The following is a 56,124-nucleotide window of genomic DNA, read 5'->3' as shown; positions in this document are numbered from 1 at the left end:
CGCCTGCCGCCGGTCGATGATCACGCAGCGCTGGAACTGGGTGACCTGGGTACGGAACTGGGCTCCGCGCGCCGTCATCGTGGCCACGTGGGCGCGGGTCATCGCGTCGTCGCGGCCGGTATCGAGACAGAGGCTGCGGATGTGGACGCCCCGGGCGAGCGCCGCGCTGTCCCTGGCTTCGACGGTCTCCCGGCGGCCCTGGTCACGCGGGCCGCAGGGCTGCGCGGTGAGCAGTTCCGCGCGGGCCCGGCCCACGGCCTGGTCGATCCGGGCGTTGACGAGCTCGGGCTCGCCTAGGAATTCCGAGCCCCGGCCCGAGCGCCACTTGGCGCGCTCGAAGTGCAGGCCGAGCTCGTCGGTGAGGTGGGGGATGCGCGCCGCGAGCGCGGCCCGTGTGGCCAGGTGCCGCAGCTCGTCGTCCAGGCGGCGCCGCCCGGCCTCCTGGGGGTCGAGCGCGATGACCAGGTGGGGCAGGTGCGGATCGGTGCTGACCAGGCCCCACTCGGTGAGCTCGGCGAGCGCGTCGGCGTCACGCTGCGGATCGATGTGCTCATGACGCGTGACCCGGCCGTAGAGTTCGACGGCCTCGGGCGACAGCGCCCGGGCATCGGCCGCCCGACTGTCCCTTTCGCCCATGTTTGCCCCCGTAGCGCCGGTGCGTGTGTGCGCCCTGCGTACGTGCGCATCCGCTACCGCTTGATCCGTGCATGCCCCATCAGCCAGCGTACCTGTGGGGTCTCTCCTGGGGGTGCCTCGGCGACCGGCCACGGCTCGGCCGCCAAGAGCGGTGCCCGGAGGACCGCCCGCACCCCGACCCGTTCCATGAAAGGGCACGCCTCGCCAACCGCCCCCCGGCCCACGCCCCGGTCGTGACGGCCACCGTCCCCGCCGTGCCCTCGGTCCCGCTCCCCCTGCCCCGACGCCTGCGCCCGGGGCCGTCGTGCTGCCGAAAGGGCCGCGCCGACGCCGGTTTACGACGGCCGGGCCGCGCCCCGGGGTCACCCGGCGTGCGCGGCAGAGGCGATCGGCTCCCACAATGGGGCGTACACCGACAATGGAACGTACGCCGACGAGAGGACGCGCGCCGGCCACCCGGCCGGCGCCGGCCACCCGGCCCGGGTCCGATGGCAGAGTCGGGGCCGCGCACCGGGAGCGGCTGTTCCAACCGCGCGGCCGACGCAGACGTCGCCGGCCGCCCGTCACCGGGGGAGAACCACAGATGGACAAGCCCGCTCTGCGCTCTCTGCTGCGCGAGCGCCGCGCGCTGATCACGCCCGAGAGCCATGGGCTGAGCAGACCGACCCGGCAGGGCCGGCGGGCGCCCGGCCTCTCGCAGGCCCAGATCGACCAGATCCTGCACCGCGCCCCCGACACCTACGGACGCCTGGAGTCCGGCCGCTACCCCAACCCGCCCGCCGACCTGCTCCAGGACGTGGCCCGGCTGCTCGGCATGAACGAGCAGGAGTGGATCGCGCTCTGGCGCTACTGCCTCGGCCAGGATCCGCCCTTCCCCCTGCACTCGCAGTCGGGAGAGGAGATCCCCGGGGTGTGGCAGGAGGCGGTCGACGGCATCGGGCACATGGCGTACGTCAACGACCGCTCGTGGAACCTGCTGGCGCACAACGCGTGCTGGGAGGAGATGTTCCCCGACCGGCGCGTGCCGAGGAACACCATGCGGTGGATGGCGCTCGACCCGGGCGCCCGGGAGACCCTGGCCGACTGGGAGCACTCCTGGGCGCCGCTCGTGCTGCCCCAGCTGCGGGCCGCGCTGGCCGCCGACCCCACCGACCAGACGCTGGCGCAGATCGAGAAGGAGGTCCTTGAGGACCCGCTCGCCTCCCGGATCTACAACCGGGCCAGCGCCTACCTCCACCTCGACGGCGACGAGCGCCCCCTCAACCACGCCTCGCGCGGCCCGGGCTGGGTGACGATGTGCGCCGCCCAGCCGATGGCCGCGCCGGGCGCCCGCCTGATCATCCTGGTCTTCCACCCGGGCGAGAAGCGCCGCCACACGCGGATGCCGATGCTGCGGGCGGCCGTGGAGTAGGCCGGGGTGGGGCCGACGCCCGGGCCGGGCGGAAGTTGGTGCCGGGGGCCGCGCGCTCCGGGTCCGCTACAGCTCGCGGTGGACCTTCGTGTTGGAGGCCTGGGCCCTCGGGCGGACCACGAGCAGGTCGATGTTGACGTGGCTGGGGCGGGTGACCGCCCAGGTGATGGTGTCCGCGACGTCCTCGGCGCTCAGCGGCTCGGCCACGCCCGCGTACACCTTGGCGGCCTTCTCGGTGTCGCCGCGGAAGCGGGTCGTGGCGAACTCCTCCGTCTTCACCATGCCGGGCGCGATCTCCACGACCCGCACCGGACGGCCCACGATCTCGAGCCGCAGCGTCTCGGCCAGCACGCGCGCGCCGTTCTTCGCGGCCACGTAACCGCCGCCGCCCTCGTAGGTGGCGTGGCCCGCCGTCGAGGACAGGATGACGACCGTGCCGTCGCCGGAGGCTTCCAGCGCGGGCAGCAGGGCCTGGGTGACGTTGAGCGTGCCGATGACGTTCGTCTCGTACATCTGGCGCCAGTCCGCCGGGTCGCCGGTCGCGACCGGGTCCGCGCCCAGCGCGCCGCCCGCGTTGTTGACCAGCACCCCGATGGTGCGGAACGCGGTGGCGAACTCGTCGACGGCGGCGCGGTCCGTCACATCCAGCGGGTACGCGGTCGCCTGGTGGCCCGCCTCGTTGATCTCGGCGGCCAGCGCCTCGACGCGGTCCTTGCGGCGGGCGGTCAGCACCACGCGGTAACCGGCGGCGGCGAGGCCGCGGGCGGTGGCGGCACCGATCCCGCTGCTCGCTCCGGTGACGACGGCGATCGGGGTCCCGGCGGCAGTCATTCGTGCTCCTCGCGCGCGTGTGGTGAGTACGCCGCCAGGATAGGCGGGGCGTACGACACCGGGCCGGGCCGGTCCGATCCGGGCCGGCTCCGGTCTCAGCGGCCGCGCGGGGCGTACATGATCACGGCCATCCCGGCCAGGCAGATCAGCGCGCCGGTGATGTCCCAGCGGTCCGGGCGGTAGCCGTCCGCGACCATGCCCCAGACGATCGAGCCCGCCACGAAGACACCGCCGTACGCGGCGAGGATCCGGCCGAACTCGGCGTCCGGCTGGAGCGTCGCCACGAATCCGTAGACGCCGAGTGCGAGGACCCCGGCGCCGATCCACACCCAGCCCCGGTGCTCCCTGACCCCCTGCCAGACGAGCCAGGCCCCGCCGATCTCGAACAGGGCGGCCAGGACGAACAGGAGCGCGGAGCGTGCGACGAGCATGGGGTTCAGGGTGGCACGGGTTGTGGCCTGGGTGCTGGGTGTGGGGTACGGGTTGTGCCCGGGGCGCTGGGTGTGGGGCACGGGTTGTGCTGGGCGTCTTTGGTCCTAGGCGTGTCCCGTCCAGCGTTGGAGCGCGGTGTGCAGTCCGGCCGGGTCGGGGCCGTCGCTCGCCCACGCCACGTAACCGTCCGGCCGCACGAGCAACGAGCCCGCGCGCCCGCTCCTCCAGTGCGCGCCGACCACCCCCCCGGGCGCCACGAGCGGGGCGTTCTCGGGTGTCACCAGGACGAACCTGCCCTGCCGCAGCGCCTCGTACAGACGCCCCCGCGCGAGCTCCAGGTCCGGTGCGCGCTTTCCGGCGAGCGGGTGCGCGCCGCGCTCGGCCCGGTAGGCGATGCCGACGCCGCTGATCATCGCGAGCGCCTTGTCGGCGGCGGGGCGTACGGTCTTGAGGATCGAGACGGCCAGCGAACGGACCGTGCGCTGAAGGGGGTTGTGGGCCATCGCGAGCCGGACCAGCGCCCCGCTGCTGCGCAGCACCGACGCGCCGACCGGATGGCGTTCCGCCTGGTAGCTGTCGAGCAGCGCCTCGGGGTCGCCGACCCGGCCGCGCAGCACGGCGGCGAGCTTCCACGAGAGGTTCGCGGCGTCCTGGAGGCCGGTGTTCATGCCCTGGCCGCCGGCGGGGGAGTGGACGTGCGCGGCGTCCCCGGCGAGGAAGACGCGGCCGACGCGATAGGACGGCGCCTGGCGTTCGTCGCTGTGGAAGCGGGAGAGCCAGCGCGGGTCGTGCAGACCGTGGTCGGCGCCCAGGGCCTCGCGGGCGATGGCGCGGATCTCCTCCAGGTCCACGGGCTCGGTGTCGGGGACCTGGCGCTTGCGGTTCCAGCCCATGACCCGGAAGTACCCGTCGCCGAACGGGGCGACGACGGCGAAGGAGTCGCCGGATCCTGTGACCGTGAGCATGGTGTCCGGCTCCCGCTCCAGGCGCACGTCCGCCAGGACGATCGAACGGATCACGGCCGCGCCGGGGAAGGGCAGTCCGAGCGCTTCGCGCACGCCGCTGCGCGAGCCGTCGGCGCCGACGAGGTAGCGGGCCCGCGCCGTCAGGTGCCGCCCGTCCTCGGCGTCGCGCAGGGTGGCCGTGACGCCGTCGCCATCCTGATGGAGCGTCAACAGCTCGGTGGCGTAACGGAATTGGACGCCCTCGGCCAGCGCGCGCCGCTCCAGGATCCGTTCCATCTCGTACTGCGGGGTGACCAGGAGGAACGGGAAGCGCGAACGCAGGCGGGTCAGGTCGAGGGTGGTCCGGCCGAACATGTCCATGTGGTCGACGGCTGTGCCGCCCTTGATCAATTCCTCGGCCAGGCCCCGGGTGTCGAGCATTTCCAGGGTGCGCGCGTGGACGCCGAAGGCGCGGGTCAGGTTGCTGATGCCGTGCGGGCGGCGTTCGACGACGGTGACGCTCAGGCCGGCCGCGGCCAGATCGCCGGCGAGGAGTAGCCCGGTGGGACCGGAGCCGACGACGAGGACGTCGGCGGTCGACGCGGCGTCGAGTGCGTGGGTGGAGTCGTTCATGACTGCCTCCTGGTGCCGACGGTGCTGGTAAAAGGCGCGTGCGGGGCAAGGCGTGCAGGTCAATGCGTGCGGGAGTGCGGGTCAATGCGTGCGGGTCAATGCGTGCGGGTCAACGTGTGTTGGTCAACGCTTGTTGGCCTTTGTAGGAAATGTAGAACCGGTGCCGCTGGCGTGTCAACAGGCGTTGGCCTACATTTGTTGGCATGACGAGCGAAGCCCCCGCCGACGGCCCCCGCCGCACCTCCGGAGCCACCAAGGCCGCGATCCTCGAAGCCGCCCGCGAGCGGTTCGCGGCCGACGGCTACGAGCGCGCGACCATCCGGGCCATCGCCCGGGACGCGGGGATCGACCCGTCGATGGTGATGCGGTACTACGGCAACAAGGAGGGCCTGTTCGCGGCCGCCTCCGAGATCGAGCTGGGCTTCCCTGACCCGGCGGAGCTGCCCGCCGACGGGCTCGGCGCGGCGCTCGTCGCCCACTTCTTCGACCGCTGGGAGGGTGACGACGTGCTGACCGCCCTGCTCAGGGTCGGCGTCACCAACGCGACCGGTGCCGAGCGGGTGCGGGCCGTGTTCGCCGAGCAGATGGTGCCGCTCGCCGCCGCCGTCTGCCCGGACCCGGCCGACGCCCCGCGCCGGGCCGCCCTGGTGTCCTCGCAGATCCTGGGCATGGCCCTGACCCGCTATGTGCTGAGGTTCCCGCCCACGGCCGCGATGTCCCGCGACGAGGTGATCGCATGGCTCGGCCCGACAGTGCAGCGCTATCTGACGGCGGAGCGGGCCTGAGGGCGGAGTGGGCCTGAGGGTGCGGCGGGCCAGGGGTGCCGGGGGCGACGGGCGCTGGGGGCGACGGGTGCTGAGGGCGGCCCGGGCTGGTCGCCGCCGCCCGCCCCACGGCCTCCTTGGCGTCGATCCCTGCGCCGTACACTCTCCGCATGCCACAGAAGAGGAGCGCCGACGGCGTGTCCGGCCCCGGCCCGCGCGGCGATCTGATGCGTGACCTCGGGGCCGTCGCCCGGCGCTACATGGCGTCGTACGCGCTCTTCAACCAGGCGCTCGCCGACCACCTGGGCCTGCATCCGACGGACTTGCAGTGCCTCAACCTGCTGGGCCTCGAACTCGGGCCCGTCACCACGGGACGCATCGCCGAGCTGACCGGCCTCACCACCGGCTCCGCGACCCGGCTCGTCGACCGCCTGGAGAAGTCCGGGTATGTGACGCGCCGCCGCGACACCGGGGACCGCCGCAAGGTGCTCGTCGAGGTGGTGCCCGCGCGGATGGCGGAGCTGGGCGCGGTCTGGGGCCGGCTCAACGGCGCGTGGTGGGAGATGTTCGAGGCGTACGAGGACGACGAGATCGCGCTCATCGCCACGCACATGCGCCGCACGATCGACCTCAGCGCGTCCCAGGCCGAACGCCTCAGGGGCGGCCTGGTCTGACCGACGCGGGGACGCGGCACGGGCTGGTCATTCTGGTTATTCCGGGCGGTGTGCGGCCGCGTTCACGTGGCCGAACTCGCGGACGGCGTCGTCGACGATCGCCTCAAGGCTCGCGTGGTGCGCCCCGCGCCAGTAGACCCGTTCGCAGGAGCCGCACTCGGCGAAGACGTCGTACGCGGCGCGCGTGCCGTGCTCCAGGCGGTCGCCCACCGACTCCTTGTCCGCCTCGCGCAGCGGCGCGTTGCAGGCGGTGCAGCGGGTCCAGGGCGCGAGCTCGGGCGCGAACCTGCCCAGTACGTCCCGCAGTTGGTCCTCGGTGCGGTGGCTGTAGACGTACGCCCCCGCCCACAGCTCCCTGCGGTGCAGCAGGCCCCGGTCCCGCGAGAGCAGCACACGCCGTTCCCGCGCCGAGAGCGCGGCAAGCGCCGGGTCGCCGATGTCCTCGCTCTCGTACGCCGCGTCGACGCCGAGCAGCCGCAACCGCCGCGCGAGTGTGCCGAGATGGACGTCGAGCAGGAACCGGAGCGGGGCGCCCGGTACCCGCTGAGGGCGCTCGACCGCGTGCACCTCGATGAACTCGCCCGCCACCGGGATGTGTGAGACCGGGACCTCGCGGCCGTCCGCGAGCAGCCGGCCGGCCTCGGTCAGGGGGACGCCCAGCGACTCGACGACGTGGCCCAGGGTGGACACGCCGTCGGTCACCACGGCGCTGCGGCCGGCGCGGCGCTTCGTCGGAACGAAGAGCCGCAGCTCAGGGGCGAAGTCGATCTGGATCTCCGGTCCGTTCACGCCGCCAGGATCGCATTGGGACGGGGGTACGGGCCAGGTATTTCAGGCGCGCGCCCCGGTGCGCCCCCCGGGCCGGATGTTCGGGAAACGCTTTTCAGGGCCGGAAGGCGTCCGCGTGCTCCCGTGCCCAGGACGCGAACGTGCGGGCCGGGTGACCGGTCAGCTCCTCGACGGCCGACGTGACGGCATCGGGGCGGCCGTCGTGCGAGGCGAAGTATCCGAGCAGCGCGTCCGCGACACTCCCCGGCATGAACTCGGCCACCGACTCCTTCCAGGCCGCGCCGCTCACGGTGTTGACGGTCAGCGGACGTCCCGACGCCTCGCCGACGATGGCCACCTGCTCGGCCGCGCTGAGGGAGGCGGGGCCCGTCAAGTGGTAGGAGCGGCCCCGCAGTTCGGGCCGGGTGAGGACGGCGAGGGCGGCCTCGGCGATGTCGGCCTCGTGGATGGGGCTCGCCTGGGTCCCGGGGTAGGGCAGGTCCACGGTGCCGGTGGACTTCGCGGCCCAGGACCAGCCCAGCGCGTTGCCCGCGAAGGCGCCGGGTCGCAGGAACGTCGACTGGATCCCGGAGTTCGCCAGGCCGCGTTCGACGGCGCTGTGCATCGCCGCGATGGCGTTGGTGTCGGCGCCGGGCTCCAGGACGGAGCTGGAGGAGAGCAGCGCTATGTGCTGGACCCCGGCGGCCCTCGCCTCGGTGAGGAACGCCTCGATGTGCTGCGGGTTGGCGTAGAGGAAGACCGACTCGACGCCGGCCAGGGCGGCCGGGAACGTCGCCGGGTCGTCGAGGTCGCAGACGACGCGCTCCACGCCGTCCGGAAGGGTCAGCTTGTCCGGGCTCGCCGAGGCGGCGCGCACGGTGAGGCCGTGCTCCCGCAGCAGCCCGATGAGGATGGTGGCGACCTTGCCGCGGCTGCCGGTGATCAGGACCGTCATGAGGTGAATGCCCTCCGGGTGAAGGAAGTTGAGGTGTGCGGCATTGCTCGTTCACGTTCACGTACGAAGACCGAGCCTACGTCGCGGCCGGCCGCAGGCGCGGTGACGCATGGTGGTGCGCCTTCCCTGTGGGACGGCGAGCAATAACCTGCGTGACGCAATACCTGCGACGCACAGGTAAATATCCCCGCTGGACGGAGGGCCGTCAAACGCGTTTCGGGGGACGGGGCGGAGCTGGGCCGGGGGTTGCGACGGGGCCGGGGGTAGGGGCGGTCTGGGGGCGACCACAGCGCTGGTCAAGGTCGCGGCGGCCACGGTGCCGGTGGTGACGGTGGGCGTGGTTACGGTGCCGGTGGCAACGGTGGCGGTGGTCACGGTGGCGGTGGCCACGGTGGGCGTGGTCACGGTGAGGGTGGTTACGGTGCCGGTGGCCACGGCGGGCGTGGTCACGGTGCCGGTGGCCACGGCGGGGGTGGTCACCGTCGGGGTGGTCGCGGTGCCGCTGGTCGCCGGGGGCGTGGTCACCGTGGCCTGGTCGCGGTGCCAACGGTCACCGTGGGCGTGGTCACCGTGAGGTGGGGGCGATCGCCGGGGTGGCTATCGCGGTGGCCGGTAGCGCCTCGTGCGCTCTACTCTTCGCCGCATGAAGATCATTGACCTTGAGCCCGGCGACCCGCGTCTGGCGGCCGACCTGCTGCCGGTGCTCCTCGAACTCCGCCCGCACCTCACCGAGGACCTGTTCGCCGAGATCTACGGGGAGGGGCACGCCCAGGGCCTGCGCTTCACCGCCGCCTACGCCGACGACGGGTCCTGCGTGGGCGCGGCCGGCTGGCGCGTCGTGATCAACACCGTCGCCGGCCGCAAGCTGTACGTCGACGACCTGGTCACCGCCGCGACCGCCCGCTCCACCGGCGTGGGCCACGCCCTCCTCGCCCACCTCGAAGCCCACGCCAGGGCGGCGGGCTGCACCTCCTTGAACCTCGACTCCGCCACGCACCGCACCGACGCCCACCGCTTCTACTTCCGTGAGCGCATGGCCGTGACGGCCTTCAACTTCGACAAGCACCTGGACTGACCCCCTCCGCCAGGTCCGCACGCCAGTCGTTGGAGCGCAGCCAGGTGCCCGGCGGGTACTCGAACGCCACCTCGCCGGCCCAGGTGAACCCCGCCGCGCGGCAGGTGGCGTTGGAGGCCGCGTGGTCCACGGACGGATAGGCGTGCAGCGTGCGCGGGCCGCCCGCCGCGCGTGCCTCGGCCACCACCGCCCGCAGCGCGGCGACGGCCAGGCCACGGCCCCGGTGGGCGGGCAGGATGCCGTACCCCGTCTCGTACACAGGCTCGCCCTGCCATATGCGCCGCCAGTAACCGACCGTCCCGACCACCTCGTCCGTCCCGGCGACGAGGACCTTGAACATGCGTCCCTCGTCGGCGGGACCGGCGCTCATGGCCGTGTACGTGCGGTGCCGGGACAGCACCTTCTCCTCGGACTCCGGGCCGCCGAGGTGGTCGGTCATCTCCGGCGCGTTGGCCGCGCGGAGCAGGTCGAGGTCGTCGTCCGACCACGCTTCGAGCCGGACGCGCAAGGGGACTTCACGGGCTGTGTCGCTCATGTCCCCCACGGTAGGCGCCGGGTCTGACAATGGCCCTGACCAGGGGCGGAAGGCATCCGGGGCCGCTCGGCGGGCCAATCCTCAAGCAGGGGGCACCGGCCAGCGGGCTCCGCGTGTGCGCCAGTGCAGCGCGCCCGCGTACAGGGCGAGCACGATCGCGAGGAGCGGGTAGTACGCAAGGGGCAGCGCGCCCATGCCGATGAGCGGCCCCAGCGGCGAGAGCGGGAGCAGCAGGCCGGTCAGCGCGAGCACCCCGGCGGTGACCGGGATGCCGCCGCCGCGCCCGGTGCGCAGCAGCACCATCACCAGCGCCTGGGTCAGCAGGTTCTCGGTGAACCAGCCGGCGTGGAACGGCGTTTGGGCCCGGGTGCCGCTCAGCGCCCACACGAGCACCGCGAACGTCGCGAGGTCGGCGGCGGCGTTGAGCACGCCGAACCCGGTGACGGAGAAGAGGACTTCGCGTGGGCGCAGCTTGAGGGGCCGGCGCAGCGCCGCCGCCCGGGGGCGCTCGTGGGCGAAGGCCAGCTGGGCGGCGTCGAAGCAAAGGTTCTGGACCAGGACCTGGGAGGGCAGCATGGGCAGGAACGGCAGCAGCAGTCCGGCGGTCAGCATCGCGATGACGTTGCCGAGGTTCGAGGACAGGGTGATCCGCAAATAGCTCGCGATGGTGGCGCCGCCCGCGCGTCCCGCCGCGATGGCGTGGTCGAGCGAGGTCAGATCCTTCGCGGCGAGCACGACGTCCGCCGTCTCGCGAACCACGTCCACGGCGCCCGGCGGGCAGATGCCGACGTCGCAGGCGCGCAGCGCGGGCAGGTCGTTGACGCCGTCGCCGAGGAATCCGGTGACATGTCCGCGCTCGCGCAGGACGCGGACGAGCCGCGCCTTGTGGGCGGGGGAGCAGCGGGCGAAGACAGTAGTACTGGCGGCGAGTTCGCCGAGTTCGGCGTCGCTGAGGGCGTCGAAGGAGGCGGCCGTGACGACGTCGCCCGGGTGAAGGCCGAGCTCGCGGCAGGCCCGTGCGGCCGTGCCGGGGTGGTCACCGGTCAGCACCTTGATCGCGACGCCCCGGTGGGACAGCGCGGTGAGCGCGGACGCCGCCGACTCGTCCGCCGCGTCCCGCAGCCCGACAAGCCCCCTGAAGGTCAGCCCGTGCTCGTCGGCGGCTGCGTACGGGCGCGCGGTGGCGGGACGTTCCGCAAGGGCCACCGCGAGGACGCGCAGTCCGTCGGCGGCCAGGCGGTCCGCGAGGGCGCGCGCCCGCCCGCGCTCCTCCTCGGTGAGTTCGCACCGTTCCAGGACGTCCTCTGCGGCGCCCTTGACCACCAGGGTGTGGTGTCCGAGCCGGCCCGGCGTGGCGATGACGGCGGTGGACAGGCGGCGCACCGGGTCGAAGGGGAGGGCGGCGACCGCGTCGTACTCCAGCGCGGCGAGCCCCGTGACGAGACGTTCCTCCACGGCGTCGAGCAGGGCCTCGTCCAGCGCGTCGGGACAGGGCATGTCGGCGAGCCGCAGCGTCCACAGGCTGTTGACGGCGGCCCAGCGCAGCACGGCGTCGTCGGGGGCGCCCGAGATGTCGAGCGCGCAGTCCACGACCGGCCGGTCCTGCGTCAGAGTGCCCGTCTTGTCCAGGCAGACGACATCGACGGCGCCCAGGTCGTGCAGGGCGGGCAGCCGCTTGACGATCACCTGGTGGGTGCGGGCCAGCGCGGACGCGCCCCGCGCGAGGGTCGTCGTCACGATGACCGGCAGCATCTCCGGGGTGAGCCCGACGGCGACCGCCACCGCGAACGGCAGGGTCTCAAGGCCCCGGCCGCGCAGTGCCGCGTTGGCCATCAGGACGAGCGGCGGAGTGAGCAGCATGAAGCGGATCAGGATCCAGGAGATGCCGTAGACCGAGCGGTCGAACGCGGTCGTGCGCTGGTCGTCGCGCGGCGCCCGGTCGGCCGCCGCGAACCGGGTGTCCACGCCGGTCGCCATCACCACACCCGTGCCGCTGCCGGACGCCACGCTGCTGCCCTGGAAGCAGACCTCGGGCCGGTCGAAGTCCTCCTCACCGAGCGCGAACACCCGCGCCCCGGACGGCGACGCGTCGGCCGTCCCCGTCCCCGTCCGCGTCTCGTCCGTCCGCGTCTCGTCCGTCCGCGTCTCATCCACCCGCGCCCCGGCCGGGGGCGGCGTCCGCGCCGGCTCGTCCACCGGATACTTGGCGACCGGCGCGGACTCGCCGGTCAGCGCGGCCTGATGCATCGTCAGACCGCTGGCCCGCAACAGCCGTAGATCCGCCGGTACGAGATCACCGGGCGCGAGCCGCACCACGTCACCGGGCACCACCTGGTCCACCGGGACCTCACGCGCCACCGGCGCCGCGTCCTCATCCGCCCTGCGCAGCACGGTCGCGGTGCTCGCCACCAGGTGCCGCAGCCGGGCGGCCGAACGGTCGGCGCGGTGCTCGCCCGCGGCCCGCAGCGCGCAACTCACCACCACCAGCACCACGATGACCGACGCCGTGGCCCAGGCGGCCACCAGCGTGGAGACCAGCGCGAGCCCGGCGAGCACGGCGGTGAACGGGTCGCGCAGGCTGCGCAGGAAAACGATCGGCAGGGCGGGAACTCGTCGGGCGGGAAGGACGTTTTCCCCATATCGCGCGAGTCGTGCCTCGGCGTCGGAGTCCACGAGCCCCCGGGGGCCGGAGTCGAGCGCACGCAGCAATTGCAGAGGAGTGCTCTTTGACAACTGCAGAGTGGAGACCCGCTCAGGCGCCCAGGTCACGGACGAGTCCTGAAGGTCCCGGCAGCTTCACGCCCCCGCCGAGCCGGTCCACCAGCCAGCGCACCATCTGAGCCACATCGGGATCGTCGACGAGATAGACGACCCGCCGCCCCTCCCGCCGGGAGCGGACGAGCCCCGCGAGCTTCAGCTTCGCCAGGTGCTGACTGACGGCCGGCAGCGCACCGCCGACCCTCTCGGCAAGCCCCGACACATCGGACTCGCCATGGCTCAGCATCCACATGATGTGCAGGCGCGCGGGCGAGGCAAGGAGTCCGAAGACGCCCGCTGCCTCGCCGAGTACGTCGGCCGACGGGTCGGCGCTGCTCGTCGTCACCGTCGTCTCCCGTCGCCGTGGCATGACCGTTCCTGTCGCTCCGGGCAGCCAGTCTAGGGGCGGCGGCTCACAGGGACACGAGAGTCACCTCGGTCGCCTTCACGCTCGACCATACGGCCGCGCCCTCCACCAATCCCAGCTCGGCCGCCGCGCCCGGGGTGACCTCCGCGATCAGGTCGGGCGACTCGGCCGATCCGATGAGCACCCGCAGTCTGCTCCCGCTCGCCGTGATCTCGCGCACGGTGCCGGGCCAGACGTTGCGTGGGCTGCCGTCGGGCCGCCTGCGGTGCACGGACACCGACTCCGGCGCGATGATAGCCAACGCCCTGCTGCCTTCGGGCAGTTGCTCGGCCGCCACGATCCGGCCGCCGCCGGCCAGCGCCAGTCCGTCGCCGCGCGCCTGCCCCGCCCACGCGTTGCGGCCCAGCATCCGGGCGACCCAGGGGGAGCGCGGATGGCGGGTGACCTCGGCGGGCGGCGCGTCCTGGAGCGCGCGCCCGCCTTCCAGGACGAGGACGCGGTCGGCCAGGGAGACGGCCTCGACCGGGTCGTGCGTCACGATCAGACACACCCCGGAGAACCCGGCCAGATGCGTCCGCAGGGTGTGGCGGACCTGGGCCCGGGTCGTCTGGTCGAGCGCGGCCAGAGGTTCGTCGAGGAGCAGGAGGCGGGGCCGTGCCGCCAACGCCCTTGCCAGGGCCACACGTTGGGCCTGACCTCCGGAGAGCTGGGCCGGCTTGCGGTGGGCCAGTGGGCCGACGCCGAGGCGGTCGAGCCACCGCTGGGCCGAGGCGCGGGCCTCGCCGCGCCCGACGCCCTGGGCGCGCAGCCCGTACGCGGTGTTGGCGAGCGCGCTCAGGTGCGGGAACAGCGCGCCGTCCTGGGGGACCCAGGCAACCCCGCGCTGGTGCGGGGGCAGACCGGTGACGTCGAGATCACCCAGGCGCAGTTCGGCGTGGGCGCGCGGGGTGAGGCCGAGCAGCGCCCGCAGCAGGGTGGTCTTGCCCGCGCCGTTCTCACCGACGATGGCGATCGTGGTGCCGGGCTCGGCGTCGAGAGTGAGCTCGTTGAACCCGGACACGTCGGCGTGCAGGGCCCAACTCGGCGTGGCGGCGGGCGAGTTGGCGCCCTTCGCGAGCCGCGCCGGGTCGGCCGATGCCGAGTCGGTCGGGGACGGGTCGGCCGGGGTCGGGTCGGCCGGGGTCGGGTCCGTCTGGGGAGCGGCGGGGCCGGGGTCCCCGAGGGTGGCGTGGGGTGCGGCGCCCCGGGGGGAGGCGGCGCCGGTCCAGCGGCCGCGCAGGGCCACGAGGACGGCCATGGCGATGGCGAGCAGCAGCAGCGAGACGGAGGTCGCGGCCTGCGGGGAGTCCTGGAGGAGCAGATAGACCTGGAGCGGGAGGGTCTGGGTGGTGCCGGGGAGGTTGCCGGCGAAGGTGATGGTGGCGCCGAACTCGCCGAGCGCGCGCGCCCAGGTGAGCGCCGCTCCTGCCGCGAGGCCCGGCGCGACCATCGGCAGGGTCACGGTGAGGAAGACGCGGAAGGGGGAGGCGCCGAGCGAGGCCGCGGTCTCCTCGTAGCGGGGCCGCAGCCCGCCGAGCGCCCCCTCCAGGCTGATCACGAGGAACGGCATCGCGACGAACGTGGCCGCCACCACGGCGCCCGAGGTGTGGAAGGGCAGCGTGATCCCGAAGGTGTCCTCCAGCCAGGGCCCCAGCAGCCCCCGCCGCCCGAAGCCGAGCAGCAGGGCGACGCCGCCGACGGTGGGCGGCAGCACCATCGGGAGCAGCACGAGTGAGCGCACCAGGGCCTTGCCGGGGAAGTCGACCCGGGCCAGCAGCCAGGCGAGGGGCACGCCGAGCAGGAGGGAGAGAACAAGTGCCCAGAGCGAGACGACCAGCGAGAGCCGCAGCGCCTCGGTGACGTCGGGGCTGGTCAGATGGGTGCCGAGGTCGCCCCATGAAGTGCGGGCCAGGATGCCGAGCAGCGGCATGGCGAGGAAGGCGATGGCGAGCAGCGCGGGCAGCGCCAGGGCGAGGGGCGGGCGCCGGCGGGTGCGGAAGCGGCTGCGAGGCATGAGGTTCCCCGGGTGTCCTGAGGGTGCGGGGCCCGCCCGCCGTGGACGGACAAGGCCAGACGGACAAGCCGGACGGACAAGGCCGGACGGGCAGGCCCCGCAAGGGAGATGACGCGATCGGGTTACGGCTGCTGGAAGCCCGCGTCCGTGAGGATCTTCCGCGCCTCGGGAGAGGACAGCCACTTCACAAACGAGGCGGCGGCGTCGGCGTTCTTGGACGTCTTCAGTGTGGCGGCGGGGTACTGGGCCACGGCGTTCTGCGCGTCCGGGATGTCGACGGTGTCGACCTTGCCCTTCGCGGAGGCGGCGTCGGTCTTGTAGACGATGCCGGCGTCGGCCTCGCCCAGCTCCACCTTGCTGAGCACGGCACGCACATTGGGCTCCTGGGAGACCGGCTTGACCGTGATCTTCTGGGCGTCCAGAACCTGCTTGCTGTAGCGGCCGACCGGCACCTCGGGGGCGGCGAGGACCACCTTCAGGTTCGGCTCGGACAGGTTCTTGAGGCCTTCGACCTTCTTCGGGTTGCCCTTGTCGGTTGCGATGACCAGGCGGTTCCTGGCGATGACCGAGGGGGCGTTCACATCGGCCTTGAGGCCGTCCATGGTCTTGGTGTCTGCGGTCACCAGGGCGTCGGCCGGCGCGCCCTGCTTGACCTGCGCAGCCAGCTCCTGCGAACCGGCGAAGGAGAACGTGACCTTGGTGCCGGGGTGCTCCTTCTCATAGGCCGCGCCGGCCGTCTTGAAGACGTCGGTGAGCGAGGACGCGGCGAGGACGGTCAGCTTGGCGGCCCTGGCGGAACCGGTCCCGGCGGAACCGGCTCCGGCGGACGGCGAGGCGGACGCGCCGCCCCCGCTGTCCTTGCCGCCGCCGCAGGCCGTGGCGAGCGGGATGAGCAGGGCGGCGCAGACGACGGCCGTGGCGGCGCGGCGGCGTTGGGTGCTGAGAGCCATGACAGACATGGGTGGAGCTCCTTCGGATGCGTGTCGAGCCGCGCCGGGAGATGAGGGCTTCCGCTGCCGTGCCTCCGTTGCCGGATGCGTGGGGGGCAGGAAGAAGGGCGACGCCGCAGGGACGTACGGGAGTGGCCTGGGATCGACGGCCCGGGACCGGCCTAGGCGCGGTCGATGTGCACGCTGGTGGACTTCACCCGCGCGGTGGCCTGCATGCCCACCTCGAGGCCCAGCTCTTCGACGGCCTCCCGGGTCAGGAGGGAGACCAGGCGGTGCGGGCCGGCCTGGATCTCGACCTGGGCGGCGACGTCACCGAGTTTGACGGCGGTGACGATGCCGGGGAAGGCGTTGCGGGCGGAGGTGTAGGGCACCTCGTCCTCGCCTTGGGAGGACTGGCCGACCTCGATGGAGAACGCGGCCAGATCCCGCCCGTCGATGAGCCGGCGGCCGCCTTCGTCCCGATGGGTCGTGACGCGGCCGCCGTCGGCCCAGCGGCGCACGGTGTCGGGGCTGACGCCGAGCAGACGCGCTGCCTGGCCGATGGTGTAGGACTGCATGTGCGACAAGATAGGCGCCTTCGCGCCGCATACACAAAGGTTCTGTCGGAACATACGCCGCACCTGCGCGGCCGCATGGGCGAAGCTCCAAGCCGCCGGAACACCCTCGTGAGAGCCCCGGCACACACCCCACGCACACCCAGTCCCGGGCCCCGGCCCCCGCGCCGTCCCCCGCGCCCGCCGCGCCCCCGCCCCCGTACGACGGCCGGTTCAAATCCCCCTCGGGCCGCCCAACGCACCCCTCAGGGCTACCTCCTCAGAGCCGCCCCCTCAGAGCAGCCCTCTCAGGGCCACACCAAGCAGTAGGGCTGGTGCCCCGCCTCATGCAACCGGTGGCTGAAGTCCTGCCATTCGTGCAGCAGTTGGTAGACGTTGAACGCGTCGCGCGGGCCGCCGCGGTCGGGGACGGTGGACCAGATGAAGGCGGCGGCGCCGACCGTCTCCTCGCCGACGCCGCGCAGCGGGTCGACGACGGTCATGGGGAGCTTGACCACCGCGTAGTCGGGGTGCAGGACCACGAGTTCCAGCGGCGGGACCTTGTGCAGCGGTATGCCCTGGATGCCGGTGAGGACCATCGCGGCCATCGTCTCCGGCTTGATCTTGGTGAACATGCCGCCCATGCCCAGTTCGTCACCGCCGAGCTCTTCGGGGCGCATGGTGACGGGCACCCGGGCAGCCGTCGCGCCGTCGGGCGCGCCGAAGTACTTGTAGGTCACCCCCATCCGGCCACTTCCGTTCCCCGCCCCCGCGCCACCCGCGACCTGCTCGATCCGGTCGACCCGGTCGATCCGGTCCTGGCCGTCACGTCGCCGGTGCCGTCCCCGACGGTGGGCGCGCTCGGGGCCCCGGTCATCGGTCCCCTCGCCCAGTCCGCCACCGCGATGCATATCCTTCACCCGACTGCTTGTAGCCCGACTGCTTTGTAGACGGCGCGCGCCCCGTCGCGCAACCCGATCATCCGTCGATGCAACTCGATCATCTGCGGATCATCGTGTCACTGACCTCCCCCGCGCGGGTGCGGTGAAACACCAGTCCGCAAGAACGTCCGGGCCTCTGCCACCATGGCGTGTGTGAGCTATCCGTACGAATACGACGCCCCAGTTTCGCAGAACCTCTTCGACCGCGCGTCCGCCGTGACGCCCGGCGGTGTGAACTCCCCCGTCCGTGCCTTCCGGGCCGTGGGCGGTACGCCCCGGTTCATGGTGTCCGGTACGGGGCCCTATCTGACCGACGCCGACGGCCGTGAGTACGTCGACCTGGTGTGCTCGTGGGGCCCGATGATCCTCGGACACGCGCACCCCGAGGTCGTCGCGGCCGTGCGGGAGGCCGTCGCCCGCGGCACCTCCTTCGGTACGCCCGGCGAGGGCGAGGTCGCGCTCGCCGAGGAGATCGTGGCCCGTGTCGAGCCGGTCGAGCAGGTCCGCCTGGTGTCCTCCGGCACCGAGGCGACCATGTCCGCGATCCGCCTGGCCCGTGGCTTCACCGGCCGCGCCAAGGTGATCAAGTTCGCCGGCTGCTACCACGGGCACGTGGACGCGCTGCTGGCCGCCGCCGGCTCCGGGGTCGCCACCTTCGGCCTTCCCGACACCCCCGGCGTCACCGGCGCCCAGGCCGGCGACACGATCGTGCTTCCGTACAACGATCTGGACGCGGTGCACGCGGCGTTCCACGCCCACCCGGGCGAGATCGCCTGTGTGATCACCGAGGCTTCGCCCGGCAACATGGGCGTCGTCCCGCCCGCCGAGGGGTTCAACGCCGGTCTGAAGGCGGCGTGCGCCAAGAACGGCGCGCTCTACATCTCCGACGAGGTGATGACCGGGTTCCGCACGTCAAAGGCGGGCTGGTTCGGCGTCGATGGCGTCAAGCCGGACCTCATGACGTTCGGCAAGGTCATGGGCGGAGGCTTCCCGGCCGCGGCGTTCGGCGGCCGCGCCGACGTGATGGGCCACCTCGCCCCGGCCGGCCCCGTCTACCAGGCGGGCACCCTGTCCGGCAATCCGGTCGCCACCGCCGCCGGCCTCGCCCAGCTGCGGCTGCTCGACGATGCGGCGTACGCCAAGGTCGACGCCGTGTCCGCCGAGATCCAGGCGCTCGTCACCGGCGCCCTCGGCAAGGAGGGCGTGGCCCACCGGGTGCAGACGGCGAGCAACATGTTCTCCGTCTTCTTCACGCCGGACGAGGTCACCGACTACGACGACGCGAAGAAGCAGGAAGCCTTCCGCTTCAACGCGTTCTTCCACTCGATGCTGTCGCAGGGCGTCTACCTGCCGCCCTCCGCGTTCGAGTCCTGGTTCGTGTCGACCGCCCACGACGAGCGCGCCATCGAGCGCATCGCGGCCGCGCTGCCCGCCGCCGCCCGCGCAGCGGCGGAGGCCACGGCATGAGCGAGCAGAACCGACCGAGCGGGAACGAGCTCACAGTCGTACACCTGATGCGCCACGGCGAGGTGCACAACCCGGACGGGGTCCTCTACGGGCGCCGCCCCGGCTACCACCTGTCCGAACTCGGCCGCCAGATGGCCGACCGGGTCGCCGAGCACCTGGCGGGCCGTGACGTCACCCATGTTGTCGCCTCACCGCTTGAGCGCGCCCAGGAGACGGCGACCCCGATCGCCAAGGCGCACGGCCTCGACCTCGCGACCGACCCGCGCTTGATCGAGGCGGGCAACGTCTTCGAGGGCAAGACCTTCGGAGTCGGGGACGGCGCCCTGCGCAAGCCCGCCAACTGGAAGCACCTGACCAACCCGTTCCGCCCGTCCTGGGGCGAGCCGTACGTCGAGCAGGTCGTGCGGATGATGGGCGCGCTGGACGCGGCGCGGGACGCGGCACGCGGTCATGAGGCGGTCTGCGTCAGCCACCAGCTGCCGATCTGGATCGTGCGCAGCTTCGTCGAGAAGCGGCGTCTGTGGCACGACCCGCGCAAGCGGCAGTGCACGCTGGCCTCGTTGACCAGCTTCACCTACCAGGGCGACAGGATCGTGTCCGTGGGCTACAGCGAGCCCGCGCGCGATCTCGTTCCGGCGCATCTGCTGGCCGGCGCCAAGCCGGTCAAGGGGAAGTCGAAGGCCTTCGGCGCCTGACGCGAGCGGCCGGCCGGACCACCCGTCCGACCGGCCCGCCCGTCCTCGCCCGGCCCACCGGCCCCTCCCGCCCCGCACCGCGAGGCCCACACGCGATCCCCACCCCCCGACCCCGCGACCCGCACTCCCCATCTCGTACGGTTTACGAAGGTTTGTGCGAGCCGTGGGGAACCATCCCGGTTTCACCCGGCATCTCACACCTTGCCCAACTGCGGTGACGCACGTGGGCCTGCGGACGACGAGACGACGGTGCGACGCGATGGGAACGGACGGGTTCATGAGGGAGAACGGACGGAATTTCAGCCGGAGGGGCATGCTGGGACTGGGGCTCGGGGCGGCCGCGGCGGCCGGTCTCGCCGGCTGCGGCAGCGCGGACGGCGGCCAGGGCGCGAAGAGCGGCAACGGCGACAAGGGCGGTGACGCGGCCGGCAAGAAGGCCGACGCCAAACTCATAGGCGACGGTTCCACCGCCGACACCGGCAAGCAGCCCCACCAGCCCGACAAGCCCGTCCCCCTGGAACCCGGCCAGACCCCGCCCCAGTTCGTGGTCTTCTCCTGGGACGGCGCGGGCGAGGTCGGCAACGGCCTCTTCCCGCGCTTCCTCCAGCTCGCCAAGGACCACGGCGCGGGCATGACGTTCTTCCTCTCCGGCCTGTATCTGCTGCCCGAGGACAAGAAGCGCCTCTACCGCCCGCCGAACAACCCCGTCGGCGCCTCCGACATCGGCTACCTCTCCGACCCGCACCTCAAGGAGACGCTGAAGTACGTCCGCCAGGCGTGGACCGACGGCCATGAGATAGGCACCCACTTCAACGGCCACTTCTGCTCGGGGCGCGGCACCGTCGAGCACTGGACCCCGGCCCAGTGGCAGAGCGAGATAGACCAGGCGATCGACTTCGTCACCAAGTGGAAGACCAACACCGGGTGGACGGACGAGGACCCGCTGCCCTTCGACTACCGGCGCGAGCTCGCCGGCGGCCGCACCCCCTGCCTGCTCGGCCAGGACAACCTGCTGCCCACCGCGCAGAAGCTGGGCTGGCGCTACGACGCCTCGTCGCCCGGCGGCACCCAGGTGTGGCCGGTCAAGCGGCACGGCCTGTGGGATCTGCCGCTCCAGCAAATACCCTTCCCCGGCCACTCCTTCCAGGTCCTGTCCATGGACTACAACATCCTGGCCAACCAGTCGAAGAATGCGACCAAGGCCCCGCCGGCCAACTATCCCGGCTGGCGCACGCAGGCCACCGAGGCCTACCTCGCCGGCTTCAAGCGCGCCTACCAAACCAATCGCGCGCCGTTCTACATCGGAAACCACTTCGAACAGTGGAACGGCGGCATCTACATGGACGCCGTCGAAGAGGCCTTCAAGGGCATCGCCGCGCAGCGGGACGCGAAGAAGGATGTGAGGCTCGTCTCCTTCAAGCAGTACTGCGACTGGCTCGACGTCCAGGACCCGAAGGTGCTCGCCAAGCTCCGTACGCTCGGGGTGGGACAGGCGCCCGCCGGTGGCTGGAACACGTTCCTGAAGACCGTTTAGGCGTTCCTGACAAGGGGCTTTACGGGCAGTCAGGGGGGCGCGCAAGATCCCCGAAACCTCCATGCGAAACTTTTCACATGTCCGTGAGTCCTGCTTTCCGACGCCGTCGCACCTTGACGCTGGCTGCGGCCGCCGCGGCCGCCGGCGCGCTGACCCTGACGGCCTGCGGTTCCGGTGGCACGTCCGGCGGTTCCGGTGACACCAAGTTCGTCACCGGCACCGGCGGCATCGCCACCGTGGCCAAGGGGGACCGGCAGAAGGCACCCGAGCTGTCCGGCGCGACCGTCGACGGCAAGCAGCTCGACGTCGCCTCCCTCAAGGGCAAGATCGTCGTCCTGAACGTATGGGGCTCCTGGTGCGCGCCCTGCCGGGCCGAGGCGCCGTATCTGGCCAAGGTCTCCAAGGACACGCGGGCCAAGGGCGTCGAGTTCGTGGGGATCAATACGCGCGACACGGACAAGGGTCCGGCCCAGCAGTTCGAGAAGGAATTCGGCGTCGACTATCCGAGTCTGTACGACCCGATCGGCAAGCTCATTCTGCGTTTTCCCAAGGGCAGCCTGAATCCGCAGGCCATTCCGTCGACGATCGTTCTCGACCGGAACGGAAAGATCGCCGCGCGCGCCCTCATGGCGCTCGACGACACCAAGCTGCACCAGATGATCGACCCGCTGATCGCGGAGAAGTGATCGCGTGATGGCACTGGCCGCCGTCGGCTCGATGAACGAGACGGTCTTCAGCGGGGCCCTTCTCGTGGCCCTGCCGGTCGCCGTGCTCGGCGGCCTCGTCTCGTTCTTCTCGCCCTGCGTACTGCCCCTGGTCCCCGGTTATCTCTCGTACGTCACCGGGGTCACCGGCACCGACCTGGCCGAGGCGAAGCGCGGGCGCATGGTCGCGGGCGCCAGCCTGTTCGTGCTCGGCTTCACCGCCGTGTTCGTCTCCGGCGGCGCGCTGTTCGGCTACTTCGGCAAGAACCTCCAGGACTACGGCGACACGCTCTCCAAGGTCCTCGGCGTCCTGATGATCCTCATGGGCGTCTTCTTCATGGGCCTCATGCCGTGGATGACCCAGCGGGAGTTCCGCTTCCACAAGCGGCCCGTGACCGGGCTCGCCGGGGCGCCGCTGCTCGGCGCGCTCTTCGGCATCGGCTGGACGCCGTGCCTGGGGCCCACGCTCACCTCGGTCAACGCGCTCGCGATGGACCAGGCGAGCGCCGGGCGCGGGGCGATACTGACGGTCGCGTACTGTCTCGGCCTCGGGCTGCCGTTCGTGCTCGCGGCGGTCGCCTTCCGCAAGGCGCTCGGCGCCTTCGGCTGGGTGAAGAAGCACTACGTATGGGTGATGCGGATCGGCGGCGGCATGATGATCGTGACCGGCGTGCTGCTGCTCACCGGCGCTTGGGCGGAGCTCGTCCAGCAGGTACAGGGCTGGTCCCAAGGCTTTCAGGTGGGTGTCTGACGCATGAGCAAGATCGACCAAACCGAACCGACTACGGAGCCCGACCTCGGCGAGGCCGGGGCACAGCTCTCCACCGCCCCCACCGAGGAACGCTCCAACGGTCCCGTCGGCATCGGCGTGATCGGCTGGATCCGCTGGTTCTGGCGGCAGCTGACCTCGATGCGGGTCGCCCTCATCCTGCTGTTCCTGCTGTCGCTCGGCGCCATCCCCGGCTCGCTGATCCCGCAGACCGCTGTCGACGAGATGAAGGTCGCCGACTTCCAGAAGCGGCACGACACCATCTCGCCGATCTACGAGAAGCTGGGCCTGTTCCACGTCTACAGCTCGGTGTGGTTCTCCGCGATCTACATCCTGCTCTTCGTCTCGCTCATCGGCTGCATCGTGCCCCGCACCTGGCAGTTCGTGGGCCAGCTGCGCGGGCTGCCGCCGGCCGCGCCGGGCCGTCTGACCCGGCTGCCCGCGTACACGACGTGGCGTACGGACGCCGAGCCCGAGCACGTCCGCGAGGCCGCGCTCGCCCTGCTCAAGAAGCGCCGCTTCCGCTCCCGGATCAGCGGGGACGCCGTCGCCGCAGAGAAGGGCTATCTGCGCGAGGCCGGCAACCTGATCTTCCACGTCTCGCTGATCGTGATCCTGGTGGCCTTCGCCACCGGACAGCTCTTCAAGTCCGAGGGCGGCAAGCTGATCGTCCAGGGCGACGGGTTCTCCAACACGCTCACCCAGTACGACGACTTCAAGTCGGGCTCGATGTTCGACAGCGAGGACCTGGCGCCGTTCAGCTTCACCCTGGACCGCTTCGACGCGACGTACGAGCGCTCGGGGCCCGAGCTCGGCACGGCCCGCGAGTTCAAGGCGCACGTCACCTACTCCGAGGGCGCCGAGGGCAAGCCGCAGCAGAAGACCATCGAGGTCAACAAGCCGCTGGTGGTGGACGGCTCCAAGGTCTACCTGCTCTCGCACGGCTACGCGCCCTCGGTCACCGTCAAGGACGGCAAGGGCGACGTCGTCTTCCACGGCGCGGTGCCGCTGCTGCCGATGGACAACAACCTCACGTCCAGCGGCGCCATCAAGGTGCTCGACGGCTACCGCGACGCCCAGGGCAACAAGGACCAGCTGGGTTTCGCCGCGTTCTTCGTGCCGACGTTCGGCGGCAAGGGCACCGGCGCCACCCAGATGTTCTCCAAGTTCCCCGCGCCCGACTTCCCGGTGCTCAACGTCGGCGCCTACCACGGTGACCTCGGCGTCAACTCGGGTCTGCCCAAGAACGTCTACCAGCTGGACACGGCGAGCCGGTCCATCAAGCCGTTCAAGGACGCCAACGGCACCATCCTGAAGAAGTTGCTGCTGCCCGGCGAGAGCCTTCAACTGCCGGACGGCGCCGGGTCGATCACCTTCGACAAGGGCCCCATCAAGCAGTGGGCGAGCTTCCAGATCTCCCACCAGCCCGGCAGCGGTCTCGCCCTCACCGGCGCGATCGGTGCCATCGCGGGGCTCGCCGGCTCGCTGTTCATCCAGCGGCGCCGGGTCTGGGTCCGGGCCGTCAGGGGCGACGACGGGGTGACCGTCGTCGAGATGGCCGGGCTCGGCCGCAGTGAGTCCGCGAAGCTTCCCGAGGAGCTGGCCGATCTCGCGGTCACGCTCATCCCGCAGGCGCCGACCGCGCCGGATCCAGAACCCCAACCCTCAGAAGTTCCTGCCGAAGGGGCTGAGAAGTGAATCTCGCCGCCACCACCAATGAGAGCCTGGCGCACACCAGCAACTACCTCATCTACTCGTCGATGGCCGTGTATCTGCTGGCCTTCTTCGCCAACATGGCCGAATGGCTCTTCGGCAGCCGCAGCAAGGTCGCCCGCACGGCGGCCGCGCTGACCGGCGCCGGGCAGGACGCCGTGGACGCGGGCACCGTCAAGGTCGAGGTCGCCACCAAGAACGGCGGCACCGCGGTCCTTGAGCGCCCCAAGGTCGTGACGCGGTCCCTCGCCGGCACCCGTGACGTGCCGGACGGGCCGGGCGCCTCCGGCGGGGACGAGAAGGGCGACCTCTACGGGCGCATCGCCATCTCCCTGACGGTGCTCGCCTTCCTCATCGAGTTCTCCGGTGTGCTCACCCGCGCGCTGTCCGTGCAGCGGGCGCCGTGGGGCAACATGTACGAGTTCAACCTGACCTTCTCCACGGTCGCGGTCGGCGTGTACCTGACGCTGCTGGCCCTCAAGAAGAACGTCGGCTGGCTCGGCCTCCCGCTGGTCACCACGGTCCTGCTCGACCTGGGCCTCGCCGTCACGGTCCTCTACACCGCGAGCGACCAGCTCGTCCCGGCGCTGCACTCCTACTGGCTGTGGATCCACGTCTCCACCGCGATCTTCTGCGGCGCGGTCTTCTACGTGGGCGCGGTCGCCACGATCCTGTACCTCTTCCGCGACCGGTACGAGTCCAAGCTCGCCGAGGGCGGCACTCCTGGCACCTTCGCGACCTCGGTCATGGAGCGCCTTCCGGCCGCGTCCTCGCTCGACAAGTTCGCCTACCGCGTGAACGCCGCGGTGTTCCCGCTGTGGACGTTCACGATCATCGCGGGCGCGATCTGGGCGGGGGACGCGTGGGGCCGCTACTGGGGCTGGGACCCCAAGGAGGTCTGGTCCTTCATCACGTGGGTCGCGTACGCCTGCTACCTGCACGCGCGCGCCACGGCGGGCTGGAAGGGCCGCAAGGCGGCGACGCTCGCGCTGATCGCGTTCGGCTGCTGGCTGTTCAACTACTACGGCGTCAACATCTTCGTCAACGGCAAGCACTCCTACGCGGGCGTCTGACCCGGGGCCGCTCTCAGCCCGGGCGCCTTGCCGGCTCCGCCGCGGTGGCTTGGCACGCTGGGTGCCCTACAGGGGCGCGGGGAACTGCGCGGGTGCCCCAGCATGGTCCGCACCCGTAAGGCGGCCGGGGCCGCTGGGGCTCCGCCCCAGACCCCGGTCTGCCCCACCCCACCCCTTCCCGAAACCCTCCGGGGGCGGGGAGGGCTGGATGCGAGTTCGGCTGCGGACCGTGGTTGGCTCGTCGCGCAGTTCCCCGCGCCCCTGACGGGACTGGTGCTGGCCCGCATGGGCATAGTCAGCCCGCCCGGGGCGGCACCTCGGAGGCGAGGGGGCTACGCCTCCTCGCCCAAGTCGCGCCGCTTGCGGTCCTCCAGGGACGCCAGGAACTCCGGGTTGTCGTCCGGCGCCGTCCAGCGCGCCGGCGCCCGGCGGACCTTGCCGGCGATCAGCCACGCGAGCGGTCCGACCAGCACCTCGCCGAAGAGCAGCACCACGATGATCCACACCACCTTGGGCAGGCCCTTGACGTCCTCCTCGGGGGTGTTGAGGCAGTCGATGAACGCGTAGACCCACACCGCGAGGACCAGCAGGAACGGCAGATACCTGAGCATGTTCTAAGGGTCCCCCCGGGAACGGTTTCGGGCCGTGCCTCGGCCCCGGTGACCGGCCCAGGGTATCGGGTGCCCGATACTGGACCCCATGGCTTATGACGATCTCCGATCGCTGCTCAGGGCGCTGGAGCGCGAGGGCGACCTCAAGCGCATCAAGGCCGAGGTCGACCCGTATCTGGAAGTCGGCGAGATCGTCGACCGGGTCAACAAGGCCGGCGGCCCGGCCCTCCTCTTCGAGAACGTCAAGGGCGCGTCCATGCCCCTGGCCATGAACGTGTACGGCACCGACCGCCGCCTGCTCAAGGCGCTCGGCCTCGCCTCGTACGAGGAGATCAGCGACAAGATCGGCGGGCTGCTCAAGCCCGAACTGCCCCAGGGCTTCGTCGGCATCCGCGAGGCCTTCGGCAAGCTCGGCTCGATGGTGCACGTGCCGCCGAAGAAGGTGAAGCAGGAGGCGGCCCCGGTGCAGGAGGTCGTCCTCAAGGGCGACGACGTCGATCTCGACCAGCTGCCCGCGCTGTTCACCTGGCCCGAGGACGGCGGCTCGTTCTTCAACCTGGGCCTCACCCACACCAAGCACCCCGAGACGGGCGTACGCAACCTCGGCCTGTACCGCCTCCAGCGCCACGACAAGCGCACCATCGGCATGCACTGGCAGATCCACAAGGACAGCCGAAACCACTACGCGGTCGCCGCCAAGCGCGGCGAGCGGCTGCCGGTCGCGATCGCCTTCGGCTGCCCGCCCGCCGTCACGTACGCCTCGACCGCGCCGCTGCCCGGCGACATCGACGAGTACCTTTTCGCCGGCTTCATCCAGGGCAAGCGGATCGAGATGGTGGACTGCGAGACCGTGCCGCTCCAGGTCCCGGCCAACGCCGAGGTCGTCATCGAGGGCTGGCTGGAGCCGGGCGAGATGCTGCCGGAGGGCCCGTTCGGCGACCACACGGGGTTCTACACCCCGCAGGAACCGTTCCCCGCCCTGACCATCGACTGCGTCACCATGCGCAGGCGCCCGCTGCTCCAGTCCATCGTGGTCGGCCGCCCGCCCACCGAGGACGGGCCGCTCGGCCGCGCGACGGAGCGTTTCTTCCTGCCGCTGCTCAAGATCATCGTGCCGGACATCGTGGACTACCACCTGCCGGAGTCGGGCGGCTTCCACAACTGCGCGATCGTCTCGATCGACAAGAAGTACCCCAAGCACGCGCAGAAGGTGATGCACGCGATCTGGGGCGCGCACATGATGTCGCTGACCAAGCTGATCGTGATCGTGGACGCCGACTGCGACGTGCACAACCTGCACGAAGTGTCCTGGCGGGCCTTCGGCAACACCGACTACGCCCGCGACCTGACCGTCGTCGAAGGCCCGGTCGACCACCTCGACCACGCCTCCTACCAGCAGTTCTGGGGCGGCAAGGCGGGCATCGACGCGACCGCGAAGTGGCCCGAGGAGGGGTACACACGCGACGGCGGCTGGCCGGCGATGGTCGAGTCGGACGCGGAGACGGCCGAGCGGGTGACAAGGCGTTGGAAGGAATACGGACTGTGAGGTGCTGGCAGATGATGGACAACGGCAGCGCGGAGCGCGGGTTTTCCCGCCGCCGCGAGGACGAACCGGGGCTCTCGTGAGCGCGTCCGCCGCAGCCGTCCCGCAGCCGGGCCGCACCAAGGCCTTCCTGCGCCTGGTCATGATCGAGCACTCGGTCTTCGCGCTGCCCTTCGCCTACACCGCCGCGCTCACCGCGATGTTCCAGCTCGACAAGAACATCCACTGGGGGCGCCTGCTCCTGGTCACACTCGCCATGGTGGGTCTGCGGACCTTCGCGATGGCGTGCAACCGGATCATCGACCGCGAGATCGACGCCCGTAACCCGCGCACCGCGGGTCGCGAGCTGGTGACCGGCGCGGTGTCGGTGCGCTCGGCGTGGACCGGCGCGCTCATCGCGCTCGTCGTCTTCCTCGGCGCCGCCGCCGCCCTGAACCCGCTGTGCCTGGCGCTCGCGCCCGTCGCGGTGGTGCCGATGGTGGTCTACCCGTACGGGAAGCGGTTCACCAACTTCCCGCAGGCCATCCTCGGCATCGCGCAGGCGATGGGTCCGGTCGGCGCGTGGATCGCGATCACCGGCTCGTGGTCGTGGGACGCGGTGATCCTGGGCCTGGCCATCGGCATCTGGATCGGCGGCTTCGACCTGATCTACGCCTGCCAGGACGTGGAGGCCGACCGGGGTCACGGCGTGAAGTCGGTGCCGGCCCGCTTCGGCATCCCGGCCGCCATCCACGGCGCCCGTGGCTGCCACACCGTCACGATGGCCCTGCTCGTCTGGTACGCGCTGGCGACCGGCGCCGGTGTCTTCTTCTGGCTGGGTCTGCTCATCGTGCTCGGCGCCTTCCTCTACGAGCACACGCTGGTCAAGCCGCATGACCTCTCGCGGCTCAACCGGGCGTTCTTCCAGGTCAACGGCTTCATCGGGATCGCGCTCTTCCTCTGCGCGCTGCTCGACCTGCTGGTGCGGGGCCTGACGGTGTAGCACCTGGCGCCGCCCGGGGCACGGCGTGCCGGATAGGCTCGGACACGTGGAGCACGTGAACGTACACAGTCAGCAGCGCACGCCCTGGATCGTCGGGGTGTCGGGTGCCTCGGGGACGCCGTACGCGGCGGCGGTGCTGCGCGCGCTGCTCGCGGCGGGGCAGAGCGTGGACCTGGTGGTCTCGCGGGCCTCGCGCCTGACTCTGCTCGACGAGACGGGCATCGCGTTCCGTGACGCGCACTGGCGCGACGATCTGCGGGCGTGGCTGGCGCGGGGCGCGGACGGCAAGCCGGACGCCTTCGGCGCCGTGGACGTGTCGGGCGTACGGCACTGGGCGGCCGGGGACCTGGCGGCGGGGCCCTCGTCGGGCTCGTATCCCGTGAAGGGGATGCTGATCGTGCCGGCGTCGACGGCGTGTGTGGCCGGGGTGGCGCTCGGGCTTTCGAAGGACCTGTTGCAGCGGGCCGCGAGCGTGACGCTCAAGGAGCGGCGGCGGCTGGTCCTCGCGGTGCGCGAGACGCCGTTGAACGGACAGACGCTCAGGCATCTGGTGACACTGGACGAGGCGGGCGCCGTGGTGCTGCCCGCCTCTCCGGCGTTCTACGCGGGGGCGACGCACATCCAGGATCTGGTGGACTTCGTCGCGGGGCGGGTGCTGGACGCGGCAGGGGTGCCGCACGGTCTGTACCGCCGCTGGGAGGGAGAGCTCGGCTCGGGGCACGCCCCCGGTGAGCGGGGCCGTGACCTCGAAGGAGGCTCAGGGAGGGGTTAGCGCTTCTTGGCGGCGCGCTTGGGGGCGCGGTCCTGAGGCGCGGGCTTGTGGGCACGGGACCGGTTGGCCAGGTCCTGAAGCTCGCGCATCCGGGCGTAGGCCATCTCGATCGTGTACACGGTGACAACTCCTGAAAGATCGTCTTTGATCTGCTGGAAAAGTATCCACACAGCTGAATGATTCGCAGGGTGTCGCCCCTGCATGCCTTAGATTCTACACGTAAACTCGCGGAATCGCTGAACAATGGAAGGCTTCAGGCATATGGACGCCGTCGATAGGCAGCTCATCCAGGCACTGCGGGAGAACGGCAGGGCCTCGTACGCGGAACTGGGCCGTCTCGTCGGCCTCTCCGGCCCCAGCGTCACCGACCGCATCAACCGTCTGGAGGCGGCCGGTGTCATCACCGGATACCGCGCCACGGTGGACTCCGCCTCGCTCGGCCTCGGCGTCACCGCGCTGATCGGCATCTCCCTGTCCGACGCCGCCGACCACGAGGACGTGGCCCGCCGCCTGCGCGATCTGGCCGAGATCGAGGACTGCTGGTTCATCGCGGGCGACGACTCCTACATGCTCAAGATCCGCGCCGGTGACGTGGACGGCCTGGAGAAGACGATCCGCCGCCTCGGCTCCACCAAGGGCGTCTCGCGCACCCGTACCACGATCGTGCTCTCCACGAAGTGGGAGAACCGGGTCGGGGAACTTCCCGAGTAGGGCGGGGCGTACCGTGGGTGGGGCCTGAAAGACACACATATGGGAGGCGGCCTTGATGGACGCGGGACTCAAGCGCGAGCTGGAGCAGAAGGTCCGGGCCGGTGAGCGGCTCAGCCGCGAGGACGGCATCGCGCTGTACGCGTCGGACGACCTGGCCTGGCTCGGCGGCCTCGCCCACGAGGTGCGCACCCGCAAGAACGGCGACGTCGTCCACTTCAACGTCAACCGTCACCTCAACATGACCAACGTGTGCACGGCGTCGTGCGCGTACTGCTCCTTCCAGCGCAAGCCGGGCGAGAAGGACGCGTACACGATGCGCATCGAGGAGGCCGTCCGCCTCGCCAAGGCGATGGAGAACGACAACCTCACCGAGCTGCACATCGTCAACGGGCTCCACCCGACGCTGCCCTGGCGCTACTACCCGCGCTCGCTCAAGGCCCTCAAGGAGGCGCTGCCGAACGTCGGGCTCAAGGCGTTCACGGCGACCGAGATCCACCACTTCGAGACGATCTCCGGGCTCGGCGCGAGCGAGATCCTGGACGAGCTCATCGAGGCCGGTCTCGAATCGCTGACCGGCGGCGGCGCCGAGATCTTCGACTGGGAAGTGCGCCAGCACATCGTCGACCACAAGACCCACTGGGAAGACTGGTCGCGCATCCACCGCCTGGCCCACCAGAAGGGCCTCAAGACCCCCTCGACCATGCTGTACGGGCACATCGAGGAGCCGCGCCACCGCGTGGACCACGTGCTGCGCCTGCGCGAGCTCCAGGACGAGACCGGCGGCTTCCAGGTCTTCATCCCGCTGCGCTACCAGCACGACTTCGTGGACATGCAGGACGGCAAGATCCGCAACCGGCTCCAGGCGCGCACCACCATGGCGACCGGCGCCGAGGCGCTGAAGACGTTCGCCGTCTCGCGCCTGCTGTTCGACAACGTGCCGCACGTGAAGTGCTTCTGGGTCATGCACGGCCTCCAGACCACCCAGCTCGCCCTCCAGCACGGCGCGGACGACATGGACGGCTCGGTCGTCGAGTACAAGATCACGCACGACGCGGACAACTACGGCACGCCCAACAAGCTGACCCGCGACGACCTGCTCGACCTCATCCGTGAGGCCGGCTTCCGTCCGGTCGAGCGCAACACGCGCTACGAGATCATCCGCGAGTACCCGGGCCCGGACCCGGAGCTGCGCGAGAGCCCGCAGCCGATGCGCTTCTGAGCGCGGCCCGTGGCTCCGACGTTCCGGCTCGGCCCGCCGGTCACCCCCGCCCTGCGTGACGGACTCCTCGCCCTGTGGGCCGAGGTGTCCGAGGCGGGCGGCGCGGTCGGCTTCGTACCGCCGGTCACCGTGGAGGACGTACGGCCCGAGCTGGTCAAGCACTTCGCGGCCATGGCCGAGGGGCGGATGCGGCTGCTCGCGGGCTTCGACGAGCGGGGACGCGTCGTCGCCACCGCGTTCATCGCGTACAACACCCACCGCCTCATGACCCACTGGGTGTGGCTGTACACGGTCATGGTGCACCCGGCCCACCAGGGCAAGGGGTACGGCCGGGACCTGATGGCGGCCGTCGCCGACGCCGTACGGACCCTCGACGGCATCGAGGCCATCCGGCTCACCTGCCGGGGCGGCACCGGCGCCGACCGCTTCTACGCCGCGTGCGGCTACAAGGAGGTCGGCCGGGTGCCGGGCGCGATCCGGGTGGCCGAGGGGGACGACCGGGACGACGTCATCATGCTGCTCCCGCTGAACTGATCCATTTGTGGGCGTGCTTCACTAGTCGGGCAGGTGCCACCGTAGAGAGAAGGTCGATCGTGAACGCCGCAAAGCCGAGCGCCACCATCTGGTACACCATGCTGCGCGTGGGGATCTTCATCGGCAGCCTGGTCTTCGTGGCCCTGCTGGTCCAGTTCGGCATCGTGCCCAAGGGCAACGGCAACTCGAACCTCATCTGGGTCATCCTGCTCGCCCTCGTCATCTCGGCGCCGCTCAGCTACGTGCTCCTGCGCAAGCAGCGCGACGCGATGTCCGCCCAGATCGTCAGCAAGGTGGAGAGCGCCAAGGCGAAGCTGGAGGCGAACCGTTCGCAGGAGGACGGCGTCATCCAGTAGCGCGCGCCGGCGCCCGCGCGGCGCCGCGTGAGGCCCTGCGCGGGCGCCGCGCCAGGCCCCGCACCCGACCCTTCACGGCCCGGCCCCGAAGCTCACCGCTTCGGGGCCGGGCCGTTGTCATGGGTGTCGTGGGTGCCGTGGGTGCCTGGCGGGGCCCGGCGGCGGACCCTCGGCCATCGCGGGGTAAAAGAAGTGCTTTGGGGTTCCCAAAGTTCAGGTGTTAACGTGTCCGACATGACGACAGCAGCTGTGCACCAGCACCCCACCGGCGGAGCCGTTCCGCTCGTGGCGCGTCTGCATGTCGACCTCTGCCGCTGCATGTCCGCGGTCTGTTGCCGCGACGTCTGACCCCGGCACCATGCGGCGGTGTCCCCAGCCTTACGTGACGGTCCTCACCGGCCAGTCCCTCGTGTACGGGCGCCGCGCTCATCTCTGAACGTCGACAAATCCCCGCCCTTGCCCACCAGGGAGTCCTTTCGTGTCCTCCGCGACCGCCCCGGAGCAGCCCAAGTCCGGCTTCTCCATATCCGCCAAGTTCCCGTTCTGGGCCCAGATCATCGCGGGCCTCGTCCTCGGCGGCCTGCTCGGCTGGCTCGCCCGGAGCCAGGACATCAGCTGGCTCAAGTCCACGCTGGAACAGATCGGCGACACCTTCGTCCAGCTCCTGAAGCTGGCCGTCGCGCCGCTCGTCTTCTTCGCGATCCTGGTGTCGATCACCAACCTGCGCAAGGTCAACAACGCCGCGCGGCTCGCCTCGCGCACCCTGCTCTGGTTCATGATCACGTCGCTGATCGCGGTGGCCATCGGCCTCGCCATCGGGCTGCTCACCAACCCGGGCTCGGGCACGGGCCTGACCCCCAAGGACGGCAAGCTCCCCAAGCACACGGGCAGCTGGCTCGACTTCCTGACCGGCATCATCCCGACCGACGTCGTGACGCCGTTCACCGAACTCAACGTCCTCCAGATCGTGTTCATGGCCGCCGTCGCCGGCATCGCCCTGCTCCAGCTCGGCGAGAAGGCCAAGCCGATCCTCACGCTCAGCGAGGCCGTGCTCGAACTCCTCCAGAAGGCGCTGTGGTGGGTCATCCGGCTCGCCCCGCTCGGCACCCTCGGCCTCATCGGCTTCGCCATCGCCGACTACGGCTGGGACCTCATCGGCAAGTACGCCACCTTCACCGCCGACGTCTACATCGGCTGCGCCCTGGTGATGTTCGGCGTCTACCCGCTGCTGCTCGCCACCGTCGCCAAGGTCAACCCGCTCCAGTTCTTCAAGGGTGCCTGGCCCGCGATCCAGCTGGCGTTCGTCTCCCGCTCCTCGGTGGGCACGATGCCGCTGACCCAGAAGGTCACCGAACGCCTGGGCGTGCCCAAGGAGTACGCCTCCTTCGCGGTGCCCTTCGGCTCCACCACCAAGATGGACGGCTGCGCCGCGATCTACCCGGCGCTCGCGGCGATCTTCATCGCCCAGATCTTCGACGTGCACCTCGGTGTCGGCGACTACCTCCTGATCGCCTTCGTGTCGGTCATCGGCTCCGCCGCCACGGCCGGCCTGACCGGCGCCACGGTCATGCTGACGCTGACCCTCTCCACCCTGGGCCTGCCCCTGGAGGGCGTCGGCCTGCTCATGGCCATCGACCCCGTCCTCGACATGATGCGTACGGCCACGAACGTGGCGGGCCAGGCGCTGGTTCCGGTCATCGTGTCGGCCCGGGAGAAGATCCTGGACCTGGACGCGTTCAACCGGGCCTCCGCCTCCCCGGTCGAGGAGCCCGCCCCCGCCCACGAGCCCACCCCGGTCCCGGCCGCCGCCTGACCCCGGCCCTCCCTCCCACGACGCCCGCGCCCCGCCTGCCGGGGGCGCGGGCGCCGGGCTGTGCGGGTGGTCCCGCCGCCGCCCGGGACGTCACCGGGGCGGCGTCGTCCCGTCAAGGCGGGTCGTCGCGGGGGTGGTGCGGGGCGTGATGGTGACGCCGGTCAGCCAGAGTTTGAGGCGGCGGCCGACGGGGCGTTCCACGCCCCGGTGCACCGCCCAGGCCGCCGCGAGCAGCGCCGCGACGAGGCCGGCCAGCAGGAGATGGGCCGGTACCCGCGTGTGGAGGCGTTCGATCACGGCCCAGCCTATGGACTCGTGCAGGAGGTAGAGCGGGTAGGTCAGGGCGCCGGCGGTGGTGAGGCGGCGCCAGTTGAGGAAGTCCAGTTTTCCGAGCGCCACGGCGAGCAGGATGGCGTAGAAGGCGGTGACGACGGCCAGGGCCACCGTCCAGGAGGGGCGCAGCCCCACCCAGTTCTCGTCGTGGACGAGCCCGGTCAGCCGGTGCTGTGCCAGCAGCCACGAGGCACCGAGGAGCAGCCACAGGACCGGCGCGGGCCGGAAGCGGTGCATGAGGTACAGCACGATGCCGCCGACGAAGAAGGGGGCGAACTGTGGCTGGAAGACGACGGTCATGAGCGGGATGCCCGAGCTCGGCGCGAGGATGGCGCCCAGCAGCCACAGGCCGCAGAAGGCCACCACGCGCCGGTAGGTCAGACCGCCGTACGCGACGACGGCGAAGAGCAGATAGAACCGCGTCTCCGCCCAGAGCGACCAGTACGAGGGGTCCACATGGGCCACGCCCAGGGGTTCGTGGACCATCGTGAGGTTGGTCAGGACGCGCGAGAGCGTGATCGTCCGGTCGCCGGCGCACCACAGGACGGCGGCGGTGGTCAGGACGCACACCCAGAACGCCGGGTACAGCCGCACCACGCGGCTGACGAAGAAGTCGCGCGGGGTCCGTCCCCAGCAGCTCATGCAGATGACGAACCCGCTGATCATGAAGAACAGCTCGACGCCGAGCCAGCCGTATCCGGCGACGCTGTGGGCGAGCGGGAAGAGCGCGGCCGTGCTCCGGCCCCAGGCCCCCCGGTCGCCGTACCGGTCGTAGCCGAGGAAGTGGAACGCCACCACCATCAGCGCCGCGATCAGCCGCAGCCCGTCCAGTACGTAGAGCCGCGGCGGTCCGGCCTTGGCGGCCGGGGCCTGGGGGAGCGGCCGGGTGGTGCGCGGGCGGGAGAGCGTGGAACGCAGAGCTGTGTCTGACAAGGCGGGGATCCTAGCCGGAGCCGGTCGCGGCCGTTCCGGTCGGTTCGGGGATGGCGCTGTGTACGAGTGCGATGACCTGGGTTCTTCCTGCACGCTAGTACATACCCCGTACGTTCGATTTCGTGCGGGGTGCGCGCCCGCCCCGGGCGGGCCGGGGCGGGCGCGGCGGTCATCGCGTGCGGCGCCCGGTGGCAGGTGGCCCCAACGCCCTCGCGGGGGTCAGCAGTTGGCGTGGGTGGGACGGTCCGCGAAACGGTCGGCAAGCCAGTTCGCGGCCGGTACGCCGCCCACCGTCACACCGCCGATGTGGCCGAGCAGCGCCAGCGCGTGCCACTCCACGTCCGCGCCACGGGCGCACCAGTCCGAGCGGAGCCCCTGGCCCACCGGGTACGGGATCAGCTCGTCGAGGGTGGCGTGGTACAGATACACCGGCGCGTCCGGGCGCTGGGTGCCGAGCCGGGACCGCTCCAACGCGGCCTGCCAGTCCGGCTGTTGGAGCGGGTTGCGCACGGTCAGGTCGGTGATGTGCTTGAAGGAGCCCACCGTGGTGTCGACGGCCACGCAGTTGTTCCTGAAGTAGTCCACCAGCGCCTTGCCCGCCGGGTTGAGATACGTGTCGAGCCTCAGCTCGGGGAAGGCCGCGTCCTGGCCGGCCGCCGCCATGAAGATGAGGCCGGAGCCGAGGCCGCCGTCGTCGGCGGCGGCGACCTTCATCAGATCGGCCGGGACGCCGCCGGTCGCGGTGCCCTTCACCAAGAGGTCGGGCGCGTAGGTCCGGTGCAGCTCGGCGGCCCAGGCGGCGGCCTGGCCGCCCTGCGAGTAGCCCATGATCCCGACGGGGGAGGCCGCGTCGACGCCGGGGACGCCGAGGCGTTCGGCGGCGCGGGCCGCGTCCAGGACGGCGGTGCCCTCGGCGCGGCCGACGGTGTAGGTGTGGTCGCCGGGCGTGCCGAGCCCTTCGTAGTCGGTGACCGCGACCGCCCAGCCCTTCTGCACCACCTGGTTGATCAGGGTGGCCTCGACGGCCGTCCCGAGGGGGAAGTTGGCGCTGGGCGCGCACGAGTCGGCGAGCCCGACCGTGCCGACGGCGTACGTCACCAGGGGGCGGGGGCCGGTGTGGCCGTCGGCGGGCACGATGACCGTGCCGGAGACGACGTTCGGGGCGCCCGTGGCGCTGGTGGAGCGGTAAGTGACGTGCCAGGCACGGGTGTTGGTCCACTGGCCCGGCAGCGGGTGGAAGGCGGTGGGGGACTGGGTGACGATGTCGCCGGGTGTGAGGGATGACGGGGACACGGGGGACACCGGGGACGCGGGGCTCTGGGCGAATGCGGTGGGGGTGGCTGCCGAGAGGAGGAGTGCGGCGGCCACGACACCGGCGACTCGGGTACGGATGTGCATGCGGCTCTCCCAACGGTCCGATGTGGCTTGGCAGTTGAGGAGAAGGTAATGACTGTCCGGCGCCCCCGGAGCTGACCGTACCGCTCACCTTCACTGACCGGGCCTCACGGACGGGGGGGCCATCCGCACGGCGCGGCGCCGCCCCCGTACCCACCCGCGCTGCGGCGCGGCCCCGCCCTCAGTGCTCCAAGCGGTAGGCGCCCGGCGTCGTCCCCGTCCAGCGGCGGAAGGCGCGGTGGAAGCTGGTGTCCTCCGAGAAGCCGAGGCGCGCCGCGATCTCCGCGATCGGCTCGCGCCCCGAGGCGAGCCCCGCGATCGCCGCGTCGCGCCGCACCGCGTCCTTGAGCTGCTGGAACGACGTACCCTCCCGGCCCAGGCGCCGGCGCAGGGTGGCGGGCGACATCGCGAGCCCGGCCGCCGTCTCCTCCAGGGTGGGAAGGCGGGGCGAGGAGCGCAGCGAGCCCGCGAGCGCGCGGCCCACCTGCTCGCCCACCGTCGAGCCGTAGGTGTGCCGGCTGAGCAGTTCGAACGGCGAGCGGCGCAGCATCTGCCCGAGCGCGGCCTCGTCCCGGATGAGCGGCGCGGTCAGCAGGCGCGCGTCGAACACGGCCTCCGTGCGGGCGCCGCCGAACCTGACCGGGCAGCCGAACAGCGACTCGTACTCCCACTGGTGCGAAGGCGCGGGATAGCCGAAGGCGGCGCGGGCCAGCGGGATCCTGCGGCCCACGAGCCAGCTGCACAGCCGGTGCCAGATGATCACGAGGCATTCGGTCAGAAAGCGGTCCTCGTCCCGGCCCGCGAGATCGCCAAGGACCGCGAACACGGCGTCGGGGCCGCTGACTTCGAGAGCGAGCTCGGGGCCGTGCGCGAACAGGCCGTAGAAGGCGGTGCCCCGGCGCACCGCCGCGCCGAGGTCGCGGCAGCCCAGCACGGCATGGCACATCATCGCGAAGGTGCCGGGCCTGCTGGGGGCGCCGCCGAGGCCGAGGAACTCGTCCCCCGTCGCCCGGTACAGGGCGCGGAAGAGGCGGGCGAACTGGGCCGGGGTGACCCGCGCCCGGTCGTCCCCGAGCAGCAGCGGCGGGATGCCGGACGCCTGGAGCAGGGGCACGGTGTCGATGCCGTGCCGCTCTGCGCCGCGCAGCACGGCCCGCACATGGTGCACGGTGATCGTCGGCTCCGCCATGGCCAACGACCGTAGCGGGGTTGAGCGTTGAGGTCAGCCGGGGTGACGTTTCCCGTCATCCCGCGCGGCCGGGACCCGTACCTACCGTCGGGTCATGACCCTCCGCAGCCCGCACCAGGAGCCGTCCCCGCGCCCCCGTACGCTCGCCGTGTTCACCGAGTGGGCCGCCGAGCGCCATCCCGGCGAGCCGGCCCTGCGGTTCCGTGACGCGGGCGGCGGGTGGGCCGTCGTGACCTACGCCGAACTGCGCGAGACCGTACGCCGCACCGCGCGCGGGCTGCTCGCGCTCGGCATCGGACCGGGTGAGCGGGTGGCGATCCTCGCGGAGACCCGGCCCGAGTGGACGTACACGCACTTCGCCGCTCTCGCGGTCGGCGCGGTGGTGGTGCCGGTGTATCCGACGGCGGGCGACGAGGAGGCGGCGTGGGTGCTGGCCGACTCGGGAGCGAGGGCGGTCTTCTGCGAGGGGCCCGATGCGGCGGACCGCGTGGCGCGGCTGCGCCCGGAGCTGCCCGCGCTCGCCCATGTGCTGCCGCTGACGGGTCCCGGCGGGCCGGACGGGTCCGCCGTACCGGTCGACGACCTGCTGGCCCGGTCCCGCGCGGTGCGGCCCGAGGACGACGCCGAACTCGTCTACACCTCCGGTACCACCGGGCCGCCCAAGGGCTGCCGGCTCACCCACGGCAACCTGGGCGCCGTGCAGGACGCGACCCTGCACCTCATCGACGGCGGCCCGGGCGACCGCACCTACCTCTATCTGCCCCTCGCCCACCTGTTCGCCCAGCTGATCCAGTTCTCCACGCTCCTGAACGGCGGGGAGCTGTGTTACTTCGGCGGCCGGATCGAGGACGTGCTGGGCGAGCTGGCCGAGGTGCGGCCGACCCACCTGCCGTCCGTGCCGCGCCTGTTCGAGAAGGTGTACGCGGCGGCGCGTTCGCTCGCCGAGGCGCGCGAGGGCGGCGCCGGGCGGTTCGACGCGGCGGTCGCGCTCGGCGTCCTCGCGGCGGACGGACAGCTTCCTGCGGAGCGGAAGTCCGCGTACGAAGCCGCGGACGCCTCGCTGTTCAGCCTGGTCAGAGCGGCCTTCGGTGGCCGCCTCCGGTGGGCTTTCACCGGCGGCGCCCCGATCGACCCGGCCGTACTCGACTTCCTGCGGGCCTCGGGGGTCGGAATCTTCGAGGGGTACGGGATGACCGAGTCGGCCGGGGTGATCTCGCTCAACCACCCCGGCGCGGTGCGGTACGGCTCGGTGGGGCGGCCGGTGCCGGGGTGCGAGGTGCGGATCGCGGCCGACGGGGAGGTGCTGGCCCGGGGGCCGATGATCTTCCCCGGATACCACGCGAACGCCCGGGGCACCGAGGAGGCGCTGGACGCGGAGGGGTGGCTGCGCACGGGGGACCTCGGCGCGGTCGACGCGGACGGCTTCCTGACGATCACGGGCCGCAAGAAGGACCTGATCATCACGTCCGCCGGCAAGAACCTGACGCCCTCGCACGTGGAGCTGGCCATCGAACGGTCCCGGTTCGTCTCGCACGCGGTGATGGTGGGCGACCGCCGCCCCTACCCGGTCGCCCTGATCACGGTGGCCGCGGAGGAGGTGGCGGGCCGTGGCGAGGAGGAGGTGCGGGCGCTGGTGGGAGAGGCGGTGGCGGCGGCCAACGCGTGCGTCTCGCGCCCCGCGCGGATTCGGGACTTCGCGGTGCTGGCGCGGGACTTCTCGGTGGAGGCGGGGGAGCTTACACCGACGTTGAAGGTGCGTAGGGCGGTGATCCTGGAGCGGTACGGGGCCCAGATCAACACCCTGTACCCCTGACCCGGGCCGCCCCCGAACCCGCCCGCGTGGTTGCTCGCGCGCCTGGGGGGCACCAGGTGCGTTTTTGGGTGCGGACCGTGCCGGGTTGCCCGCGCAGTTCCCCGCGCCCCTGGGGGTGTGCCTGTGTGTTTTCGGGTGCGGTCCGTGCCGGGTTGCCCGCGCAGTTCCCCGCGCCCCTGAGGGTGCACCTGTGCGTTTTGGGGTGCGGATCGTGCTGGGTTGCCCGCGCAGTTCCCCGCGCCCCTGGGGGGGTATCTGTGTGTTTTCGGGTGCGGATCGTGCTGGGGCACCCGCGCAGTTCCCCGCGCCCCTGGCGGCACTGGTGTGTGGCGGAACTCAGCGGCTCCGGGTGCCCTACAGGGGCGCGGGGAACTGCGCGGGCAACCCAGCACGGTGGGCGGACGAACGCACACCTGACCCACCCCAGGGGCGCGGGGAACTGCGCACAACGCACCCCGGGCCGCGCCCGAAGGCATCCGCAGCCGGGCCGCGCCCGAAGGCATGCGCGCCCGTGAGGCAAAAGGCAGGAGCCCCGTCCAAGTGGACGGGGCTCCTTGGGTACTGCTAAGTCAGCGATCGCCAACCCGGAGAAGGTTAGGCCGGGGTGACATTCTCCGCCTGCGGGCCCTTCGGACCCTGAGTGACGTCGAAGTTCACGACCTGGTTCTCCTCCAGGGAGCGGAAACCAGACGCGTTGATCGCGGAGTAGTGGACGAAGACATCCGGGCCGCCGCCGTCCTGGGCGATGAAGCCGAAGCCCTTTTCAGCGTTGAACCACTTCACGGTTCCGGTAGCCATAAGCCCTCCTTGGGCCAAAGGGTTGCCCTGCTCCAGAACCTGCAAACAAGTCTGAAAACTACAAAAGCCTGCGGGTTACATGCTCCGCAGGCTCTGTACTGCAAGGGAAACCAAACTGCAACTTGCGCTGAGCGTAGCACGCGGCTCGGGCCCGGCGGTAGAGGGAAAGATCACTCGGCTCGGACGTTTGTCCGCCCCCTGAGCAGGCCCGGGACCCCGCCCACGCCCCCGCGAACCACCCCGCCCGCCGTCTTCGGGCGGCGCCCCGCCAGGCCCGGCGCGGTCCACGAAGTGGGACGGGTCTAGCCTCGGCATGTGGACAATTCAACCAGCCCCCAGCAGCACGGCGACCGGCCCCGCGTCGGCCACATCCAGTTCCTCAACTGCCTGCCCCTGTACTGGGGCCTGGCCAGAACGGGCACCCTGCTCGACCTGGAGCTGACCAAGGACACCCCGGAAAAGCTCAGCGAGCAGCTGGTCAACGGCGACCTCGACATCGCCCCGATCACCCTCGTCGAGTTCCTGCGCAACGCCGACGACCTGGTCGCCTTCCCCGACATCGCGGTCGGCTGCGACGGGCCGGTCATGTCCTGCGTGATCGTCTCGCAGCGTCCCCTCGAAGAGCTGGACGGCGCCCGCGTCGCGCTCGGGTCCACCTCGCGGACCTCCGTACGCCTGGCGCAGCTCCTGCTCGCCGAGCGCTACCAGGTGGCCCCCGAGTACTACACGTGCCCGCCCGACCTCGGCCTGATGATGCGCGAGGCGGACGCCGCCGTACTCATCGGAGACGCGGCCCTGCGCGCCTCGCTGCACGACGCCCCCCGGCTGGGGCTCCAGGTCCACGACCTGGGCGCGATGTGGAAGGAGTGGACGGGACTGCCGTTCGTCTTCGCCGTGTGGGCGGCCCGCAAGGACTATCTGGCCCGCGAGCCCGGCCTCGTCCAGCAGGTGCACGAGGCGTTCCTCGCCTCGCGTGACCTCTCCCTCGAAGAGGTCACGAAGGTGGCCGAGCAGGCGGCCCGCTGGGAGGTCTTCGACGCCGAGCTCCTGGAGCGCTACTTCACGACGCTCGACTTCCGCTTCGGGACCCAACAGCTCGACGGCGTACGGGAGTTCGCCCGCCGCACCGGCCCGACGACCGGGTTCCCGGCGGACGTGAGCGTGGAACTGCTCGCGCCGTGAGGGACGCGGCCGTGATGAGCGGAGGCGGTCGTAACGGGAGGCGGTTCAGGAGGACGGGACCGGGGCCAGCATCTGCTTGCTGATCCACTCCATGGTGCCCTCGCCCATGCCCTCCACGTAGGTGTGGGCGTTGTGGGTGCCGTTCTGGATCATCTGGAGGCGGGTCTTCACCGGGCCCTTGCCGTACGTCTCGATGAACTGCTTCACCTTGGGTATGACCGTCGTCTCCTTGGTGCCGACCTGGAAGGCGAGCGCGACCTCGGGGCCCTTCTTGTCGATCAGGTCCTGCGCCAGCTTCTCCGGGTTGTTGGCCTGCTTCTCGGCGTCGTGGCCGGCCCACAGCGGGGAGTCGGGCACGATGTCCGGGCCCGAGGCGATCGCGGCCTTGAAGAGGTCGGGCCGTTTGAGCACGGACTTCAGGCCGACGAACCCGCCGGACGAGGAGCCCATGAAGGCCCAGCCGTCGCGCGACTTGAAGGTGCGGAAGTTGGCCCGCACCAGGTCCGGCACGTCCTCGGTCATCCAGGTGCCCATCTTGGCCTGTCCCGGGATGTCGCTGCCGTCGTAGTAGTGCTTGGCGTCCGGGTTGAGGACCGGCATGACGACGATGAACGGCAGGCTCTTGCCGGTCTTGGACCAGGCGCTGATGCTGCTCTGGAGCTTGAGGTCGGTGCCCATCCAGTAGTTCTTGGGGTAACCGTTTCCTCCCGGCAGCGCGATGAGCACCGGGAAGCCGCTGTTCTGGTACCGGGGGTCGAAGTACTGCTTGGGCGCCCACACCCACACCTTGCCCGTGAACCCCGACTTCGCGCCCTTGAGCGTGGTCACGCCGATCTTGGTGCCGTCGCCCAGGGTGCTCTGCGTGGTGAACTCCGCCTCGGGGCCGGTCGGCAGCTGCGTCTGCGCGGCCGCGCCGTCCTTGGCGGAGGCGTCGCCGTTCTTCTCCCCGCTGTGCGCCGGCGCCTGGGCGGTGGCCCGGGCCGACGGGCCGCTCGTCCCCGAGTCGAAGCTGACCGGCTTGCCCTCGTCCGAGCAGCCGGTGACCAGCACGACCGAGCCGATGACGGCGGCCCCTATCAGAGCGGCGGGACGGCGACGGTTCATTTCGGGGGCTCCGTGCATCTGGGATCGGGGACAGCGGACGACGGGAAGGGGGAGGCGGCGGGGCGTCCGGGCGGGCCCGCGCGAAGGTATGGGCGATTCAGCATGAACTACACCAGTCAAGAGTGCGGAACTCGCCATTCGGTTCGCCCCCCTCCCCCTCCACCCACCCCATCCGGACGTGATCCCGCGCACGTGGGGGGTGACGGGGTGGGGGGTGTGCCGGGGACGGGACACCGGCGGCCGGGGCCGCCCGGCCCCCGGCCCCGCACCCTCGGTCCTTCCGCGCCCGGGGCAGCCATTAGCCTCGGGTGGGCCGGAGCAGGGCGATGGGCCGGGCGGGCCGACGGGGGAGGAAGACGACCATGCGAGTCCTGGTGACCGTCGTACAGGAGGGTGCACCTCCGTACGACGTCATGGTCAACGCCGACGACGACGCGGTGGCCCGGGACGTGGCGCGGGCGCTGGCCGCGTCGGGCTCGGGGCCGGGGCAGGCCGAACGCCCGTCGCAGGTGGTCGTGGCGCTGCCGGGGACCGTTCTCGACCAGCGGTACGGGGGCCGGAGCGCCGAGCCGGTCCTGTGGGCGGACGGGCATCGCTGTGATCCGGACACCCCGGCCGGCCGGATCCTCCGGGACGGCATGCGGGTCTCGGTCGACGACTCCATAGGCCCGCTGCTGCGCAAGGGCGAGCCCGTGGGCTGGTACGAACTGCGCGTCGCCGGCGGACCCGGCGCGGGGCGGATCGCCCGGCTCGCGGTGGGCACCGCGACCTTCGGGTCGGCCACGACCTGCACCCTGGCGGCCCCCGACCCCGTGCTGGCGCCCGTCGCCGGACAGATCACCGTCGACGTCCGGGGCGGAGCGAGCCTCACCCCGCAGCACGGCTCCACGCTGCTCATGGACGACGAGCCGGTCGAGGCCGCGCAGGACTGGCCGTTCGGCGGCGTCGTACGAGCGGGGGACTCGCTGTTCGTCCTGGACCGGGTCGGCGAACCGGACGCCCACCTGTCCGCGACCGGTGAGGGAGGTCTCGCCTACAACCGGCCGCCTCGGCTCTCCCCGGTGCGGCCCCGTCCCCGGCTCTCCATGCCGGTCGAGCCGTCCAAGACCGAGCGCACCCGCTTCCAGACGATCTCCGCGCTCACCCCGATGATCTTCGGTCTGGTCATGTACTTCGTGACCAAACAGGTCTACATGCTGCTGTTCTGCGCGATGTCCCCGGTGATGATGCTGGGCCAGTGGATCAGCGACAATCGCGACGGCAAGCAGCGGAACAAGAAGTCGCTCAAGCAGTACAAAGCGGAACTCGCCGCGTACGAAGCCGAGTTGGCCCGTCTGGGCAAGGAGGACCAGCGCAACCGCAGGGCCGACAACCCCGACCCGGCACAGGTGCTGCTCTTCGCCACCGGTCCCCGCCGCCGGCTGTGGGAGCGCCGCCGTACCGACGTCGACGTCATGCGGCTGCGGGTCGGGGTGGGCACGCTGTACGCCGACATCGAACTCACCCACGGACAAGGCGCGGCCTACGGAGAGGAGCAGCCCGAACCGCCGCTCCTGTCCCACCTGCCGGTCACCCTGTCGTTCCCCGGGCTCGGCGTCGTCGGTGTCTCCGGCGACCGTCCGCGAGCGCTCGCCACCGCGCACTGGCTCGCGGTTCAGGCCGCCGTGCTGCACAGCCCCCGTGAGCTGTCCATAGTCTTCCTGGCGGCCTCCGCCCAGGCCGGAGCGGACTGGAACTGGGCGCACTGGCTGCCGCACGCCGCGCCGCAGCAGGGTCAGGACTGTGTCGCCCTGGTCGGCTGCGACAGCGAGGCCATCGCGCGGCGCGTGAACGAACTCCTCAACGAGCTGGCCCGGCGCAAGGCCGCCCAGGAGAGTTCGGGGGCCATGATGAGCGGCGCCCCGGGGGACGAGCCGCACATCCTGCTCGTCCTGGACGGAGCACGGCTGCTGCGCCGCATGCCCGGCGTACCGCAGCTCCTCCAGGAGGGGCCGCGGCACGGGATCTTCGCGCTCTGCCTGGACGAGGACGACCGGCTGCTCCCCGAGGAGTGCAAGGCCGTCGTGTGCTGGACGCCGCACTCGCCGACCCATGTGCAGCTGCGGGGCTCGGGCCTGGAGTCGGTCGGCGAGGTGCTGGCCGATCAGGTCGGCCCCGACTGGTGCGATCTGCTCGCCCGCTCCCTCGCCCCGGTCCGCGACGTCAGCCGGGACGACGCGGGCGGAGCTCTGCCCACCGCGGCCCGGCTGCTCAGCCTGCTCGACATGCCCGACCCGAGCGGCGCCGACATCGAACGGATCTGGCGGGCCGGGGGCTCGACCACGGCGGCTCCCATCGGAATCGCGGCCGACGGCGTCTTCACCCTGGACATCCGCAGGGACGGCCCGCACGCGCTGGTGGCGGGTACGACCGGCGCCGGCAAGTCCGAACTCCTCCAGACGATCATCGCCTCGCTGGCCGTCGCCAACCGGCCCGACGCCCTCAACTTCGTCCTCATCGACTACAAGGGCGGCAGCGCCTTCATGGACTGCGCCCGGCTTCCGCACACCGTCGGCATGGTCAGCGACCTCGACGCCCACCTCACCGAGCGGGCCCTGGCCTCGCTCGCGGCCGAACTGCACCGCCGCGAGACGATCCTCTTCAACACCGGCACCAAGGACATCGAGGACTACAACGACACCCGTAAATTCCGCCCCGAACTGGAGCCGATGCCGCGGCTCGTCCTGGTCATCGACGAGTTCGCCTCGCTGGTCGCCGAACTTCCCGACTTCATCGCGGGCCTCGTCGACATCGCCCGCCGAGGCCGTTCACTCGGCGTGCATCTGGTGCTGGCGACCCAGCGTCCGGCCGGTGTCGTCAGCGCCGACATCCGGGCCAACACCAACCTGCGCATCGCGCTGCGCGTGACGGACGGCAGTGAGTCCATGGACGTCATCGACGCCGCGGACGCGGGCGCCATCGCCAAGTCCACCCCGGGCCGCGCCTACGTACGCTCCGGCGCGCAGTCCCTGGTCGGCGTCCAGTCCGCCCGCATCGGTGGCCGCCGTCCGGCCACGGGAAAGAGCGGGCCCAAGGCGGTGCTCTCGCCGTTGCCGTGGACCGCGTTCAGCCGCCCGTTGCCGAGATCGGCGGAGTCGGAGGACGACGGCACGATGGTCACCGACCTGGCCGTACTCGTCGACGCGATCAGGGGCGGCTCCGACGCCATGGGCTTCCCGCCGCCCCGCAGTCCCTGGTTGCCCCCGCTGCCCGAGCACGTCACGCTCGAAGCGCTCACCGCCGCGGCGGGCCCCGCCCCCGCCCACGGCGACGTTCCGCCCATCGGGTTCGCCCTCACCGACCTGCCGGCCCAGCAGGCCCGCAAGCCCTTCGCGCTCGACCTCGTCGCGGGCGAACACACGATGCTGGCCGGCGGCGCCCGGTCGGGCCGCTCGACGGCCCTGCGCACCCTGGCCGGTTCGCTCGCCAGGACCGCCTCGCCGCGTGACGTACACGTCTACGCCATCGACTGCGGCTCCAACGCCCTGCTGCCGCTGGTGCGTCTGCCGCACGTCGGAGCGGTGGTCAACCGTGACGAACCCGACCGCGTGCGCCGGCTCCTCGACCGGCTGCTCGGCGAGATCAGCCGGCGCCAGCAACTGCTCGCGACGCAGGGCGCGTCCAGCGCGGCCGAACAGCGCGCGTCGGCCGCGCCCGAGGACAAGCTGCCCTGGATGGTGCTGCTGCTCGACAGCTGGGAGGGCTACTTCTCCACGTTCGAGAACTACAACTACGGCCAGCTCATCGAGCAGGCCCAGCGCATCTTCCGTGAAGGCTCCGCGGTCGGCCTGAAGGTCGTCATGACGTCCGACCGCAGCGGTCTGAGCGGCATGGTCGCCTCGGCCTTCCAGGACCGTCTGATCCTGCGGTTCGCCGACCCCAACGACTATTCGATGGCGGGCCTGCAACCGCGCGAAGTACCCAAGAACATGCCCCCGGGCCGCGCTCTGCGCATCACCGACACCGGCACGGAGGAGACGCAGATCGCTCTCCTCGACGAGGACCCGAGCGGCCAGGCCCAGGTGCGGACGCTCCGCGAGATCGCCGAGCGGGCGCGCAAGGACCACGGCCGTACGCCGGCCCGGTTCCGCCCGATGCGCGTGGACGCGCTTCCCGCCCGTATCACGGCCGGTGAGGCGATGGCGCTCGATCCCGACTTCGCGGCGCCGTCCAAGCTGTGGGCGCTGCTCGCCGTCGGCGGGGACGAACTGGCGCCCGTCGGGATCGACTTGGAGGAGTCGGGCCCCGGCTTCGTCATCGGCGGGCCGCCGAAGTCGGGCCGCTCCACGGCCCTGATGTGCGCGGCCGATTCGCTGCTCGCCCAGGGCACGCCGCTGGTCCTTGTCACCCCCCGGCGCTCCCCGCTGCGCGACCTGGAGGGACGCGAAGGGGTCCTGGGAATCCTCGACGGGGAGGCCAGGGAGGACGATCTGGAGGAGCTGGTGGAGAAGGCGGAGGGCCGCCCCTACGTGATCCTCGCGGACGACGCCGAACTGCTCTACGACACCAGGCTCGACGAGGCGCTTGAGGCGATCCTGCGCAAGGGCGTCGACGGGGGCCTCGGCCTGATCGCGGCGGGCACGACGGACAGCCTGGCCTCCCAGTACCGGGGCTTCGTCACCGCCGCCCGCAAGACCCGCAACGGCCTGCTCCTCAACCCCCAGAACTCCCAGGAGGGCGAGCTGTTCAGCATCCGCCTGCCCGCGAACACCGGCGGCGGCAGGCCGGGCGGCGGACTCCTTGTCTCGGGCGGGGCGTTCCGGCCGGTGCAGGGGGTGTTGCGGGGCTGAGCGTGGGCCCTGGGGCGGCGCTGCGGTCCGCGGGTGCGGCCGACGCCCGCTTCACGCCCCGGCAGGGCAGGCCGAAGGGGCGCCCACCCGTGGTGGACGCCCCTTCGATGCCCTTTGATCCGACCGCGAGGGTGCGGATCAGGTCGCGCGCTCGATGTTGTCGGCGTTGGTGGACGCGGACTTCTGAGCGTCGTTCAGCGTGTCGACCCACTTGGAGAACGTCGCACGGGCGTCTTCCCAGTCCTTGCGGAACTGGTCGGCCTTGGGGCCCTTCCAGTAGCCGGTGCTGCCGGACGTCGACGAGTTCAGGTTGGTGATGATCGTCTGAAGGTCGTGCGCGCTGCGCCCGAACAGCTTCGCAAGGTCCCTGAGTTCCTTGAGACTTGCACCGCGTTCCATAGGGTTCCTCCCCGTGTCACTTCTTGCTGAGTAATCAGAAAACCTATCTGATACCAAGCGACGCTATCGCACCGCCCGCACCACCTGTAAAGGGCCGTCGGCGTGGCAAACCGCGACGGTGCGAACCGGCTTGCTGCGTGGGGCAGTTGGCGTCTTGCCGCATGGGCGCGGTGTTTTACGCCTGATAGACGATGACAGGGACATTGGGTGCAAATGCGTCGACGGCCGCCTGAAGACGGGCCGGGTCGAGCTTCCAGAAGGTGATGGCGCGGCTCGACATGACGACTTCGTAGTCGACGTGCGGCGCCAGTTTGGCTGCTTTCTCCGGCGTCAGTCGCCCCTCGTTGGGACCGGGCAGCGTGGGCAGGCCCGGGCGCCTGCGCATGCCCACATGGTCCAACGTGGCTCCCGCCGAACGCAGTTGCCACAAGGACAATTCCGTAATGTCCGCCCACGGGACAAGGACGGTGTGGGCTTTGTAGCGCAGCGGCGCGCCTCCCAAGGTCACGCCTCGTTCGTCGACCCGGAAGGCGACCAGGCGCTTCCAGCCGACACCACCAAGGAGTTGGATGGGGGTACGCGGGAGATAGGTCTCGTACACGGGAGGGATCGAGTCAGGCATACAAGGACCCTACCCAGGAGGGGAACTCACGTCACGCCGAAGCGCAATGCCCGACGTGTGTGACGCCCGCCCCCGCCGCTGCGCCTTTCCGGCCCGCTATTTGGCCGCAGCCTTCTTCTTTCCCTCTTCTTCCTGGACCTGCTTGTACACCCTGTCGGCTTCGGCCCTGGCTGCGGCGAGAGCGTCACGGATGGCCTGGTTGTGGCCCTTCCAATCGCCCCGGAAATTGTTTCCGGCCGGCCCTTGCCAAGTCTTCTCACCTTTAAGGGCTTCGACGCTGTCCAGGGTCCGTTCGATCTCGTCGGCATAGCGCTTGATGCGACGGACGTCGGCCAGGCAGTCTTCTTCTCGGCTCATGTCTTTCCCCCCGTGCTACTCGCCCTTGGCGAGGATCAGGTCCCTGATGCTGCGGTTCAATGAACGAGTGCCGACGGATCGGGCCGTAATGCCCTTGGGGTCATGAGGCTTGTCGACGAGGACGGTCCAGACCGCGTTCTCCGTGGCGTAGGTGGTCAGCAGGGAACCCGGCGGGTCCGAGAGCACGACGAGCTGGGTCACCACGAGAGCGTTTTCGATGGCGTTGTTCAGAGCTTCGCCCACGCCCGCGCCGTCGAGAGCCTGCGGGTCGAGCCGGCGAACCGGACCGTCCTCGTCGGCCACCCCGAACGGATCCGTAAGGGAGTGAAGCATCTCGGCCGCGTCGGACGCCGAGCTGGCCAGCGTGAAGATGTGCATGCCGCCGCCCGTGATGCGCTCGACGAGCAGGAGGTCGCGGGCATGTACGTAGACGAGAGCGTGGATGCTGCCGCGTACGGTCTGCTGCTCCGCCACGACGATGTGGCCGGCCGTGCGCCGGAGAACCAGCGCGAGGTCCACCTCCGGGGAGGTCTTCATCTTCAACGTCGCGCCCGACGCGGAGCCGGGGCCTTCGGCCTGCTCGGCCCCGGGTTCGGCGCCGTCTTTCGAGGAGGCGCTCAGTACCGCGTCCAGCTCCTCGATGTTCTCGACCTCCACCAGGTCGCGTGCGACGAGGGAGCGGAGCGCGGTCGCGAGCACCCACTCACGCTCCGTGTCCGACATCGCGTCCAAATGGGGAGTCGGGGCCACGACCTCGACCAGGGAATCGGGGTCGAGTACGGCCAGCTCCTCATCGGTGAAGTTGATGAGGTGCTGTGTTCCCCCTTCGGCGAGGGCTTCGCCGATGAAGGAGCGGAACTTGTCCAGCTCCATGTCAAGTTCTTGCTGCGCCATGGTATTCATCCTCTATTTCTGCACGCCGCCGTCAAGTGGCCCCACCAAGGCCGGACTCTCACCAGAATTTGAGCTTCTTGAGTGTCTTGCCGCCCCACTTCTTCGTGGCGTTCCAGGCCTTGCCCGCGCCCTTCTTGATGTCGTCGCCGTACCTGTCCCAGACCATACTTCCCAGGAAATAAGTACCGGCGACGCCGAGGGCCACCCAGCCGACGACGGGGACGGCAGCGGCGGCCGCGGTGCCGGCCCCGAACAAGAGGCCCCCCATGCTGGTGCCGCCCAGGACGGCGACGGCGCCGGCGGCCTGAACGCCACCCATGCCCCGGTCCACCCAACCCTGTGGGCCCGCGTGATCCGGCAGGGCCATTTCCTTCACGCCCGTCACGATGTTGAGGGGAAGGAGAACCCGGGTGGCGAGGAAGCCCGTTCCTGGCGCCTTGCCGAAAATATTGGCCAGCGGCCGCTCCAGATACTGGCCGACCTTCGGAATCCTTCCGACGGCCGGGATACGCAGCTTGGCGCCGACCTTCTGCACCGCCTGCTGCCATTTCCACGGCTCTTTGTACGCGTTGCGCAGCCGCTGGTCCTCAAGCAATTCCTTCAGCAGCTCGCCGCGACTGGCCTTCAGCTTTTCGCCTTCGACGCCGAAGTATTTATTGAGCTCGAACACCGCTCGTGCGCCGGCGACGTTCTGTCCCTGCTGCCAACGATCGTACAGACTAAGGGATGCCTCGACCGCCGTGGGTATGGTCATGGCCTTGAGGGTCTTTTTGGCATCCTGGTAATTTTTGTAATCGTCGCTGGTCTTGAGCCCGTCTACGAAGTCCTTGTATTCCTTCCAGTCGTCCAGGACACCGGCGAGGCTCGCATAGAGCAGTTCGGCTTCGGGGTCCGCTTCCAGGATGCCGAGCCGACGCCTGATGTCCTTGGCCTGGTCCGCCGCCCAAGACGCCCTCTTGCCGAACTCGGAGAGCTTCCCCGGCACGCCGTTCCACTGGGTGAGGAGGCTACTGATGAGATTACCCTGGACGGAAAGGGCGCCGCCCGCGACCGAGATGGCGGCGGCAAGGTCCCGTGCCAGATCGCTCTTCATTCCCCTAAAGGACACGGTTGTTGCTCCCCTTCAAAAGTTCTGCGCCCGTGGAGCGGGCGGAAATGCGTGGGCCATTGGTCAGCGGTTGACGGCTTGGATTTCCTGGACGGTTATGTGTTGGTCGTGTCCGAAGGTGCCGTCGGGGAGGTCGCCGCCGTCGGTTCCGGTTCCGGTCCAGTGGATCTTCCAGGTGATGGTGGCTTTGAGGTTGTAGGGGGTGCCGGAGGTGGCGCGGAGGTAGGTGACGCCGCATGGCGGTGTCTGGTCGGCGTTGCCCGCTTGGTAGGGGGCGCCGATGGAGCCGTCCGCGTTGATGGGGCACTCCCCGGAGGCGGGGAAGAGGGTGGCGTCGCTCGTGCCGGGCTCCAGTTTGAGGGAGACCGGGGTGGCGGTCGTCGTCGCCGAGATGTTCAGTACCGGGACGGTGGCGGTGACCGAGACCGGGTGGAAGTCGGCCTTGTCCAGCCAGGCCCAGGTCGGCAGGTTCACCTTGGAGGTGCTGTCGGGTTTCAGGGTGACCTGGGTGGTCGGCACGCGGATTTCGGCGTATGCCAGTTTGGCGAGGATTTCGGGGGTGATGGCCTCGGGTACGTCGGCCGGTGGGGGTGCGCCCTTGTCGACCCAGAAGTAGGGCTTGTCACAGGCGTCCCAGCCGGGCGGGAAGCTCTTGTTGACGTAGGAGTCCCACCAGTAGCCCTGGTCGGCCCTGTCCAGGTTGAAGTTGGTGTAGGGCTTTCCGTTGACGTACCGGTCGCGCTGCGTGGCGTCCCAGGAGGCTCCGGTGGAGTCGGCGTTCCAGATGGGCTCGACGTACGCCTTGAACTCGGCGGGGGTGTACTTGGGGGCGTACCAGCAGGCGGGGGGTGTCCAGTTGCTGACGGGCGCGACCGGGCCCGCGGTGGGGCCGGAGCCGTTCTTGGAACGGTCGTAGACCACGCCGCCGGCTGTGGCGGAGAGGGTGCCGTCGGGGGTGGAGTCGCCCTTCGGCGGCGGGGTATCGGTCTCCCGGCTCCCGTCCGGAGGCGCGATGCCCGCCCAGGCAGTCGGGGTGCACACGGCGGTGAGGATCACCGCCGCCGCTATCGCCGCTCCCAGCCTTCCCCTGTTCACTTCACGCATGGCGCCGCCCCCGCGGTCGAAACGATCCGAGTGGTCTGCCACACCCCGGCGGCGTTCTTCTCCAGCCTGGTGCTGTAAAGGATGAAGTCGTTCTTCGACGGGGTGGTGACGTTGACCTTTCCGCTCTTGATGTCCTTTGTGTAGCCCTTGCTCTCGTCGGCGCAGAAGGTGAGGGACGCGGACTTGTCTGCGTTCAGGGTGACTTTGCGGTCGAAGTAGCTCACTGATCCTGTCATCGACAGTCCGGCCTTCTTGAACTTCTCCACCCAGGTCGAAGAGGCTTCCAGCGCCTTACCAGCGTTGTAGTAGTTCAGCGCGGCGTACTTCGGGTCGGTGCCAGCGATGGCGCCGTTCACCGCGCGCATGCGTTCCGCGCCGTCCGCCAGCACCGCGTCCTTGACGGGATCGCCGGTGTTCTCGGCCTCGAACTTCATCGTGAGGTCAGTGGGCAACTGGACCGTCGGCCGCCCGGCCACCGCCGAGGGCGACGCGCTCGCCGGCGCCGATGCCGACGGCTTGGCTCCGGTCTGGTCCGCCCCGGCGATCTTGTCCGCGTTCTTGGGGCCGGAGTGGCCGCCGCACGCGGTCAGCAGAAGGGCGGCCGTCGCCGTGAGTGCGGCGGCGGCCGGCAAGGTGCGACGGTTCACTGGAGCTCCCGATGAGGCTGGTGTGGTCTGGAGAGACGACGCTAACGACACAGGGCGTGGTTCTCCAGAGGGAACTCCGGCGGTATTGCGGGCAATTGGGACACGTCGGTATGGAACCGTGAGGTGATCTTTCCCTCCGGCCGGAACGCCGACAGGACCCGAGGTCACCGCGGGGCCCCTCATCGCGGCGAAAGGCCCTGCCCGTACCGACCGGGGATCAGCCTCCGCCGTGCATCTTCTGGTCCATCTTCGACTGGTCCTGACGGGCTTTCTCCACCAGCCGGTTCTCCTCGGCCGGGAACGAGTCGAAGAGCGTCTTCAGCCGTTTCATGCGGCCGTCGTGGTCGGAGCGCCAGTTGTCGGCCTTCTTGCCTATCCACGTCTTCGGCATCATGGACTCGACGTTCCTGATGGCCGTACGGATCTCGCCCACGGCGGTCTCTATGGCGTTCATGTCCTTACGGCAGTTGTAATCCAGGCGGTCTTCCTGCGGTATGCCCATTTTATTTCCCTTGTTGACTGTTGGCAGGATTCGCTGGCGTCATCCCGCTCTCCGGCAATCCATGCGCGGCCGACGGCCGGTCGCTCACTTGTAGGTGGCCCGGATCGCGAGAGCCGGCGGCGGCACGTGTTCCAGGTCCACCACAGAACCCAGAGCAAGCAGTTGGTCGCCGCTGCGCGCGAGGAACCAGGGCAGTTGGCACGGGTTGTCCAGCGCGGGGTACTGCTGCCCCGCCGAGCAGGACTTGGCCTTGCCGAAACCCCGTGCCATGGCGGTCAGGCTGCCGGAAGGGTCGATGTGCACGAGGTACACGAAATCGGCGGGGCCCTTCTGCGGATCCTTCAGCACGCGCGCGTAAAGACCGCCGTCACCAGCCGGGGTCATGCCCTCGAACGCCATGTCGGAAAGTGGCGTGGAGCCCCCCGGCAGGCTGCCGTGCACCGTCACGGCCGACGGTGGGCGGCCCGGAGCGAGCACGTGAAGGTCAGAGACCAGGCCGTTGGTCGCGTAGACCGTTCCATTCGCCGTCACGGTTCCGCGCGATAGTCCTCGCTCGGCAGGGAAGGCGAAGATCTCGTCCGCCTTGCCGTCCTTCACGGACCACACGCTGTAATTGTCGGTGACGATGACGGCGCCGTCCGGTCGTACCCCGATCGGCTCGGGACGGGTGAACGTGTGCGTTGACGGGAGGGGGGTCGCGGCGCCGCCGGGACGGACCCGCGAGAGCCCGTCGCGTCCGCCGGTCACCAGGGAGCCGTCCGGGGCGACGGTGAATCCGGAGTCGGCGCTGCGCGCCGCCACCTTCGCGAACTGGGTGATCCTGCCGTCCGATGTCATGCGCAGAATGGGTATCTCGGGGCTTGCGAAGCCGTCGGCCAGAAACACATTCCCCTTCCCGTCCGAGGCGACATGGCCGCTGGTGATGGAGGAGGCGCGGTTGAGGTCGTACTCCGTGCTCACGTCGCTCAGCGCGAAACTGGCCACCTTTCCGGGCTCTGCCACGGGAATTTTGGGGCCGTTCTCGGTCTTGTCGGCCGAGCAGGAACCCAAGAGCAGCGCGAGCGCACCGGCCATGGCAGCCGCGAGCATTCCCCGAGTGCGATTCCTATTTACCATCAGGCGACACCTCGGCGTGGTCGAAGCCTCCATAGAAGGCGCCCTGGTAATCGTTGCCCGCTGAAGACGGCAGACTATTCCACCAGCCCTGGAAGTCGGTGTCTTTGATGGCATTAGCAGCGACGGTTCCTGTCTGTGGGTCGTACCAGGATGCTCCCGTGGGCGGAGGGACCGCGCCCGACCTGATCAATCCCTGGGCAATCGAAGAGGTGAAGGCAACCTTCTGGTCCTTTGCGCTGTCCACGTCCAGCGCTTCTTGCTTCGCGGCATTGTCCGTAGAAAAGGGGTCCGTCTGGGGAGCGACGATCGTCCTTCCGATGACCGCCAGGTTCTGGGAGTATTTGAGGCTCTTCTCGGCAATCTTCTGGCTGATCTTCGACGCGGCTTCGCCGAGGTTGGGGGCGGGCAGAAATCCGAACAAGGTTCCTGCGGTGTCGAGGATGATCTTGTTGGTCTTGTGCTCCTCGTCGATCTGCTGCGCCTCGGTGTAGCTCTCCTTAACCTTCGCCTTCGTGAGCATTCCCGCGGTATTGCCGATGGCGGTCAGTGCCTTTTTCGGGTCCTTGCTTGCGGCGGCCTCCGAGACCTTCTCGTGCAGCGCCACGTCGAACATCGCCGCCGCGCCAGGGTTGTCCTTGGCGAACAGCCGCATGACTTTGACCGTGTCCGCGTTGTTGCCGATCAGGGAGTGATATCTGGTGGAGTAGCCAGCGGTGCCGCCCTCGGTGGACATCCCGGTGCCCCCCAGGTCGTCGGCCCAGGTCGCCGTGATGCCGGCCAGGGCGACAGCGGTGCCATTGGGGAAGTTCGGGTATTCCTCCTTGTCGCTGCCCGAGCGTGCGTCGAAGAGGTCCTTCTGCTTCGCCGCTGCGGCAATGACATTGGCGGCAGCCATCCCGGACTCGTCGATGTGCCCCGGCGTCCGATCGGTCGCCGCAAGCGTGAGCACCCGGCGCACGCCGTCCGAATCGTCGTCCGACATCGATCCGGGCGTCTGCCACCGGAAGTCGACCAGTTCCTCGGCGAAGCGCTTCCCGGAATCGTTGTTCCCCAGCAGGTGCCGCGAGGCATCCGCGTTCTCTCCGAGACGGTTGATGACGGCCAGAGTCGGGTCGTTGGCTTCGATGGCCGCGACGCGCTTCTGTGCGTCGAAGAAGTTCTCGCTATTGGGGCTGCCCGACAGTCCGATCGAGTCGTACCAAGCGTGTTTGGGATCCACGAACGCGGCTCCCGTGTAGCCGGCCATGGTGACCTGACCCTTGAAATACCTCGGGCGCATCGGATGGGCCTTGCGCCAGTCCAGCATCGCCCCGCCGACCTTGGTCAGCACGTCCGTGTCCCACGCGTCGCCCTTGGGCCCGTACTTGAAGAGCATGCCGACGGACCACATGTCGTCGCCGGGTGGGTTGGTGAGGGCCTTCGCGTACTCGGGGTTCGGGGGGATCTTGCCTGCGGTCTGGAGGGTGAAGATGCGGTTGATGCCCGTGGCGTACTGGGCGACGACGTTCTGCGAGTCCTTGCTGAGGACGTCGCCGCCGTGCGTTCCGTCCTCCTCGTGCAGGGCGCGGGGAACGCGGGCCGCGTCGACGATGCCGCCGGCGTTGGCGAAAGCGGCCAGGTAGGTGGGGTCGTCCTGGTGGTCGGCGAGGGAGCGGGCGATGGCTTCGATGTCCTCGCGGGAGCTCGCGTCCTTGGGGTTGTCCAGCGCCTTCTTGAGCGTGGCGGCCTCCTGCTTGGCCTCCTTGGCGCTCTGGGCGTTGACGTCCGTCATGTCCCACGGGATGTTGATGATGTTCCCGTCCGGCGTGCAGAGGCCGGAAGCGTCGCCTTCGAGCAGCAGGCTGCGGGCCAGATCGGCGCGCTTGGACATGCTGCGGGCGTCGTCGCCCACGGCCTGCGTCTGCTGGCTCAGCAGGGAGAGGTCGAGGCCGCTCTCCCAGGACGTGAAGTTCTTCCGGATCAGCGCCCCGTGCTTGGCGAGCGCGCCCTCCAAGTCCTGGAGCCGGTCCGCGAGTTTGCGTACCCGCACCGGATCGACGCCGAC

53 protein-coding genes (2 of these 53 only partly in view) are annotated in these 56,124 nt (G+C 70.7%); 23 read left to right on the top strand and 30 right to left on the bottom strand.

The annotated features are described in order from the left end of the window. A protein-coding gene (locus tag ACFYM2_RS19050; protein WP_388837395.1) for a hypothetical protein crosses the window boundary here: on the bottom strand, nt 1-636 show its 5' portion. The gene continues 405 nt to the left of window position 1, outside the view; the window shows 636 of its 1,041 coding nt (coding positions 1-636); the start codon lies at nt 634-636; its stop codon lies off the left edge, out of view. A 583-nt stretch (nt 637-1,219) separates the two neighbouring features. On the opposite strand from ACFYM2_RS19050, the gene ACFYM2_RS19045 reads away from it, so the two are divergent. After that, nucleotides 1,220-2,047, top strand: coding sequence for a helix-turn-helix domain-containing protein (locus ACFYM2_RS19045; protein ID WP_350232001.1), 828 nt, complete (start codon nt 1,220-1,222; stop codon nt 2,045-2,047). 66 nt (nt 2,048-2,113) lie between these two features. On the opposite strand, the gene ACFYM2_RS19040 is transcribed toward ACFYM2_RS19045, so the two are convergent. From ACFYM2_RS19040 to ACFYM2_RS19030, 3 genes are all read right to left on the bottom strand, one after another. Further along, entirely contained in the window at nt 2,114-2,878 is a 765-nt protein-coding gene (locus ACFYM2_RS19040) for an SDR family NAD(P)-dependent oxidoreductase (protein WP_350232002.1), read from the bottom strand. A 95-nt stretch (nt 2,879-2,973) separates the two neighbouring features. After that, nucleotides 2,974-3,309, bottom strand: coding sequence for a YnfA family protein (locus ACFYM2_RS19035; RefSeq protein ID WP_358998272.1), 336 nt, complete (start codon nt 3,307-3,309; stop codon nt 2,974-2,976). A gap of 105 nt (nt 3,310-3,414) precedes the next feature. Continuing rightward, nucleotides 3,415-4,887 carry an FAD-dependent monooxygenase gene (locus ACFYM2_RS19030; protein ID WP_388837392.1) on the bottom strand — a complete coding sequence of 491 codons (1,473 nt, stop codon included), beginning with the start codon at nt 4,885-4,887 and terminating at the stop codon, nt 3,415-3,417. A gap of 203 nt (nt 4,888-5,090) precedes the next feature. Here ACFYM2_RS19030 and ACFYM2_RS19025 point away from each other — a divergent pair, with 203 nt between their 5' ends. Both ACFYM2_RS19025 and ACFYM2_RS19020 read left to right on the top strand, forming a co-directional pair. Further along, nucleotides 5,091-5,672 (top strand): TetR family transcriptional regulator, encoded by a 582-nt coding sequence (locus ACFYM2_RS19025; protein ID WP_358998278.1) that lies wholly within the window; start codon nt 5,091-5,093, stop codon nt 5,670-5,672. A 206-nt stretch (nt 5,673-5,878) separates the two neighbouring features. Beyond that, the gene (locus ACFYM2_RS19020) at nt 5,879-6,325 is read left to right on the top strand and encodes a MarR family winged helix-turn-helix transcriptional regulator (protein ID WP_388458806.1); all 447 of its coding nucleotides are present in this window, start codon (nt 5,879-5,881) and stop codon (nt 6,323-6,325) included. 36 nt (nt 6,326-6,361) lie between these two features. Here the strand turns inward: ACFYM2_RS19020 and ACFYM2_RS19015 are convergent, their stop codons facing one another. Together ACFYM2_RS19015 and ACFYM2_RS19010 are read right to left on the bottom strand one after the other, a co-directional pair. Next, nucleotides 6,362-7,114, bottom strand: coding sequence for a Mut7-C RNAse domain-containing protein (locus ACFYM2_RS19015; RefSeq protein WP_388837390.1), 753 nt, complete (start codon nt 7,112-7,114; stop codon nt 6,362-6,364). 94 nt (nt 7,115-7,208) lie between these two features. Next, nucleotides 7,209-8,048 (bottom strand): NAD(P)H-binding protein, encoded by an 840-nt coding sequence (locus ACFYM2_RS19010; RefSeq protein WP_358998287.1) that lies wholly within the window; start codon nt 8,046-8,048, stop codon nt 7,209-7,211. 325 nt (nt 8,049-8,373) lie between these two features. Between ACFYM2_RS19010 and ACFYM2_RS19005 the strand changes: the two genes are divergently transcribed. Both ACFYM2_RS19005 and ACFYM2_RS19000 read left to right on the top strand, forming a co-directional pair. Continuing rightward, the gene (locus tag ACFYM2_RS19005; RefSeq protein WP_388458552.1) at nt 8,374-8,622 is read left to right on the top strand and encodes a hypothetical protein; all 249 of its coding nucleotides are present in this window, start codon (nt 8,374-8,376) and stop codon (nt 8,620-8,622) included. Nucleotides 8,623-8,691: 69 nt separating this feature from the next. Continuing rightward, nucleotides 8,692-9,123, top strand: coding sequence for a GNAT family N-acetyltransferase (locus tag ACFYM2_RS19000; protein WP_358998290.1), 432 nt, complete (start codon nt 8,692-8,694; stop codon nt 9,121-9,123). On the opposite strand, the gene ACFYM2_RS18995 is transcribed toward ACFYM2_RS19000, so the two are convergent. The 7 genes from ACFYM2_RS18995 to ACFYM2_RS18965 all read right to left on the bottom strand — a co-directional run bounded on the left by ACFYM2_RS18995 (nt 9,098) and on the right by ACFYM2_RS18965 (nt 17,229). Then, complete coding sequence (locus tag ACFYM2_RS18995) at nt 9,098-9,658, bottom strand: GNAT family N-acetyltransferase (protein WP_388837386.1); 561 nt, start codon at nt 9,656-9,658, stop codon at nt 9,098-9,100. The genes ACFYM2_RS19000 and ACFYM2_RS18995 overlap by 26 nt on opposite strands. 81 nt (nt 9,659-9,739) lie before the next feature. Further along, a complete protein-coding gene (gene mgtA / locus ACFYM2_RS18990; protein ID WP_388837383.1) occupies nt 9,740-12,427 on the bottom strand; it encodes a magnesium-translocating P-type ATPase in 2,688 nt (895 codons plus the stop codon). Beyond that, on the bottom strand, nt 12,411-12,785 hold the full coding sequence (locus tag ACFYM2_RS18985; RefSeq protein ID WP_358998299.1) for a metalloregulator ArsR/SmtB family transcription factor: 375 nt from the start codon (nt 12,783-12,785) through the stop codon (nt 12,411-12,413). The genes mgtA and ACFYM2_RS18985 overlap by 17 nt, the downstream gene beginning before the upstream one ends. A 43-nt stretch (nt 12,786-12,828) precedes the next feature. Next, a complete protein-coding gene (locus ACFYM2_RS18980) occupies nt 12,829-14,835 on the bottom strand; it encodes an ABC transporter permease (RefSeq protein ID WP_388837380.1) in 2,007 nt (668 codons plus the stop codon). Nucleotides 14,836-14,957: 122 nt separating this feature from the next. Beyond that, nucleotides 14,958-15,785 carry a molybdate ABC transporter substrate-binding protein gene (gene modA / locus ACFYM2_RS18975; RefSeq protein ID WP_388837476.1) on the bottom strand — a complete coding sequence of 276 codons (828 nt, stop codon included), beginning with the start codon at nt 15,783-15,785 and terminating at the stop codon, nt 14,958-14,960. A gap of 161 nt (nt 15,786-15,946) precedes the next feature. Then, nucleotides 15,947-16,342: a helix-turn-helix transcriptional regulator gene (locus ACFYM2_RS18970; protein WP_358998304.1), complete on the bottom strand. Its 396-nt coding sequence runs from the start codon at nt 16,340-16,342 to the stop codon at nt 15,947-15,949. Between the two features lie 284 nt (nt 16,343-16,626). Continuing rightward, nucleotides 16,627-17,229 carry a hypothetical protein gene (locus ACFYM2_RS18965; RefSeq protein WP_358998514.1) on the bottom strand — a complete coding sequence of 201 codons (603 nt, stop codon included), beginning with the start codon at nt 17,227-17,229 and terminating at the stop codon, nt 16,627-16,629. A gap of 174 nt (nt 17,230-17,403) precedes the next feature. Between ACFYM2_RS18965 and hemL the strand changes: the two genes are divergently transcribed. The 7 genes from hemL (at nt 17,404) to ccsB (ending at nt 25,214) form a co-directional block, all read left to right on the top strand. Continuing rightward, nucleotides 17,404-18,726 carry a glutamate-1-semialdehyde 2,1-aminomutase gene (hemL, locus tag ACFYM2_RS18960; protein WP_358998306.1) on the top strand — a complete coding sequence of 441 codons (1,323 nt, stop codon included), beginning with the start codon at nt 17,404-17,406 and terminating at the stop codon, nt 18,724-18,726. Then, a complete protein-coding gene (locus ACFYM2_RS18955) occupies nt 18,723-19,421 on the top strand; it encodes a histidine phosphatase family protein (protein WP_358998309.1) in 699 nt (232 codons plus the stop codon). The genes hemL and ACFYM2_RS18955 overlap by 4 nt, the downstream gene beginning before the upstream one ends. A gap of 313 nt (nt 19,422-19,734) precedes the next feature. Then, nucleotides 19,735-20,955, top strand: coding sequence for a hypothetical protein (locus tag ACFYM2_RS18950; protein WP_388837377.1), 1,221 nt, complete (start codon nt 19,735-19,737; stop codon nt 20,953-20,955). 77 nt (nt 20,956-21,032) lie between these two features. Further along, nucleotides 21,033-21,641 (top strand): TlpA disulfide reductase family protein, encoded by a 609-nt coding sequence (locus ACFYM2_RS18945; RefSeq protein ID WP_358998315.1) that lies wholly within the window; start codon nt 21,033-21,035, stop codon nt 21,639-21,641. A gap of 7 nt (nt 21,642-21,648) precedes the next feature. Continuing rightward, a complete protein-coding gene (locus tag ACFYM2_RS18940; RefSeq protein ID WP_388458565.1) occupies nt 21,649-22,410 on the top strand; it encodes a cytochrome c biogenesis CcdA family protein in 762 nt (253 codons plus the stop codon). A 3-nt stretch (nt 22,411-22,413) separates the two neighbouring features. After that, on the top strand, nt 22,414-24,126 hold the full coding sequence (locus ACFYM2_RS18935; RefSeq protein ID WP_388837374.1) for a cytochrome c biogenesis protein ResB: 1,713 nt from the start codon (nt 22,414-22,416) through the stop codon (nt 24,124-24,126). Then, nucleotides 24,123-25,214, top strand: a complete 1,092-nt coding sequence (ccsB, locus tag ACFYM2_RS18930; RefSeq protein WP_358998321.1) for a c-type cytochrome biogenesis protein CcsB — start codon at nt 24,123-24,125, stop codon at nt 25,212-25,214. The genes ACFYM2_RS18935 and ccsB overlap by 4 nt, the downstream gene beginning before the upstream one ends. Nucleotides 25,215-25,546: 332 nt before the next feature. Here ccsB and ACFYM2_RS18925 read toward each other — a convergent pair whose 3' ends face one another. Continuing rightward, complete coding sequence (locus tag ACFYM2_RS18925) at nt 25,547-25,825, bottom strand: PLD nuclease N-terminal domain-containing protein (RefSeq protein ID WP_358998324.1); 279 nt, start codon at nt 25,823-25,825, stop codon at nt 25,547-25,549. A gap of 88 nt (nt 25,826-25,913) precedes the next feature. On the opposite strand from ACFYM2_RS18925, the gene ACFYM2_RS18920 reads away from it, so the two are divergent. The 3 genes from ACFYM2_RS18920 (at nt 25,914) to ACFYM2_RS18910 (ending at nt 29,122) form a co-directional block, all read left to right on the top strand. Then, nucleotides 25,914-27,371 (top strand): menaquinone biosynthesis decarboxylase, encoded by a 1,458-nt coding sequence (locus ACFYM2_RS18920; RefSeq protein ID WP_358998327.1) that lies wholly within the window; start codon nt 25,914-25,916, stop codon nt 27,369-27,371. 76 nt (nt 27,372-27,447) lie between these two features. Beyond that, nucleotides 27,448-28,350 carry a menaquinone biosynthesis prenyltransferase MqnP gene (gene mqnP / locus ACFYM2_RS18915; RefSeq protein WP_358998330.1) on the top strand — a complete coding sequence of 301 codons (903 nt, stop codon included), beginning with the start codon at nt 27,448-27,450 and terminating at the stop codon, nt 28,348-28,350. A gap of 55 nt (nt 28,351-28,405) precedes the next feature. Further along, a complete protein-coding gene (locus tag ACFYM2_RS18910; RefSeq protein WP_388458812.1) occupies nt 28,406-29,122 on the top strand; it encodes a UbiX family flavin prenyltransferase in 717 nt (238 codons plus the stop codon). On the opposite strand, the gene ACFYM2_RS18905 is transcribed toward ACFYM2_RS18910, so the two are convergent. Continuing rightward, nucleotides 29,119-29,241 carry a hypothetical protein gene (locus ACFYM2_RS18905; protein WP_358998532.1) on the bottom strand — a complete coding sequence of 41 codons (123 nt, stop codon included), beginning with the start codon at nt 29,239-29,241 and terminating at the stop codon, nt 29,119-29,121. The two genes, ACFYM2_RS18910 and ACFYM2_RS18905, sit on opposite strands and share 4 nt — an antisense overlap. 142 nt (nt 29,242-29,383) lie before the next feature. Here ACFYM2_RS18905 and ACFYM2_RS18900 point away from each other — a divergent pair, with 142 nt between their 5' ends. The 5 genes from ACFYM2_RS18900 (at nt 29,384) to ACFYM2_RS18880 (ending at nt 33,755) form a co-directional block, all read left to right on the top strand. Beyond that, entirely contained in the window at nt 29,384-29,833 is a 450-nt protein-coding gene (locus ACFYM2_RS18900) for an Lrp/AsnC family transcriptional regulator (protein WP_100578735.1), read from the top strand. A 55-nt stretch (nt 29,834-29,888) separates the two neighbouring features. Beyond that, a complete protein-coding gene (gene mqnE / locus ACFYM2_RS18895; protein WP_358998334.1) occupies nt 29,889-31,052 on the top strand; it encodes an aminofutalosine synthase MqnE in 1,164 nt (387 codons plus the stop codon). Nucleotides 31,053-31,061: 9 nt separating this feature from the next. Continuing rightward, nucleotides 31,062-31,586: a GNAT family N-acetyltransferase gene (locus tag ACFYM2_RS18890; protein ID WP_388837369.1), complete on the top strand. Its 525-nt coding sequence runs from the start codon at nt 31,062-31,064 to the stop codon at nt 31,584-31,586. A 59-nt stretch (nt 31,587-31,645) separates the two neighbouring features. After that, on the top strand, nt 31,646-31,942 hold the full coding sequence (locus ACFYM2_RS18885) for a DUF4229 domain-containing protein (protein WP_358998339.1): 297 nt from the start codon (nt 31,646-31,648) through the stop codon (nt 31,940-31,942). 478 nt (nt 31,943-32,420) lie between these two features. After that, nucleotides 32,421-33,755: a dicarboxylate/amino acid:cation symporter gene (locus ACFYM2_RS18880; protein WP_358998342.1), complete on the top strand. Its 1,335-nt coding sequence runs from the start codon at nt 32,421-32,423 to the stop codon at nt 33,753-33,755. 90 nt (nt 33,756-33,845) lie between these two features. Here ACFYM2_RS18880 and ACFYM2_RS18875 read toward each other — a convergent pair whose 3' ends face one another. From ACFYM2_RS18875 to ACFYM2_RS18865, 3 genes are all read right to left on the bottom strand, one after another. After that, the gene (locus ACFYM2_RS18875) at nt 33,846-35,021 is read right to left on the bottom strand and encodes an acyltransferase family protein (RefSeq protein WP_388837366.1); all 1,176 of its coding nucleotides are present in this window, start codon (nt 35,019-35,021) and stop codon (nt 33,846-33,848) included. 219 nt (nt 35,022-35,240) lie between these two features. Further along, nucleotides 35,241-36,419, bottom strand: coding sequence for an alpha/beta fold hydrolase (locus tag ACFYM2_RS18870; RefSeq protein WP_388837363.1), 1,179 nt, complete (start codon nt 36,417-36,419; stop codon nt 35,241-35,243). A 178-nt stretch (nt 36,420-36,597) separates the two neighbouring features. After that, nucleotides 36,598-37,605: an AraC family transcriptional regulator gene (locus tag ACFYM2_RS18865; protein WP_388837360.1), complete on the bottom strand. Its 1,008-nt coding sequence runs from the start codon at nt 37,603-37,605 to the stop codon at nt 36,598-36,600. A 94-nt stretch (nt 37,606-37,699) separates the two neighbouring features. Here ACFYM2_RS18865 and ACFYM2_RS18860 point away from each other — a divergent pair, with 94 nt between their 5' ends. After that, the gene (locus ACFYM2_RS18860; RefSeq protein ID WP_358998353.1) at nt 37,700-39,418 is read left to right on the top strand and encodes an AMP-binding protein; all 1,719 of its coding nucleotides are present in this window, start codon (nt 37,700-37,702) and stop codon (nt 39,416-39,418) included. A 594-nt stretch (nt 39,419-40,012) separates the two neighbouring features. Here ACFYM2_RS18860 and ACFYM2_RS18855 read toward each other — a convergent pair. Next, nucleotides 40,013-40,216, bottom strand: coding sequence for a cold-shock protein (locus ACFYM2_RS18855; protein WP_003967102.1), 204 nt, complete (start codon nt 40,214-40,216; stop codon nt 40,013-40,015). 315 nt (nt 40,217-40,531) lie between these two features. On the opposite strand from ACFYM2_RS18855, the gene ACFYM2_RS18850 reads away from it, so the two are divergent. Then, entirely contained in the window at nt 40,532-41,398 is an 867-nt protein-coding gene (locus ACFYM2_RS18850) for a menaquinone biosynthesis protein (protein ID WP_358998356.1), read from the top strand. A gap of 45 nt (nt 41,399-41,443) precedes the next feature. On the opposite strand, the gene ACFYM2_RS18845 is transcribed toward ACFYM2_RS18850, so the two are convergent. After that, nucleotides 41,444-42,502: an alpha/beta hydrolase gene (locus ACFYM2_RS18845; RefSeq protein WP_388837356.1), complete on the bottom strand. Its 1,059-nt coding sequence runs from the start codon at nt 42,500-42,502 to the stop codon at nt 41,444-41,446. Between the two features lie 362 nt (nt 42,503-42,864). Between ACFYM2_RS18845 and ACFYM2_RS18840 the strand changes: the two genes are divergently transcribed. Then, on the top strand, nt 42,865-47,331 hold the full coding sequence (locus ACFYM2_RS18840; protein ID WP_388837353.1) for an FtsK/SpoIIIE domain-containing protein: 4,467 nt from the start codon (nt 42,865-42,867) through the stop codon (nt 47,329-47,331). 138 nt (nt 47,332-47,469) lie between these two features. On the opposite strand, the gene ACFYM2_RS18835 is transcribed toward ACFYM2_RS18840, so the two are convergent. The 10 genes from ACFYM2_RS18835 to ACFYM2_RS18790 form a co-directional block, all read right to left on the bottom strand. Then, on the bottom strand, nt 47,470-47,730 hold the full coding sequence (locus ACFYM2_RS18835) for a WXG100 family type VII secretion target (protein WP_350232034.1): 261 nt from the start codon (nt 47,728-47,730) through the stop codon (nt 47,470-47,472). Between the two features lie 175 nt (nt 47,731-47,905). Beyond that, nucleotides 47,906-48,352 carry a hypothetical protein gene (locus ACFYM2_RS18830; RefSeq protein ID WP_388458587.1) on the bottom strand — a complete coding sequence of 149 codons (447 nt, stop codon included), beginning with the start codon at nt 48,350-48,352 and terminating at the stop codon, nt 47,906-47,908. A gap of 96 nt (nt 48,353-48,448) precedes the next feature. Next, nucleotides 48,449-48,709, bottom strand: coding sequence for a hypothetical protein (locus ACFYM2_RS18825; protein ID WP_388458589.1), 261 nt, complete (start codon nt 48,707-48,709; stop codon nt 48,449-48,451). 15 nt (nt 48,710-48,724) lie between these two features. Beyond that, on the bottom strand, nt 48,725-49,603 hold the full coding sequence (locus tag ACFYM2_RS18820) for a hypothetical protein (protein ID WP_388458591.1): 879 nt from the start codon (nt 49,601-49,603) through the stop codon (nt 48,725-48,727). 58 nt (nt 49,604-49,661) lie between these two features. Next, entirely contained in the window at nt 49,662-50,696 is a 1,035-nt protein-coding gene (locus tag ACFYM2_RS18815) for a hypothetical protein (RefSeq protein WP_388458593.1), read from the bottom strand. A gap of 78 nt (nt 50,697-50,774) precedes the next feature. Continuing rightward, nucleotides 50,775-51,815, bottom strand: coding sequence for a hypothetical protein (locus ACFYM2_RS18810; RefSeq protein WP_388837350.1), 1,041 nt, complete (start codon nt 51,813-51,815; stop codon nt 50,775-50,777). Then, nucleotides 51,803-52,462, bottom strand: a complete 660-nt coding sequence (locus ACFYM2_RS18805) for a hypothetical protein (protein ID WP_388458596.1) — start codon at nt 52,460-52,462, stop codon at nt 51,803-51,805. Before ACFYM2_RS18805 ends, ACFYM2_RS18810 begins: the two co-directional genes overlap by 13 nt. Before the next feature lie 217 nt (nt 52,463-52,679). Then, nucleotides 52,680-52,964, bottom strand: a complete 285-nt coding sequence (locus tag ACFYM2_RS18800) for a hypothetical protein (protein WP_388837347.1) — start codon at nt 52,962-52,964, stop codon at nt 52,680-52,682. 84 nt (nt 52,965-53,048) lie between these two features. Beyond that, a complete protein-coding gene (locus tag ACFYM2_RS18795; RefSeq protein ID WP_388837344.1) occupies nt 53,049-54,113 on the bottom strand; it encodes a hypothetical protein in 1,065 nt (354 codons plus the stop codon). Next, nucleotides 54,070-56,124, bottom strand: partial view of a hypothetical protein gene (locus ACFYM2_RS18790; RefSeq protein ID WP_388837341.1) — the 3' portion only. Its footprint extends 114 nt past the window's final position; 2,055 of the gene's 2,169 nt are visible here — the last part of the coding sequence; its start codon lies beyond the right edge, outside the window — the gene reads right to left on this strand; it ends in the stop codon at nt 54,070-54,072. The genes ACFYM2_RS18795 and ACFYM2_RS18790 overlap by 44 nt, the downstream gene beginning before the upstream one ends.

It is taken from the genome of Streptomyces sp. NPDC006711, from assembly GCF_042869775.1.
Classification (GTDB): Bacteria; Actinomycetota; Actinomycetes; order Streptomycetales; family Streptomycetaceae; genus Streptomyces.
Note: the sequence above shows the minus strand (reverse complement) of the source record. Positions and strands in the feature narration are given on the sequence as shown.

Coding starts and splice junctions, on each gene's coding strand:
- ACFYM2_RS18970 (WP_358998304.1), bottom strand. CDS start 16,342: ATGCAGTCCTACACCATCGGCCAGGCAGCGCGTCTGCTCGGCGTCAGC.
- ACFYM2_RS18840 (WP_388837353.1), top strand. CDS start 42,865: ATGCGAGTCCTGGTGACCGTCGTACAGGAGGGTGCACCTCCGTACGAC.
- ACFYM2_RS18815 (WP_388458593.1), bottom strand. CDS start 50,696: ATGAAGAGCGATCTGGCACGGGACCTTGCCGCCGCCATCTCGGTCGCG.
- ACFYM2_RS18980 (WP_388837380.1), bottom strand. CDS start 14,835: ATGCCTCGCAGCCGCTTCCGCACCCGCCGGCGCCCGCCCCTCGCCCTG.
- ACFYM2_RS18810 (WP_388837350.1), bottom strand. CDS start 51,815: ATGCGTGAAGTGAACAGGGGAAGGCTGGGAGCGGCGATAGCGGCGGCG.
- ACFYM2_RS18860 (WP_358998353.1), top strand. CDS start 37,700: ATGACCCTCCGCAGCCCGCACCAGGAGCCGTCCCCGCGCCCCCGTACG.
- ACFYM2_RS18835 (WP_350232034.1), bottom strand. CDS start 47,730: ATGGAACGCGGTGCAAGTCTCAAGGAACTCAGGGACCTTGCGAAGCTG.
- ACFYM2_RS19045 (WP_350232001.1), top strand. CDS start 1,220: ATGGACAAGCCCGCTCTGCGCTCTCTGCTGCGCGAGCGCCGCGCGCTG.
- ACFYM2_RS18985 (WP_358998299.1), bottom strand. CDS start 12,785: ATGCCACGGCGACGGGAGACGACGGTGACGACGAGCAGCGCCGACCCG.
- ACFYM2_RS19030 (WP_388837392.1), bottom strand. CDS start 4,887: ATGAACGACTCCACCCACGCACTCGACGCCGCGTCGACCGCCGACGTC.
- mqnE (WP_358998334.1), top strand. CDS start 29,889: ATGGACGCGGGACTCAAGCGCGAGCTGGAGCAGAAGGTCCGGGCCGGT.
- ACFYM2_RS19040 (WP_350232002.1), bottom strand. CDS start 2,878: ATGACTGCCGCCGGGACCCCGATCGCCGTCGTCACCGGAGCGAGCAGC.
- ACFYM2_RS18965 (WP_358998514.1), bottom strand. CDS start 17,229: ATGCATCGCGGTGGCGGACTGGGCGAGGGGACCGATGACCGGGGCCCC.
- ACFYM2_RS19010 (WP_358998287.1), bottom strand. CDS start 8,048: ATGACGGTCCTGATCACCGGCAGCCGCGGCAAGGTCGCCACCATCCTC.
- hemL (WP_358998306.1), top strand. CDS start 17,404: ATGGCGTGTGTGAGCTATCCGTACGAATACGACGCCCCAGTTTCGCAG.
- ACFYM2_RS18940 (WP_388458565.1), top strand. CDS start 21,649: ATGGCACTGGCCGCCGTCGGCTCGATGAACGAGACGGTCTTCAGCGGG.
- ACFYM2_RS18830 (WP_388458587.1), bottom strand. CDS start 48,352: ATGCCTGACTCGATCCCTCCCGTGTACGAGACCTATCTCCCGCGTACC.
- ACFYM2_RS19025 (WP_358998278.1), top strand. CDS start 5,091: ATGACGAGCGAAGCCCCCGCCGACGGCCCCCGCCGCACCTCCGGAGCC.
- ACFYM2_RS18865 (WP_388837360.1), bottom strand. CDS start 37,605: ATGGCGGAGCCGACGATCACCGTGCACCATGTGCGGGCCGTGCTGCGC.
- ACFYM2_RS18825 (WP_388458589.1), bottom strand. CDS start 48,709: ATGAGCCGAGAAGAAGACTGCCTGGCCGACGTCCGTCGCATCAAGCGC.
- ACFYM2_RS19000 (WP_358998290.1), top strand. CDS start 8,692: ATGAAGATCATTGACCTTGAGCCCGGCGACCCGCGTCTGGCGGCCGAC.
- ACFYM2_RS19020 (WP_388458806.1), top strand. CDS start 5,879: ATGCGTGACCTCGGGGCCGTCGCCCGGCGCTACATGGCGTCGTACGCG.
- ACFYM2_RS19035 (WP_358998272.1), bottom strand. CDS start 3,309: ATGCTCGTCGCACGCTCCGCGCTCCTGTTCGTCCTGGCCGCCCTGTTC.
- ACFYM2_RS18870 (WP_388837363.1), bottom strand. CDS start 36,419: ATGCACATCCGTACCCGAGTCGCCGGTGTCGTGGCCGCCGCACTCCTC.
- ACFYM2_RS18935 (WP_388837374.1), top strand. CDS start 22,414: ATGAGCAAGATCGACCAAACCGAACCGACTACGGAGCCCGACCTCGGC.
- modA (WP_388837476.1), bottom strand. CDS start 15,785: ATGGCTCTCAGCACCCAACGCCGCCGCGCCGCCACGGCCGTCGTCTGC.
- ACFYM2_RS18950 (WP_388837377.1), top strand. CDS start 19,735: ATGCTGGGACTGGGGCTCGGGGCGGCCGCGGCGGCCGGTCTCGCCGGC.
- ACFYM2_RS18795 (WP_388837344.1), bottom strand. CDS start 54,113: ATGGAGGCTTCGACCACGCCGAGGTGTCGCCTGATGGTAAATAGGAAT.
- ACFYM2_RS18945 (WP_358998315.1), top strand. CDS start 21,033: ATGTCCGTGAGTCCTGCTTTCCGACGCCGTCGCACCTTGACGCTGGCT.
- ACFYM2_RS18995 (WP_388837386.1), bottom strand. CDS start 9,658: ATGAGCGACACAGCCCGTGAAGTCCCCTTGCGCGTCCGGCTCGAAGCG.
- ACFYM2_RS18820 (WP_388458591.1), bottom strand. CDS start 49,603: ATGGCGCAGCAAGAACTTGACATGGAGCTGGACAAGTTCCGCTCCTTC.
- ACFYM2_RS18920 (WP_358998327.1), top strand. CDS start 25,914: ATGGCTTATGACGATCTCCGATCGCTGCTCAGGGCGCTGGAGCGCGAG.
- ACFYM2_RS18845 (WP_388837356.1), bottom strand. CDS start 42,502: ATGAACCGTCGCCGTCCCGCCGCTCTGATAGGGGCCGCCGTCATCGGC.
- ACFYM2_RS18800 (WP_388837347.1), bottom strand. CDS start 52,964: ATGGGCATACCGCAGGAAGACCGCCTGGATTACAACTGCCGTAAGGAC.
- ACFYM2_RS18925 (WP_358998324.1), bottom strand. CDS start 25,825: ATGCTCAGGTATCTGCCGTTCCTGCTGGTCCTCGCGGTGTGGGTCTAC.
- ACFYM2_RS18855 (WP_003967102.1), bottom strand. CDS start 40,216: ATGGCTACCGGAACCGTGAAGTGGTTCAACGCTGAAAAGGGCTTCGGC.
- ACFYM2_RS18955 (WP_358998309.1), top strand. CDS start 18,723: ATGAGCGAGCAGAACCGACCGAGCGGGAACGAGCTCACAGTCGTACAC.
- ACFYM2_RS18900 (WP_100578735.1), top strand. CDS start 29,384: ATGGACGCCGTCGATAGGCAGCTCATCCAGGCACTGCGGGAGAACGGC.